The 57,671-nt window shown below is 72.4% G+C and carries 46 protein-coding genes, 5 tRNA genes and 1 riboswitch (1 of these 52 only partly in view); of the genes, 45 read left to right on the top strand and 6 right to left on the bottom strand.

Translation table 11 applies throughout. From position 1 onward, the window contains the following. Positions 1-482: the 3' portion of a ribose-5-phosphate isomerase gene (locus OU787_RS10040; RefSeq protein ID WP_030458257.1), read on the top strand. The gene continues 4 nt to the left of window position 1, outside the view; only the last 482 of its 486 coding nucleotides appear in the window; its start codon lies off the left edge, out of view; its stop codon occupies positions 480-482. A gap of 43 nt (positions 483-525) precedes the next feature. On the opposite strand, the gene OU787_RS10035 is transcribed toward OU787_RS10040, so the two are convergent. After that, the gene (locus OU787_RS10035; RefSeq protein WP_268659141.1) at positions 526-1,779 is read right to left on the bottom strand and encodes a GNAT family N-acetyltransferase; all 1,254 of its coding nucleotides are present in this window, start codon (positions 1,777-1,779) and stop codon (positions 526-528) included. A gap of 163 nt (positions 1,780-1,942) precedes the next feature. Between OU787_RS10035 and OU787_RS10030 the strand changes: the two genes are divergently transcribed. The 3 genes from OU787_RS10030 (at position 1,943) to OU787_RS10020 (ending at position 5,341) form a co-directional block, all read left to right on the top strand. Next, entirely contained in the window at positions 1,943-3,145 is a 1,203-nt protein-coding gene (locus tag OU787_RS10030) for a PP2C family protein-serine/threonine phosphatase (RefSeq protein WP_369794899.1), read from the top strand. A 457-nt stretch (positions 3,146-3,602) separates the two neighbouring features. After that, the gene (locus OU787_RS10025; RefSeq protein WP_030458254.1) at positions 3,603-3,797 is read left to right on the top strand and encodes a hypothetical protein; all 195 of its coding nucleotides are present in this window, start codon (positions 3,603-3,605) and stop codon (positions 3,795-3,797) included. A 405-nt stretch (positions 3,798-4,202) separates the two neighbouring features. Further along, positions 4,203-4,322: riboswitch (cyclic di-AMP (ydaO/yuaA leader) on the top strand. 5 nt (positions 4,323-4,327) lie between these two features. Next, a complete protein-coding gene (locus tag OU787_RS10020; RefSeq protein ID WP_268659140.1) occupies positions 4,328-5,341 on the top strand; it encodes a M23 family metallopeptidase in 1,014 nt (337 codons plus the stop codon). A gap of 164 nt (positions 5,342-5,505) precedes the next feature. Here OU787_RS10020 and OU787_RS10015 read toward each other — a convergent pair. Then, positions 5,506-5,579: transfer RNA gene (locus tag OU787_RS10015), tRNA-Gly, on the bottom strand. 149 nt (positions 5,580-5,728) lie between these two features. Here OU787_RS10015 and OU787_RS10010 point away from each other — a divergent pair. The 5 genes from OU787_RS10010 to clpX all read left to right on the top strand — a co-directional run bounded on the left by OU787_RS10010 (position 5,729) and on the right by clpX (position 10,544). Continuing rightward, positions 5,729-5,802: transfer RNA gene (locus tag OU787_RS10010), tRNA-Pro, on the top strand. A gap of 203 nt (positions 5,803-6,005) precedes the next feature. Beyond that, a complete protein-coding gene (gene tig, locus OU787_RS10005; protein WP_268659139.1) occupies positions 6,006-7,406 on the top strand; it encodes a trigger factor in 1,401 nt (466 codons plus the stop codon). 235 nt (positions 7,407-7,641) lie between these two features. Beyond that, on the top strand, positions 7,642-8,271 hold the full coding sequence (locus OU787_RS10000) for an ATP-dependent Clp protease proteolytic subunit (protein WP_051816579.1): 630 nt from the start codon (positions 7,642-7,644) through the stop codon (positions 8,269-8,271). Positions 8,272-8,315: 44 nt separating this feature from the next. Next, a complete protein-coding gene (locus OU787_RS09995; protein WP_030458250.1) occupies positions 8,316-8,978 on the top strand; it encodes an ATP-dependent Clp protease proteolytic subunit in 663 nt (220 codons plus the stop codon). A gap of 279 nt (positions 8,979-9,257) precedes the next feature. Further along, the gene (clpX, locus tag OU787_RS09990; protein WP_014135752.1) at positions 9,258-10,544 is read left to right on the top strand and encodes an ATP-dependent Clp protease ATP-binding subunit ClpX; all 1,287 of its coding nucleotides are present in this window, start codon (positions 9,258-9,260) and stop codon (positions 10,542-10,544) included. A 103-nt stretch (positions 10,545-10,647) separates the two neighbouring features. Here the strand turns inward: clpX and OU787_RS09985 are convergent, their stop codons facing one another. After that, positions 10,648-11,460, bottom strand: coding sequence for a hypothetical protein (locus OU787_RS09985; RefSeq protein WP_268659138.1), 813 nt, complete (start codon positions 11,458-11,460; stop codon positions 10,648-10,650). A 45-nt stretch (positions 11,461-11,505) separates the two neighbouring features. Beyond that, positions 11,506-12,438 (bottom strand): hypothetical protein, encoded by a 933-nt coding sequence (locus tag OU787_RS09980; RefSeq protein ID WP_268659137.1) that lies wholly within the window; start codon positions 12,436-12,438, stop codon positions 11,506-11,508. A 158-nt stretch (positions 12,439-12,596) separates the two neighbouring features. Here OU787_RS09980 and OU787_RS09975 point away from each other — a divergent pair, with 158 nt between their 5' ends. Together OU787_RS09975 and OU787_RS09970 are read left to right on the top strand one after the other, a co-directional pair. Next, positions 12,597-15,236 (top strand): valine--tRNA ligase, encoded by a 2,640-nt coding sequence (locus OU787_RS09975; protein ID WP_268659136.1) that lies wholly within the window; start codon positions 12,597-12,599, stop codon positions 15,234-15,236. A gap of 273 nt (positions 15,237-15,509) precedes the next feature. Continuing rightward, positions 15,510-16,040 (top strand): hypothetical protein, encoded by a 531-nt coding sequence (locus OU787_RS09970; protein WP_030458246.1) that lies wholly within the window; start codon positions 15,510-15,512, stop codon positions 16,038-16,040. A gap of 64 nt (positions 16,041-16,104) precedes the next feature. On the opposite strand, the gene OU787_RS09965 is transcribed toward OU787_RS09970, so the two are convergent. After that, entirely contained in the window at positions 16,105-17,655 is a 1,551-nt protein-coding gene (locus tag OU787_RS09965; protein ID WP_268659135.1) for a chitinase, read from the bottom strand. 166 nt (positions 17,656-17,821) lie between these two features. On the opposite strand from OU787_RS09965, the gene folC reads away from it, so the two are divergent. From folC to OU787_RS09865, 20 genes are all read left to right on the top strand, one after another. Then, complete coding sequence (gene folC / locus OU787_RS09960; protein ID WP_030458244.1) at positions 17,822-19,213, top strand: bifunctional tetrahydrofolate synthase/dihydrofolate synthase; 1,392 nt, start codon at positions 17,822-17,824, stop codon at positions 19,211-19,213. A gap of 6 nt (positions 19,214-19,219) precedes the next feature. Beyond that, positions 19,220-19,603 carry a DUF4233 domain-containing protein gene (locus OU787_RS09955; protein ID WP_268659134.1) on the top strand — a complete coding sequence of 128 codons (384 nt, stop codon included), beginning with the start codon at positions 19,220-19,222 and terminating at the stop codon, positions 19,601-19,603. Between the two features lie 87 nt (positions 19,604-19,690). Beyond that, entirely contained in the window at positions 19,691-20,104 is a 414-nt protein-coding gene (ndk, locus tag OU787_RS09950; protein WP_268659133.1) for a nucleoside-diphosphate kinase, read from the top strand. A 364-nt stretch (positions 20,105-20,468) separates the two neighbouring features. Further along, positions 20,469-21,494, top strand: coding sequence for a rod shape-determining protein (locus OU787_RS09945; RefSeq protein ID WP_030458241.1), 1,026 nt, complete (start codon positions 20,469-20,471; stop codon positions 21,492-21,494). Positions 21,495-21,564: 70 nt separating this feature from the next. Next, positions 21,565-22,500, top strand: coding sequence for a rod shape-determining protein MreC (mreC, locus tag OU787_RS09940; RefSeq protein WP_030458240.1), 936 nt, complete (start codon positions 21,565-21,567; stop codon positions 22,498-22,500). Further along, positions 22,500-23,144, top strand: coding sequence for a rod shape-determining protein MreD (gene mreD / locus OU787_RS09935; protein WP_030458239.1), 645 nt, complete (start codon positions 22,500-22,502; stop codon positions 23,142-23,144). The genes mreC and mreD overlap by 1 nt, the downstream gene beginning before the upstream one ends. A gap of 21 nt (positions 23,145-23,165) precedes the next feature. After that, complete coding sequence (mrdA, locus tag OU787_RS09930; RefSeq protein ID WP_268659132.1) at positions 23,166-25,400, top strand: penicillin-binding protein 2; 2,235 nt, start codon at positions 23,166-23,168, stop codon at positions 25,398-25,400. Beyond that, positions 25,397-26,596 (top strand): rod shape-determining protein RodA, encoded by a 1,200-nt coding sequence (gene rodA / locus OU787_RS09925; RefSeq protein ID WP_030458237.1) that lies wholly within the window; start codon positions 25,397-25,399, stop codon positions 26,594-26,596. The genes mrdA and rodA overlap by 4 nt, the downstream gene beginning before the upstream one ends. Before the next feature lie 87 nt (positions 26,597-26,683). Beyond that, positions 26,684-28,612 carry a TIGR03960 family B12-binding radical SAM protein gene (locus tag OU787_RS09920; RefSeq protein ID WP_030458236.1) on the top strand — a complete coding sequence of 643 codons (1,929 nt, stop codon included), beginning with the start codon at positions 26,684-26,686 and terminating at the stop codon, positions 28,610-28,612. Positions 28,613-28,705: 93 nt separating this feature from the next. After that, positions 28,706-29,356 (top strand): hypothetical protein, encoded by a 651-nt coding sequence (locus OU787_RS09915; protein WP_198544948.1) that lies wholly within the window; start codon positions 28,706-28,708, stop codon positions 29,354-29,356. Between the two features lie 133 nt (positions 29,357-29,489). Beyond that, positions 29,490-30,263: a TIGR03936 family radical SAM-associated protein gene (locus tag OU787_RS09910; RefSeq protein ID WP_268659131.1), complete on the top strand. Its 774-nt coding sequence runs from the start codon at positions 29,490-29,492 to the stop codon at positions 30,261-30,263. A gap of 363 nt (positions 30,264-30,626) precedes the next feature. Beyond that, positions 30,627-34,196, top strand: a complete 3,570-nt coding sequence (locus OU787_RS09905) for an Rne/Rng family ribonuclease (RefSeq protein WP_327059370.1) — start codon at positions 30,627-30,629, stop codon at positions 34,194-34,196. Between the two features lie 238 nt (positions 34,197-34,434). Then, on the top strand, positions 34,435-34,752 hold the full coding sequence (gene rplU / locus OU787_RS09900) for a 50S ribosomal protein L21 (protein WP_014135733.1): 318 nt from the start codon (positions 34,435-34,437) through the stop codon (positions 34,750-34,752). Positions 34,753-34,790: 38 nt separating this feature from the next. Then, on the top strand, positions 34,791-35,048 hold the full coding sequence (rpmA, locus tag OU787_RS09895; RefSeq protein WP_014135732.1) for a 50S ribosomal protein L27: 258 nt from the start codon (positions 34,791-34,793) through the stop codon (positions 35,046-35,048). Positions 35,049-35,150: 102 nt separating this feature from the next. Continuing rightward, entirely contained in the window at positions 35,151-36,611 is a 1,461-nt protein-coding gene (gene obgE, locus OU787_RS09890) for a GTPase ObgE (RefSeq protein ID WP_268659130.1), read from the top strand. Positions 36,612-36,853: 242 nt separating this feature from the next. After that, positions 36,854-37,990: a glutamate 5-kinase gene (gene proB, locus OU787_RS09885; protein ID WP_268659129.1), complete on the top strand. Its 1,137-nt coding sequence runs from the start codon at positions 36,854-36,856 to the stop codon at positions 37,988-37,990. Positions 37,991-38,070: 80 nt separating this feature from the next. Next, positions 38,071-38,541: a hypothetical protein gene (locus OU787_RS09880; protein WP_051816572.1), complete on the top strand. Its 471-nt coding sequence runs from the start codon at positions 38,071-38,073 to the stop codon at positions 38,539-38,541. 147 nt (positions 38,542-38,688) lie between these two features. Further along, complete coding sequence (locus tag OU787_RS09875; protein ID WP_268659128.1) at positions 38,689-39,996, top strand: glutamate-5-semialdehyde dehydrogenase; 1,308 nt, start codon at positions 38,689-38,691, stop codon at positions 39,994-39,996. A 227-nt stretch (positions 39,997-40,223) separates the two neighbouring features. Further along, complete coding sequence (locus OU787_RS09870; RefSeq protein ID WP_268659127.1) at positions 40,224-40,862, top strand: SCO2584 family spore wall biosynthesis protein; 639 nt, start codon at positions 40,224-40,226, stop codon at positions 40,860-40,862. Positions 40,863-41,044: 182 nt separating this feature from the next. Continuing rightward, the gene (locus OU787_RS09865; RefSeq protein ID WP_063759549.1) at positions 41,045-42,097 is read left to right on the top strand and encodes an SCO2583 family membrane protein; all 1,053 of its coding nucleotides are present in this window, start codon (positions 41,045-41,047) and stop codon (positions 42,095-42,097) included. A 112-nt stretch (positions 42,098-42,209) separates the two neighbouring features. On the opposite strand, the gene OU787_RS09860 is transcribed toward OU787_RS09865, so the two are convergent. Next, on the bottom strand, positions 42,210-43,280 hold the full coding sequence (locus OU787_RS09860; protein WP_035953995.1) for a M48 family metallopeptidase: 1,071 nt from the start codon (positions 43,278-43,280) through the stop codon (positions 42,210-42,212). Positions 43,281-43,517: 237 nt separating this feature from the next. Here OU787_RS09860 and OU787_RS09855 point away from each other — a divergent pair, with 237 nt between their 5' ends. The 14 genes from OU787_RS09855 to OU787_RS09790 all read left to right on the top strand — a co-directional run bounded on the left by OU787_RS09855 (position 43,518) and on the right by OU787_RS09790 (position 57,324). After that, positions 43,518-43,748: a hypothetical protein gene (locus OU787_RS09855; RefSeq protein ID WP_030458225.1), complete on the top strand. Its 231-nt coding sequence runs from the start codon at positions 43,518-43,520 to the stop codon at positions 43,746-43,748. A 293-nt stretch (positions 43,749-44,041) separates the two neighbouring features. After that, a complete protein-coding gene (locus OU787_RS09850) occupies positions 44,042-44,191 on the top strand; it encodes a hypothetical protein (RefSeq protein ID WP_162870004.1) in 150 nt (49 codons plus the stop codon). Between the two features lie 124 nt (positions 44,192-44,315). Continuing rightward, positions 44,316-44,993 carry a nicotinate-nucleotide adenylyltransferase gene (gene nadD, locus OU787_RS09845; RefSeq protein WP_030458224.1) on the top strand — a complete coding sequence of 226 codons (678 nt, stop codon included), beginning with the start codon at positions 44,316-44,318 and terminating at the stop codon, positions 44,991-44,993. Between the two features lie 19 nt (positions 44,994-45,012). Then, the gene (locus OU787_RS09840) at positions 45,013-47,271 is read left to right on the top strand and encodes an LCP family protein (RefSeq protein ID WP_268659126.1); all 2,259 of its coding nucleotides are present in this window, start codon (positions 45,013-45,015) and stop codon (positions 47,269-47,271) included. Between the two features lie 241 nt (positions 47,272-47,512). Next, the gene (gene rsfS / locus OU787_RS09835; RefSeq protein WP_030458222.1) at positions 47,513-47,950 is read left to right on the top strand and encodes a ribosome silencing factor; all 438 of its coding nucleotides are present in this window, start codon (positions 47,513-47,515) and stop codon (positions 47,948-47,950) included. Then, entirely contained in the window at positions 47,947-48,594 is a 648-nt protein-coding gene (locus OU787_RS09830) for a histidine phosphatase family protein (RefSeq protein WP_030458221.1), read from the top strand. Before rsfS ends, OU787_RS09830 begins: the two co-directional genes overlap by 4 nt. Before the next feature lie 108 nt (positions 48,595-48,702). Then, positions 48,703-48,775 (top strand) — tRNA-Ala (locus OU787_RS09825). A gap of 38 nt (positions 48,776-48,813) precedes the next feature. Then, a tRNA-Ala gene (locus OU787_RS09820) sits at positions 48,814-48,886 on the top strand. A 251-nt stretch (positions 48,887-49,137) separates the two neighbouring features. Next, a tRNA-Ala gene (locus OU787_RS09815) sits at positions 49,138-49,210 on the top strand. A gap of 92 nt (positions 49,211-49,302) precedes the next feature. Then, positions 49,303-50,595, top strand: coding sequence for a tetratricopeptide repeat protein (locus OU787_RS09810; protein ID WP_268659125.1), 1,293 nt, complete (start codon positions 49,303-49,305; stop codon positions 50,593-50,595). A 282-nt stretch (positions 50,596-50,877) separates the two neighbouring features. Beyond that, positions 50,878-53,751: a leucine--tRNA ligase gene (gene leuS / locus OU787_RS09805; RefSeq protein WP_268659124.1), complete on the top strand. Its 2,874-nt coding sequence runs from the start codon at positions 50,878-50,880 to the stop codon at positions 53,749-53,751. 361 nt (positions 53,752-54,112) lie between these two features. Then, the gene (locus OU787_RS09800; RefSeq protein ID WP_030458218.1) at positions 54,113-54,895 is read left to right on the top strand and encodes a hypothetical protein; all 783 of its coding nucleotides are present in this window, start codon (positions 54,113-54,115) and stop codon (positions 54,893-54,895) included. 118 nt (positions 54,896-55,013) lie between these two features. After that, the gene (locus OU787_RS09795; protein ID WP_268659123.1) at positions 55,014-55,961 is read left to right on the top strand and encodes a DegV family protein; all 948 of its coding nucleotides are present in this window, start codon (positions 55,014-55,016) and stop codon (positions 55,959-55,961) included. A gap of 112 nt (positions 55,962-56,073) precedes the next feature. Further along, positions 56,074-57,324: a helix-hairpin-helix domain-containing protein gene (locus OU787_RS09790; protein ID WP_268659122.1), complete on the top strand. Its 1,251-nt coding sequence runs from the start codon at positions 56,074-56,076 to the stop codon at positions 57,322-57,324. Positions 57,325-57,671: the final 347 nt, after the last annotated feature.

The raw sequence follows: 57,671 nt of genomic DNA, 5'->3' as shown, positions 1-57,671 counted from the left end.
GCGTCTACCTGGGCTCCGACCACGCCGGATACGAACTGAAGAACCACCTCGTCGAGTGGCTGAAGGGGGCCGGGCACGAGCCGGTCGACTGCGGCCCGCACATCTACGACGCCGAGGACGACTACCCGCCGTTCTGCCTCCGGGCGGCCGAGCGCACCGCCGCCGACCCCGAGGCGCTGGGCGTGGTGATCGGTGGCTCCGGCAACGGCGAGGCGATCGCCGCCAACAAGGTCAAGGGCGTCCGGGCCGCCCTCGCCTGGAGCGAGCAGACCGCCGCCCTCGGCCGCGAGCACAACAACGCCAACGTGATCTCGGTCGGCGGCCGGATGCACACCGTCGACGAGGCCACCAAGTTCGTCGAGATCTTCCTCAACACCCCGTACAGCGGCGAGCCGCGGCACACCCGCCGGATCGAGATGCTGTCCGAGTACGAGACCACCGGCGAGCTCCCGCCGATCCCGGCGCACCACCCGCAGGGCTGAGCGGACGGGGGGACGCCCGCGCGTCCCCCCGCCCGAGGCGCCGTCAGAACCCGTGCGGCAGCCAGGGCTCCAGGCCCGAGCGGAACGCCGCCGCGGCCGGCTCCAGCGCCCCCGGCCGCAGCTCCCGCACCAGGCCCGCCGCGGCCAGCGCCGCCAGCGAACCGCCGCCCAGGTACACCGAGCCCAACTCGCGGACGTCCAGCTCCAGTTCGGCCGCCGCGTCGGTCCGCACGCAGGTGACCGGACCGCCCGGCGCGGCCGTCAGCCGCCACCGCCCCGCGTTCCACGGGCAGAACGCGTCGGTCACCTCCAGCACCACGTCCACCGCCGCCGGGTACCCCCGCGCCTCCAGCGCCGCCGGCAGGTCCACCAGCCGCACGAACAGGCCGTCCACGATCCGCGGCGCCAGGTGCCGGACGTCCGACACCAGGTGCAGCAGCGCGTCGTCCACCGGCAGGTTGTACGCCTCCACCCGCTCGGTCAGGTCCAGGTCCAGCAGGAACTCCCACAGCCGGGCGTACACCCAGGGCTGCTCCGCCTGCACCGCCCGCACCCGCACCACCCCGGCCGCGCCGCGCTCGTTCCACTCCGGCTTCACCGCGTACCGGGCGTAGCCCAGCAGTTCGCCGCCGTCCGGGTCCTCGGCCAGCACGCACTGCAGCGGCGAGTAGCCGTTCCGGTCGGCCGGCGGGTCCAGCACCGGCAGCTTCTCCCAGCCCGGCCGCCGCACCAGGGTGCCCGGCCGCCCGGTGGCCAGCCGGTCGTACAGCTCCTCGCAGCGCGCCAGCTCCGCCACCGGGTCGGCCAGCCGCAGCACCAGGCCGCCGCGCCGCTCCGGGGTGTGCACCCGGACCTTGCCGCGCAGCGCCGACACCACCGTCTTCCGGCTGCCCGGCCCGTACCCGAACCGGCCGTAGATCACCGGCTCGGACGCCGTCAGCACCGCCACCGGCTCCCCGGCCGCCCGCACGTCGTCCAACTGCCGGCGCATCAGCGCGGTCAGCGCGCCGCGCCGCCGGTGGGTCGGCAGCACGCCCACCATCGTCACCCCCGCGGCCGGCACCACCGCCCCGCCCGGCACCGCCAGCCGGAAGCTGAACGCCCCCGCCCCGCCCACCGTCCGCCCGCCCTCGCAGACCGCCAGCGAGCGCTCCACCTCGGTCAACTCCCGCCACAGCGCCCGGGCCTCCGGCGCCTCCTCGACACCGCCGAAGGCCACGTCGATCGTCCGGTACCAGCTCTCCCACTCCTCGGCGCGCAACGGACGTACGGTCAAGTCGGGGTGTCGAATCGTCATGCCGCCCTCCCTATCACCGCCCCCCACCCCCGGCGAGCGAATAACCGCCCCGCCGCCGACGTGTCCCCGGCGGCCGAAACCCGCCGGGCCCGGCACCGTCCGCTGCACCCGGTGCCACCCGCCCCGTCGACGCGGGCACCCGCGGTGGATAAGGTCGGTCCCCATGGTCGGCAGCGCGCGTCCCAGTGCGACGGGCCGGGACGGCGGACCGTCCCGCGAACCCGTGACGGCCCGGCTGCGCGCGGCGCTGTATCGGGCCCGGCGCAGGCTGCGCCGCACCGGGGTCGACTACTTCCGCGGCGACGGCGCCGACTGGTGGGCGTTCGCCGCGCTCGCCCTGCTCGTCCCGCTGCTGGTGCTGCTCAACATCCTCGTCCCGGACTGGGCCCCGCCCACCGCCCTGGTGCTGCCGGTGCTGGCCGGCGCGCTGCTGCTGCGCCCCGGCACCCTGGTGCTGCTGTACGCCGTCGCCGCCGCCGGGCTGATCACCGAGTCGCTGGTGCACACCGGCGAACAGGTGGCCAGCGAACGCCCCGAGGCGTACACCCACGGCGTCACCCCCGGCGCCGCCCTGGTGGTCGGCGCGGTCGGCGTCGCCGGACTGCTGGTCGCCCAGTTCCGCCGCCGGATCGGCGTGCCCTGGCGCGGCGGCTCCACCATGCTCTTCGACCTGCGCGAACGGATCCGGGTGCAGGGCCGCGTCCCGCACCTGCCCGACGGCTGGCACACCGACACCGCGCTCCGCCCGGCCGGCGGCCAGTCCTTCTCCGGCGACTTCATGGTCGCCGCCCGCACCGGCCCGGTGCTCGAAGTGGTGCTCGCCGACGTCTCCGGCAAGGGCATGGACGCCGGCAGCCGCGCCCTGCTGCTCTCCGGCGCCTTCGGCGGCCTGCTCGGCTCGCTGCCCGCCCACGACTTCCTGCCCGCCGCCAACGGCTACCTGCTGCGCCAGGACTGGGCCGAGGGCTTCGCCACCGCCGTCCACCTGGTGGTCGACCTGGACACCGGCGAGTACGAACTCCTCTCGGCCGGCCACCTGCCCGGCATGCACCGCCTGGCCGGAGCGGGCCACTGGGAGGTCAAGGAGGCCGAGGGCCCGCTGCTCGGCGTCTACGACGGCGCCAAGTTCGAGGGCGTGCGCGGTACTTTGGGACCCGGCGACGTGCTGATGCTGTGCACCGACGGCATGGTGGAGGTCCCCGGCCGGGACCTGGGCGAGGGCATGGACCGGCTGATGGGCGAGGCCGACCGGCTGGTCGCCACCATCCCGGCGGCCGGCCGCCCCGGGGCCGCGGTCCGGCTGATCGACAGCGTGGCCAAGCACGTCAACGACGACCGGGCGGTGCTGCTGGTCTGGCGCCGCTGAGCCCCGCCGGGGGCGCGGTCGAGCGGCGCCGGTGCGGTGGCGGGGCGGCGGCGGGGCGGTGGCCCGGAGGCGCTGCCGGGTGCGGGGGAGCGGTGTGCACGGAGTGCCCACGGAGTGTCAAACCCGGGCGTTGATCTTCGGCCAATTCCGGTGCCCGGCCCGGCCGGTGGGCCGCCGACCGGCCTGCCTGCCGGTTTGCCGCCCGGGCCGCCGCGGACCGCCTCCCGCCGACGCTCCGTCAGAACCCGTCCGCTATCGTCACGGTCGGCGGAAATCAGTCCCACCACCCGGGTTGGAGCCCCCGGCGACGGGGCAAGTCCTTTACGCAGTCCGCACGAGCGACCACACTGAGTCCGGATGGAGTGGTGGGGACACGGGGGGCAGGGGCCGGTTTCCGCCTGGAGCCGTCGGCGGTTCCGACCTGAATCCCCGCCACGAATCGAGGAAGTGAGTCCCGGTGGCCTTCTCCGTCTCCGCCCTTGTCCTGTTCGGCGTCATCGTCGCCATCTTCATCCGCAACAAGCAGATGAAGGGCGGGCACGCCATCGTCGCCGCGCTGTTCGGCTTCATGCTCAGCCAGTCGACCATGGCCGGTCCGATCCAGCAGTTCCTCAACTCGGTCTCCAAGGCCATCGCCGGCATCGCGGGCTGACGCCCCGCCGGCACCGGGGGGAGCGCGTTCCGGCGGGCGGGGGCACCCCCGTTCCGGACCAAAGTCCTGCCCGCGGGTGACCAGGGTCACCCGATCCGTCACGCCAGGTCAGCGCCCGGGCGCATACGGTGGCCGAAGTCGCCCACCGTATGTGGTTCGTGGGCGCATCGTCATGATCCCGTACGCGCACCGCAGCCCGCCGTCGGCGGAGCGTGACCTGGCGGACCGTCAGCCCCCTCCCGATCCCGGGACCGGGGCCTACCGGCGCTTGCCAGCTCCGCGAACCGTGGGTTTTGCTTCCTCCGCAGCCCGGACATCGGCCGGGCTGGCCGCCGAGCGGAACGCCTAGTCCTGCCGCCGCCCGGTGCCGACCAGAGACCACGCCACGGCAGGAGCGGGGGAACCACAGGTAGTACGCCGGACCCGGAACGCACGGGGACGGCTCGGGGTGAAGCCGCGGAGACCGCGGCCGGGCAACTCTCGCCCGAACCCGACAGCTCACCTCGCAGGCGTCGGAGAGGAACAGCTTCATGTCCGCTCAGGGCAAGCACCGCAAGCCGCGCCTGGCCACCGTCGTCCGCATCGCCATCGCCGCCGGCGTCGCCGGCGCCGCGGTCGGCCTCCCGGTCACCGCCGCCTCCGCGCACACCGCCGACCAGCACGACGGCGGCCGCCAGTGGGCCAACGTCTCGGTCGACGCCACTCCCGTCGCCGACACCACCGGCTCCGCCGCCCAGCAGGCCGCCGAGACCTACAAGGTCGCCTCCGGCGACACCCTCTCCAAGATTGCCGCCGCGAAGAACGTGGACGGCGGCTGGGAGAAGCTCTACCAGGACAACCGCTCGGTCATCGGCGGCAACCCGAACCTGATCTACCCGGGCCAGCAGCTGACCGTCAACGGCCAGGCCGCCGCGGCGACTTCGTCCGCCCCGGCCGCCTCCTCCTCGGACGCCGCGGCCCCCGCCGCCGCCCCGAAGACCTCGACCAAGTCGAGCAGCACCGGCACCGCGAAGGCCAAGGCGCAGACCCAGACGCAGACCCAGGCCCCGACCCAGAAGTCGGCGTCCTCGTCCTCCTCCTCGTCCGCCGCGAAGTCGTCGACCGCCACCACCTCCGGCAGCTCCGCCGCGAGCTCCTCCTCCGGCTACGTCGCCCCCGCGCCGGGCAGCGTCACCACCGGTTACAAGGTGGCGGGCTCCAACTGGTCCAGCGGCTACCACACCGGCATCGACTTCCCGGTCTCCACCGGCACCAGCCTCAAGGCCGTCGCCAACGGCACCGTGGTCTCGGCCGGCAACGGCGGCGCCTACGGCAACCAGGTCGTCATCAAGCTCGCCGACGGCAAGTACGCCCAGTACGCGCACCTCTCCTCGATCTCCGTCTCGGCCGGCCAGTCCGTGACGGCGGGACAGCAGATCGGCCTGTCCGGCGCCACCGGCAACGTCACCGGCCCGCACCTGCACTTCGAGATCCGCACCACCCCGGACTACGGCTCCGACATCGACCCGGTCGCCTACCTGGCCGCCCACGGCGTCAACGTCTGACCCCCGGCACCACACCCCCGAAGGCCCCGCGCTCGGCTGCGCGGGGCCTTCGGGCCGTCCGGGGGCCGGGACGGAGGGGATCCGGGGCCGGGACGGAGGGGAGGGGCCGCCCGCGGGCGGGGAACGGCGAAGGCCCCGACCGCGTCGCGGTCGGGGCCTTGTCGTGGAGCGGGTGACGAGAATCGAACTCGCGTGACCAGTTTGGAAGACTGGGGCTCTACCATTGAGCTACACCCGCAGGGAAGCGCCCCGCCACCGCAGCGGTGGTGAGGACGGCCCCAGCGTACCTGGTCGGGTCGGTGGATTGCACACTCCTTCCCCGTTGTCGGCTCGCCGATATCGCCCCGGTCGGGGGCGGGTCGACGTGTACTCTTCTGCTCGGCACCACGGGGTGTGGCGCAGTTTGGTAGCGCGTCCGCTTTGGGAGCGGAAGGCCGTCGGTTCGAATCCGGTCACCCCGACCGTGTGCGGCAGGGTCTCGTCGGCGGCGGGGCCCTGTTGTCGTTGCGGCCCGGCGCCGCCGTCCCCGCTCCCGTCCGCACCCAGGTGCCGGGCACAGTCGCTTTCGTGGTACCGGTAGGATGGACCGCTGGCGGTAGTACGGACAGCATTGCAGCCCCAACCGCCTATCGCCCTGACCGCAAGCCCCCTAGGAGACCCAACCGTGAAGAGCGCCGTCGAGACTCTGAACCCCACTCGGGTTCGACTCACCGTCGAGGTGCCCTTCGAGGAGCTCAAGCCCAGCCTCGACGCGGCGTACAAGAAGATCAACCAGCAGGTCACCGTTCCGGGCTTCCGCAAGGGCAAGATCCCGAACAAGGTGATCGACCAGCGCTTCGGTCGTGGCGCGGTGCTGGAGGAGGCCGTCAACGACGCGCTTCCGCGCTTCTACACGCAGGCCGTCGACGAGGGCCAGATCGACGTGCTGGGCCAGCCCGACATCACCGACATCGAGGGTGTCGAGAACCTGGCCGACGGCGGGGACCTCAAGTTCACCGCCGAGGTCGACGTGCGCCCCGAGGTCACCCTCCCCGAGTTCGCCGAGATCGAGGTCGTCGTCGACCCGGTCGTGGTCGGCGACGAGGACGTCGAGAAGTCCCTCGAGCAGCTGCGCGAGCGCTTCGCCTCCGTCAAGGACGTCGAGCGCGCCGCCACCGAGAACGACATCGTGGTGGTCGACCTGGAGGCCAAGGTCGACGGCGAGGTGCCGGAGGACGGCACCGCCACCGGCGTGAGCTACGAGATCGGCTCCGGCCGCCTGCTGGACGGCATCGACGAGGCCGTGGTCGGCCTGTCCGCCGGCGAGTCCAAGACCTTCACCACCACCCTCAAGGGCGGCACCCAGGTCGGCAAGGACTCCGAGGTCACCGTCACCGTGACCACCGTCCAGGAGAAGGAACTCCCGGAGCTGGACGACGAGTTCGCGCAGCTGGCGAGCGAGTTCGACACCCTGGAGGAGCTCCGTGCCGACTCCGTCAAGCGCCTGGAGCGCATGAAGGAGTTCGACCAGGCCACCCAGGCCCAGGAGAAGGTCCTCGACGAGCTGCTCGCGCGGGTCGAGATGGAGTACCCGGAGAAGCTGCTCGCGGACGAGATCGGCACCCGCAAGCACAACCTGGAGCACCACCAGCTGGAGCCGATGGGCCTGACCCTCGACACCTACCTCGCCTCCCAGGACAAGTCCCGCGAGGACTACGAGAAGGAGACCGAGGAGCAGGCGAAGAAGGGCATCAAGACCCAGTTCGTGCTGGACCAGATCGTCAAGAACGAGGAGCTGGGCGTCAACCAGGAGGAGCTCACCGAGCACCTCATCCGCCGCGCCGCCGGCTCCGGCCTGACCCCGGACCAGTTCGCCCAGCAGGTCGTCCAGGGCGGCCAGGTGCAGCTGCTGGTCGGCGAGGTCGCCCGCGGCAAGGCGCTGGCCCTGGTGGTCGAGGCCGCCAAGGTGACCGACACCAACGGCGAGACCGTCTCCTTCGAGGACGACGAGGAGGAGACCACCGAGGCTGCCGAGGCCACCGAGGCCGCCGCGGAGGAGACCACCGAGAAGTCCGCCGAGGCCTGAGCCTCGTGACCGTCGGCCACCGACGGGACGTCTGACCGGGAACGGGCCCGGACACCGCACGGTGTCCGGGCCCGTTCGCGCGCTCCGGACGGCCCCGGCCCGCTCACCCTGCGCTCACAGCGAACAGTTCTGCGTGGGGGATTCAGCGGCGGGGCCTGCGCGTTAGGGTCGGTGGACAGCGACACACACGCAGATCGACTGAGCAGGTGGCTAAGTGACGTTCCCGCAGATGCAGATGCCTGGCCCGATGGCACCGCACGCCGCCGGCGGCGACGTGGGTGGCGGCCTGGGCGACCAGGTCTACAACCGGCTGCTCAACGAGCGCATCATCTTCCTCGGCCAGCAGGTCGACGACGACATCGCCAACAAGATCACCGCCCAGCTGCTGCTGCTCGCGGCGGACCCCGAGAAGGACATCTACCTCTACATCAACTCCCCGGGTGGATCCATCTCGGCCGGCATGGCGATCTACGACACCATGCAGTACATCAAGAACGACGTGGTCACCATCGCGATGGGCATGGCGGCGTCGATGGGCCAGTTCCTGTTGACCGCGGGCGCCAAGGGCAAGCGCTTCTCGCTGCCGAACGCCAACATCCTGATGCACCAGCCCTCCGCGGGCCTCGGCGGCTCCGCCACCGACATCCGGATCCAGGCCGAGCAGCTGCTGCGCACCAAGAAGCGGATGTCCGAGCTCATCGCGCACCACAGCGGCCAGTCCTTCGAGCAGATCACCGCGGACTCCGACCGCGACCGCTGGTTCACCCCGGAGGAGGCCAAGGCGTACGGCCTGATCGACGAGATCATGCACAGCGCCGCGGACGTCCCCGGTGGCGGCGGCACCGGCGCGGGCCTGGCCGGCTGACCGGCATCGCAACCCTGACCGCACGCTTCGGAGGACCAGAAACCATGAACATCCCCAGCCTGTCCGGTGCCCAGGCCCGCCTGGAGGACATGCGCGCCGAGGGCCGCTACATCGTCCCGCGCTTCGTCGAGCGCACCTCGCAGGGCATCCGCGAGTACGACCCGTACGCCAAGCTGTTCGAGGAGCGCATCATCTTCCTCGGCTCGCAGGTGGACGACGTCTCGGCGAACGACATCATGGCGCAGCTGATCTGCCTGGAGTCGATGGACCCGGACCGGGACATCTCGCTCTACATCAACTCGCCCGGCGGCTCGTTCACCGCGCTGACCGCGATCTACGACACCATGCAGTTCGTGAAGCCGGACATCCAGACGGTCTGCATGGGCCAGGCCGCCTCGGCCGCCGCGGTGATCCTGGCCGCGGGCACCCCCGGCAAGCGCCTCGCGCTGCCGAACGCCCGGGTGCTGATCCACCAGCCGTACACCGAGACCGGCCGCGGCCAGGTGTCGGACCTGGAGATCCAGGCCAAGGAGATCTTCCGGATGCGCGAGCAGCTGGAGACCATGCTGGCCAAGCACTCGACCAAGTCGGTCGACCAGGTCCGCGAGGACATCGAGCGCGACAAGATCCTCACCGCCGAGGAGTCGCTGGAGTACGGGCTGATCGACCAGATCGTCTCGACCCGGAAGAACTCCTACACCGACTGAACCCCCGCCCCGGGGCGGTGCGTACGTGACGTACGCCCCGCCCCGGGGCGTTCCGGTCCGGGCTTGCGTCCCGCACAATGGGCAGTCGGGTCCATGCGCCCGCGACGGCATCTGTTCGGTATCAATTCGCCCAGGGCGTAGGGCAGAGCGGTCGAAGTCGGCGGAAACAGCGGCTCGGCAGAGTACCGTCGGATACCAGACCGACCGCCGACGGCGAAGCCGGTCTCACAGCACCAGGCCCCGACCCCCGCGGGGCCCCTGGCGAAGGGGAAGCACCTCGTGGCACGCATCGGAGACGGTGGCGACCTGCTCAAGTGCTCGTTCTGCGGCAAGTCGCAGAAGCAGGTGAAGAAGCTGATCGCCGGGCCAGGCGTGTACATCTGCGACGAGTGCATCGACCTGTGCAACGAGATCATCGAGGAGGAGCTCGCCGAGAGCTCCGAGGTGCGCTTCGAGGAACTCCCGAAGCCCCGCGAGATCTACGAGTTCCTGGACCAGTACGTGGTCGGCCAGGACCTCGCCAAGAAGGCGCTGTCGGTCGCGGTCTACAACCACTACAAGCGCGTCCAGGCCGGCGAGGCCGGCCGTTCCGGCAGCGGCCGGGACGACGCGATCGAGCTGGCCAAGTCCAACATCCTGCTGCTGGGCCCGACCGGCTCCGGCAAGACGCTGCTCGCGCAGACCCTGGCCCGGATGCTGAACGTGCCGTTCGCCATCGCGGACGCCACCGCGCTGACCGAGGCCGGCTACGTCGGCGAGGACGTCGAGAACATCCTGCTGAAGCTGATCCAGGCGGCCGACTACGACGTCAAGAAGGCCGAGACCGGGATCATCTACATCGACGAGATCGACAAGGTCGCCCGCAAGAGCGAGAACCCGTCGATCACCCGGGACGTCTCCGGCGAGGGCGTGCAGCAGGCGCTGCTGAAGATCCTGGAGGGCACCACCGCCTCGGTGCCGCCGCAGGGCGGCCGCAAGCACCCGCACCAGGAGTTCATCCAGATCGACACCACCAACGTGCTGTTCATCGTGGGCGGTGCGTTCGCGGGCCTGGAGCGGATCATCGAGGGCCGGGCCGGCGCCAAGGGCATCGGCTTCGGCGCGACCATCCGCTCCAAGCGCGAGGTGGACTCGGCGGACCACTTCCGCCAGGTGATGCCGGAGGACCTGGTGAAGTTCGGGATGATCCCGGAGTTCATCGGCCGCCTCCCCGTCATCACCAGCGTGCACAACCTGGACCGCGAGGCGCTGCTGCAGATCCTCACCGAGCCGAAGAACGCGCTGGTGAAGCAGTACCGCAAGCTGTTCGAACTCGACGGCGTGGAGCTGGAGTTCACCCGGGACGCGCTGGAGGCGATCGCCGACCAGGCGATCCTGCGCGGCACCGGCGCGCGCGGTCTGCGGGCCATCATGGAGGAGGTGCTGATGTCCGTGATGTACGAGGTGCCGTCCCGGCAGGACGTCGCCCGCGTGGTGGTCACCGGGGACGTCGTCTCCAAGCACGCCATCCCGACCCTGGTCCCGCGCGACATGATCAAGCGCGAGCGCCGGGAGAAGAGCGCCTGAGGCGCCGCCCGGCCCGAACGGAAAGGGGCCCCGCACCGGTCGACCGGTGCGGGGCCCCTTCCGCGTGCGGCCTCCGGGCCGCCCAACCGCCTTGCGGCGAAGGCTACTTGAGCACCTCGGCGGCCTGGCGCAGCTCGCGGGTGTCGGCGGCGGCCTTGTCGAGGTCGACGCTGTCGGACTTCTCCATCACCAGCACCACGGAGGAGTAGTCGGCCCAGACGCAGACCGCGAGGTCCGGGGTGTCGCTGCTCTTGACCATGGCGCAGGACATCGAGCCGCCGAGCGGACCGGCGTCCACCGACTTCTTCTGGGTGACGGTGTCACCCTCCTTCTCCATGTCCTTGAACTGCTGGTCGACCTGGGCGGACGGCCGGGAGACCTTGCCGTAGGCGCCGGCCGCGATCACCACCCGGCTGCCGTCCTCCGTGGCGTAGAGCGCGGCGACGGTCTGCTCCGGCTGGAGCGAGTCCGGGTCGGCGGCGGTGTCCTGCTTCATCTGCTCGGCCATCTGCTGCGCGGTGTCCGCGCCGGCCTCGCTGCTCATGCCCTGGAAGGTCGGGGGCATGACGACCTTGTACTTGCCGGTCTTCGAGACGGTGTCGTAGGCGAAGTAGCCGACCACGCCGGCGCCGGCCAGGATCACCGCGGAGACCACGGACAGCGTGATCCACAGGCCCTTGCGGGACTTCTTCTGCGGAGCCGGGTACCCGGGCGGGAAGCCGCCGGGCGCACCGGCCGGGTAGCCCTGCTGCGGCAGCGCGGCGCCGCCCCAGGACTGCTGCGGCGGCTGCTGCTGCGGGCCGGGGTAGCCGTATCCGGCCTGCGGGGCGGGCGCGCCCTGCGGGGGTATCGGGGCGCCGGGGGTCTGCGGCGGCCCGAAACCGGGCTGCGGCGGGCCGAACTGGTTGTCGGACACGGCTGGTGCTCCGTTCACACGTGAAGGTGGTGCTGGTGGGGGGTCCTACTTGGCGACGGTGGAGGCGTCCCGGAGCTGGCGGGCCAGCGCGGCCACCTGGTCGACGGAGAGCTGCTTGCCCTTGGGGTCGAGGCTGCTGGTCGTCACGGTGCCGATGGTGGAGTGCGTGGCGAACACGCACACCGGCACGCTCTGCGCGGCGGCGGAGGAACTGCCGCCCTCGGCGCCGAGGGAGCCGCAGCGCAGCTGGCTGCCGGAGTCCTTGGGGTCGTTGGCGTCGACGTCGGTCAGCTTCTGCTTCCAGACCGCCTTGCCGCCGCTGCCGGAGCCGCCGGACTCGTCCGAGCTGTTCATCGCGTCGTTCATCTTGGCGACCAGGGCGTCCATCGCCTTGCCGGGGTCCTTCACGGTGCCCCAACTGCCGCCGAAGCTGGCCAGGTCGGTGGTGTTCTTCTGGTAGGTGACGCTCAGCGAGCCCTCGAAGGTGCCGATGGCCTCCAGGCCCTTCAGCTCGCCCTTCTCGTTGGACGACTTCTTGGTGTAGCCGGCCACGCTGTCCTGCACCGCGAGCTTGTACTTGCCGGCGGTGTCCGAACCGCCGCCGCTGCCGCCCTTCAGCCCCCACCACAGACCGCCGCCGACCGCGACCACGCCCAGCACGACCACCAGCGCGATGATGCCGCCCTTCCCCTTGGACGGCGCGGGCGGCGGCGGGTAGCCGCCGTAGCCGGGCTGCTGGGGCGCGCCCCACTGCTGGGGGGCCTGCGGCGGCTGGCCGTAGCCGGGCTGCGGGGCCGGGGGCTGCTGCTGCGGGTAGCCGTAGCCGGGGGGCTGCTGCTGCGGGGCACCGTACGCGGGCGGCTGGGGGGCGCCGTAGGCCGGCGGCTGGCCGTAGCCGGGCTGCGGCGGGGGAGCGCCGTAAGGCTGTTGCGGCTGCCCCTGCGGATACTGCTGCGGTCCCTGCCCCTGGCCGTACATCGTCGTCGTCTCCCCCGCCGCTTACGAGTTGCGCGGCCCTGTGGTCGGTTGAGTGGTCGAGTATGCGGCACGCTATCGTACGGCCCCCCCACCGCGCCCGAGTGGTCCGGACACAATCGGTTCGTAACCGCGGTCCCGCCTTCCGTAAACTGTTCGTCGTGACCGACACGACGAACCAGCGCCCCGTGAACTCCCACGCCGGGGACGACGCAGCCACCCTCCCGACGACCTACGCCCCGGCCGAGGTAGAGGGCGAGCTGTACGAGCGCTGGGTGGAGCGCGGTTACTTCACGGCCGACGCGAAGAGCGAGAAGCCGGCGTACACCATCGTCATCCCGCCCCCGAACGTCACCGGCGCGCTGCACCTGGGCCACGCCTTCCAGCACACGCTGATGGACGCGCTGACCCGCCGCAAGCGGATGCTCGGCTTCGAGGCGCTCTGGCTCCCGGGCATGGACCACGCGGGCATCGCCACCCAGAACAAGGTGGAGCAGCAGCTCGCCGAGGCCGGCCTGTCCCGGCACGACCTGGGCCGGGAGGCCTTCGTCGACAAGGTCTGGGAGTGGAAGGAGAACTACGGCGGCCGGATCCTCGGCCAGATGCGCCGCCTCGGCGACGGCGTCGACTGGTCCCGCGAGCGCTTCACCATGGACGAGGGCCTCTCCCAGGCCGTCCAGACCATCTTCAAGAAGCTCTTCGACGACGGCCTGATCTACCGCGCCGAGCGCATCATCAACTGGTGCCCGCGCTGCCTGACCGCGCTCTCCGACATCGAGGTCAACCACGAGGACGTCCCGGGCGAGCTGGTCTCGATCCGCTACGGCGACGGCGAGGACTCGATCGTGGTCGCCACCACCCGGGCCGAGACCCTGCTGGGCGACACCGCGATCGCCGTCCACCCGTCCGACGAGCGCTACGCGCACCTGGTCGGCCGGACGGTCAAGCTGCCGCTGACGGACCGTGAGATCCCGGTCGTCGCCGACGAGCACGTCGACCCGGAGTTCGGCACCGGCGCCGTCAAGGTGACCCCGGCGCACGACCCGAACGACTTCGCGATCGGCCAGCGCCACGACCTGCCGAACCTGACGGTGATGGACGAGCGCGGCACCATCACGGTGCACGGCCCGTTCCTCGGCCTGGACCGGCACGACGCCCGCGCCGCCGTGGTCGGCGCGCTGCGCGAGCAGGGGCGGATCGTCGCCGAGAAGCGCCCCTACGACCACGCGGTCGGCCACTGCTCGCGCTGCCACACCGTGGTCGAGCCGCGGCTGTCGCTGCAGTGGTGGGTCAAGGTCGCCCCGCTGGCGCAGGCCGCGGGCGACGCGGTCCGCGACGGCCGGGTCGAGATCCACCCGAAGGAGCTGGAGCGCCGCTACTTCGACTGGGTCGACAACATGTACGACTGGTGCATCTCGCGCCAGCTCTGGTGGGGCCACCGGATCCCGGTCTGGTACGGCCCGGACGGCGAGGTCGTCTGCGTCGGCCCGGACGAGCAGCCCCCCACCGGCGAGGGCTGGACCCAGGACCCGGACGTCCTGGACACCTGGTTCTCCTCCGGCCTGTGGCCGTTCTCCACCCTCGGCTGGCCGGAGAAGACCCCGGACCTGGAGAAGTTCTACCCGACCGACGTGCTGCTGACCGGCCACGACATCATCTTCTTCTGGGTCGCCCGGATGATGATGTTCGGCCTGTACGCGATGGACGGCGAGATCCCGTTCAAGACCATCGCGCTGACCGGCCTGGTCCGCGACCAGTTCGGCAAGAAGATGTCGAAGTCCTCCGGCACCGCCGTCGACCCGCTGGACTGGATGGACGCCTACGGCGCCGACGCCGTCCGCTTCACCCTGGCCCGCGGCGCCAACCCCGGCGCCGACGTGCCGATCGGCGAGGACTGGGTCAAGGGCGCGCGGAACTTCTGCAACAAGATCTGGAACGCCACCCGCTTCGCCCTGATGAACGGCGCCACCGTCCAGGGCCCGCTGCCCGCGCCGGAGGAGCTCACCGCCGCGGACCGCTGGATCCTGTCCCGGCTGAACGCCACGGTCGCCGAAGTCGACGCGCTGTACGAGGACTTCGAGTTCGCCAAGGTCTCCGACGCGCTGTTCCACTTCGCCTGGGACGAGGTCTTCGACTGGTACGTCGAGCTCTCCAAGACCACGCTGAACAAGGGCGGCGAGCAGGCCGACCGCGCCCGCCGGGTCCTCGGCGAGGTGCTGGACGTGACGCTGCGCCTGCTGCACCCGATCGTCCCGTTCGTCACCGACGCGCTGTGGACGGCGCTGACCGGCGCCGAGTCGGTGGTCGTCGCCGAGTGGCCGAAGGACTCCGGCTACCGGGACGCCGACGCCGAGTCGGAGATCACCCAGCTGCAGCAGGTGGTCACCGAGATCCGCCGCTTCCGCAACGACCAGAACCTGCGCGACACCCAGAAGGTCCCGGCCCGGCTGGAGTTGGCCGGCCACCGGCTGGAGGCGCACGAGGCCGCGATCCGCTCGCTGCTGCGCCTGACGCAGCCGGAGGAGGGCTTCCACGCCACCGCCGCGCTCCCGGTGGCCGGTACGACGGTCGAGCTCGACCTGTCCGGCACCATCGACGTCCCGGCCGAACGCAAGCGCCTGCAGAAGGACTTGGCGGCGGCCGAGAAGGAGAAGGCGCAGGCCAACGGCAAGCTCGGCAACGAGGCCTTCCTGGCCAAGGCGCCGGACGAGGTGGTCGCCAAGATCCGCACCCGGCTGGCGGCCGCCGAGGCCGACATCGAGCGGATCACCGCCCAGCTCGCGGCGCTGCCGCAGGGCTGACCGCACGTCAGGAAGGGCCGTCGCTCCCCCCGGGGGCGGCGGCCCTCCGCCTTTTCCCGAGTTGTTCCCGGCGGTCTGTCAATTCCCTTGCCCGCGCGTCGCGGTACTGATGACGCACCCCCTATTCGGCGTCATTACGCGGCAATTGGCGGCCCGCGCCATTTGGAATGCATTGCGTTGCCCACCCCCGCGCGTTCAGCGACCTTTGCACACCGGATGTGTACGGTGGGCGGAAGTTCCCATTCGGGCGGGGCACGAACGGAGGGCACGCACATGATGGCGACCGGGGAGTTGGCCGACGAACTTCCGGACGAACTTCCGGCGGAAGAGGTGGAGGCGGCAAAGGCCCGGGCGGCGACGCTGCTGCTGGCATTCCGGCACGGAAACCAGATCGCCTTCGACACCGAGCTGGACCGGCTGCTGGCCGAGCACGTCGAGCGCGAGGTGGCCACCCTGCTGGTGTGGATCGCCGCCGAGGCGGTCCGCAAGGCGTACGCCCCCGAGGTCGCCGACCGGGTGCTGCGCGGCCTGGCCCGGCGCGCCCCGCACGAGACCGCGCAGGTGCCGGTGGACGAGGAGGCGGCCGGCGCCGCCCTGCTGCTGGAGGCGGTCGCCGCGGGCGACGTCGCCCAGGTGCGCACCCTGGTGGCCGGCACGCCCGACACCACGTACCTGCTCGGCGGCCTGGTGCAGGCGGTGGCGATGATGCTGCCGCTGCTGCCGGAGGGCGAGGCCGAGGAGATCGCCGCCGAACTGCGCCGCCGGCACGCGGGGCGGCTGCCGCTGCCCCGCGCGACGTACTGACGGATCGTCACTGCGCGGCCCGGGACGGCGGGTCGCCGCCCCGGGCCGCGCCCGGCGGGTCAGGTCACGGCATCGCGTGCAGGTGCGCGCCGACCGTGTTGGCGATCTGGTTGCCCGCGGTGGCGTCCCAGTTGGTGGACCAGGTCATCGCGCCGCCGATGGTCGGCCACTTGGCCGGCGGGACGAAGCTGCCGCAGTTGGTGCCGGAGGCCAGGCAGTCCAGCGCCGCGTTGACCACCGACGGGCTGGTGAAGCCGCCGCCCGCCGCGCTGGTGGAGGCCGGCACGCCCAGGCCGACCTGGTCGGGCCGCAGGCCGCCCTGGAGCTGGATGCAGGCCAGGCCGGTGAGGAAGTTCTCGGTGCCCTGCGAGTACACGCCGCCGTCGCAGCCGAGCATCGCCCCGCTGTTGTAGTACTGCATGTTGACGATGGTCAGGATGTCCTTGGTGGCCAGCGCCAGCTTGAAGTACTCGCCGCCGGTGGACTGCATGCCGATGGTCTCCGGCGCCATGGTCAGCACGAACCCGGACCCGACCTTGGCGGCCAGGGTGTGCAGCGCCTGCGCCATGTAGGTGGAGTTGACGCCGTTCTCCAGGTCGATGTCGATTCCGTCGAAACCGTACTGCTGGATCAGGCTGTACGCCGAGTCGGCGAAGTTGGCCGCCGCGGTGGAGTTGGCCACCGAGACGGTGCCGTTCTGCCCGCCGACCGAGATGATCACCTTCTTGCCGGCCGCCCGCTTGGCCGCGATGTCGGCCTTGAACTGGGCGTCGGTGTAGCCGTTCAGCTTGGACGACAGGGTCGGGTCCAGGGTGAAGCTGATCCCGCCCTGGGTGCTGGTGGCGTCCGCGAAGGCCACCGCGATGATGTCGTACGCGGCCGGGACGTCACTGATCCGCTGCGGCGTCGCGCCGTTGTAGAAGTCCTGCCAGTAGCCGGTCAGCAGGTGCTTGCGCGGCGGCGGCGGAGGCGTGCTGGTGGAGGTGCTCGGCGACGGGGACGGCGAGGCCGGCGGGCTGCTGGACTCCGAGACCGTCGGCGACGGGCTGGTGGCGGACGGCGACGGGCTGGCGCCGGTGCCCGGGCCGACCAGCGAGACCTTGTCCACGGTGAACGGCGCCTGCCCGTACCAGCCGTGGAACCAGACCGACACCGAGGTGGTGGCCGCGCCGGTGGTGAAGGTCGAGGTCAGGGTGTTCCAGCCGGAGTTGGAGCTCCAGGTGGACGGGTCGGTGCCGCCGGTGCCGGTGACGCCCGCGAACACGTAGCCGCCCTGCACCACGGCGCTCAGGGTGTACGTCGAGTTCGGCAGCACGGTGACGGTCTGACTGCAGTTGGCGTAGTCGGTGCCGGCCGGGGCGCCCTGCAGGTCCCAGCCGGTGGCGGCGTTGTTCACCGCGGTGACGGTCGGGCCGCAGGTCCACGGGCTGATGTGGTTGCCGGCCGAGAAGTCGCCGTTGGCGATCACGTCCACGTTGGGCGCGACGCCGGCGGTGGCCGTGCCGGAACCGGCCATCAGCAGGCCGGCCAGGCCGGTGGAGGCCGCGACCAGTCCGGCGAGCAGGGCCCGTCCGGTGCGTCGGCCCGGCTGTGGTTGGGGCTGTGGTGCACGCATGCCATCTCCATGTGGGGGAGTGTCGATGGGGTTGCGGTGCGGGGAGCTTCGAGCGTGGAGCGTGGGAGCGACTCACACGGTGGAGTAGACCAATTCCGGTGTCAAGAGGGCCTGCGGTCCGGGGCGGCCGTCCGGCCCCGGCGTGCGGAGTCCTTAGACTGGCCCGGTGAGCGACAAGGCCGAGCCCAACCCCTACACCGTCCGTCCCGCCGACGCCGGCGGCACCGACTCCGAACTGCGCGCCGTCGAGGCCGAACTGGCCACCCGCTGGCCGGAGAACAAGCTGGAGCCCTCGCTCGACCGGATCGAGGCGCTGATGGACATCCTCGGCCAGCCGCAGCGCTCCTACCCCTCGATCCACATCACCGGCACCAACGGCAAGACCTCCACCGCCCGGATGGTCGAGCAGCTGCTGGGCGCCTTCGAACTGCGCACCGGCCGCTACACCTCCCCGCACGTGGAGTCCGTCACCGAGCGGATCAGCCTGGACGGCGCGCCGATCACCCCCGAGAAGTTCGTCGAGACCTACCGGGACATCGAGCCCTACGTGCGGATGGTCGACGCCGCCCAGCCGGTGGCGATGTCCTTCTTCGAGGTGCTCACCGGCATGGCGTACGCCGCCTTCGCCGACGCCCCGGTGGACGTCGCGGTGGTCGAGGTCGGCATGGGCGGCTCCTGGGACGCCACCAACGTGATCGACGCCCAGGTCGCCGTGATCACCCCGATCGGCCTGGACCACACCGACAAGCTGGGGGAGACCACCGGCGAGATCGCGGTCGAGAAGTCCGGCATCGTCAAGCCCGGCGCGCTCGCCGTGGTCGCCCAGCAGCAGCTGGACGCGGCCGAGACGATCCTGCGCCGCGCCGTCGAGGTGGACGCCACGGTGGCCCGCGAGGGCATGGAGTTCGGCGTGCTGCGCCGCGAGGTCGCGGTCGGCGGCCAGCTGGTCACCCTGCGCGGCCTCGGCGGCCACGAGTACCAGGACCTGTTCCTCCCGCTGCACGGCGACCACCAGGCGCAGAACGCCGCGCTGGCGCTGGCCGCCGTCGAGGCGTTCTTCGGCATCGGCCAGGGCGGCGCCGAGCACCTGGACGAGGAGAAGGTCCGGCAGGCGCTGTTCGGCGTCTCCTCCCCGGGCCGGCTGGAGGTGGTCCGGCGCAGCCCCACCGTCATCCTGGACGCCGCGCACAACCCGCACGGCGCGCAGGCTGCCGCCGCCGCGATCGGCGAGGCGTTCGGCTTCACCAAGCTGGTCGGCGTGATCGCCACCAGCGGCGACAAGGACGTCACCGGCCTGCTGGAGGTCTTCGAGCCGATCCTCGCCGAGGTCGTGATCACCCAGAACTCCACCCACCGCGCGATGCCGGTCGACCGGCTGGCCGCGATCGCCGTCGAGGTCTTCGGCGAGGACCGGGTGCAGGTCGAGCCGCGGCTGGACGACGCGATCGACGCCGCCGTCACCCTGGCCGAGGAGGAGGACCTCGGCGGCGCCGGCGTCCTGGTCACCGGCTCCGTCATCACGGTGGGCGAGGCGCGCCTGCTGTTCGGAAGGAAGTAACCGCCGATGCGCACCCTGTGCTCCTCCACCCTGATCGGCGAGGCCCTGCTGATCATGTTCGCCGGCCTGGTCGCGATGAAGCTCACCGACGTCGGCACCGGCACCATCTGGGCGGTCAGCGCGGTGGCGATCGCGCTGTGCGTGCTGCTCTGCGGCGTGATCACCCGCCCCGGCGCGGTGTACGTCGGCTGGGCGCTGCAACTGGCCGTGCTGGCCGGCGGACTGGTGCTGCCGACCATGTACGCCTTCGGCGTGGTCTTCGGCGGCCTGTGGTGGTGCTCGGTGCACTACGGACGCAAGATCGACGTGCTCAAGGCCCAGCGGGCCGCCGCCGAGCCGGCCGCCGAGGCGGCCGCCGGAGCGGCGCCCGCCGCGGCCCGACCGGCCTGACGTGGGACTGGGCGTCGGGGCGCCCCCACGGCCGGGGTAGTGTCGGGGGCACAGTCAGGCACGACCGAACACCTCAGGAGCCGTACCGTGTCCCAGCGCACTCTCGTCCTGCTCAAGCCCGACGCCGTGCAGCGCGGCCTGGCCGGCGAGATCATCAGCCGGATCGAGCGCAAGGCCGGCTGGCGGTTCGCTGCGATGGAACTGCGCACCTTCGACCGCGCGACCCTGGAGCAGCACTACGCCGAGCACGTCGGCCGCGACTTCTACGAGCCGCTGCTGGGCTTCATGACCTCCGGCCCGTCGATCGCGCTGGTCGTCGAGGGCGAGAACGTCATCGCCGGCATCCGCGCGCTGGCCGGCGCGACCGACCCGCTGGCGGCCGGCGCGGGCACCATCCGCGGCGACTACGCGACCATCACCCGGGAGAACCTGATCCACGCCTCGGACTCCGCGGAGTCGGCCGAGCGCGAGATCAAGATCTTCTTCCCCGCGCACGCGTGAGGATCCGGTAGCGATCCGGTGTCCCGTGCCCGCACCGGGCATGGGGCGCCGTTTCGGGGGAAGTCGCAGTTCAGGGGCCGGACGGCGGCCCGGGTTGCTCCCTCCGAGCGTTAATCCTCAAATCACGGAACCCTACCCTCCGACACGGCGTCCCAATGCCAGGAGAAGCCGATTCGCCCCCGGAGAATGGGCGGCACGCCGTACCCGCCGTCCGCGCTGACCGGCGTGACTACGATGGACCCAACTCACGGGCACGGAACGGCTGCTCAGCCGACGTCAGCCCGCTCGCGGGCCCACGCGGTCGGTCCGCTCCCCGCCCTTGATCCGAACTCGGGAAGGCACTCGACATCCCATGGCGAACAACCTGTCGTTTCTCGGCCGGGACCTGGCGATCGACCTAGGCACCGCGAACACGCTGGTGTACGTCCGGGGCAAGGGCATCGTGCTGAACGAGCCCTCGGTGGTGGCGGTGAACACCAACACCGGCGGGATCCTGGCGGTCGGCGCCGAGGCGAAGAAGATGATCGGCCGGACCCCTGGCAACATCGTCGCCATCCGTCCGCTCAAGGACGGCGTGATCGCCGACTTCGAGATCACCGAGCGGATGCTGCGGTACTTCATCATGAAGATCCACCGCCGCCGCTACCTGGTCCGCCCGCGGGTCGTGGTCTGCGTCCCCTCCGGCATCACCGGCGTCGAGCGCCGCGCCGTGGTCGAGGCCAGCATGCAGGCCGGCGCCCGCCAGGTGCACATCATCGAGGAGCCGATGGCGGCGGCGATCGGCTCGGGCCTGCCCGTGCACGAGCCCACCGGCAACATGGTGGTCGACATCGGCGGCGGCACCACCGAGGTCGCGGTGATCTCGCTCGGCGGGATCGTCACCGCGCAGTCGCTGCGGGTCGCGGGCGACGAGCTGGACAGCGCGATCGTCCAGCACATCAAGAAGGAGTACAGCCTGCTGCTGGGCGAGCGCTCCGCCGAGCAGATCAAGATGTCGATCGGCTCCGCGTTCGGCCTGGAGGGCGAGAAGGACGAGCACGCCGAGATCCGCGGCCGCGACCTGGTCTCCGGCCTGCCGAAGACGGTGGTGATCTCGGCCGCCGAGGTCCGCGAGGCCATCGACGAGCCGGTGAACTCGATCATCGACTCGGTGAAGACCACGCTGGACCAGTGCCCGCCGGAGCTCGCGGGCGACGTGATGGACCGCGGCATCGTGCTCACCGGCGGCGGCGCCCTGCTGCGCGGCCTGGACGAGCGGCTGCGCCGGGAGACCGGCATGCCGGTGCACATCGCGGAGAACCCGCTGGACTCGGTGGCGCTGGGGGCGGGCAAGTGCGTCGAGGAGTTCGAGGCGCTGCAGCAGGTCCTGGACGCCCAGCCGCGTCGTTGAGCAAGGCCATTCGAACTACACAACGAGCCGAGCCGATGGGCAGGCAGCACGAAGGGGCGGCGGCGGCACCGTGAGGGACACCCGAGAGAGTCGACTACTGCTGGTCCTACTGGTGGTGGTGGCCTTCGCCCTGATCACCGTGGACATCAAGGGCGGCCAGGACTCACCGCTCGGCGGCGCCCGCCGGGCCGCGGCCTCCGCGCTCGGCCCGGTGGAGAACGCCGCGGCCGGCGCGGTCGACCCGGTCGCCGGCTACATCCGGGCGATCCGCGACGCCGGCACCCACCAGCAGCGGCTCGACCAGATCACCAGGGAGAACACCGAGCTGCGCCAGAAGCTGGCCTCCTCGGACGCCGCGGCGGGCCGCACCAAGCAGCTCGACGACATGCTGCGCACGGCCGGCTCCGGCGGCTACACCGTCAAGGCCGCCCAGGTCATCGCGATCGGCGCGGCCCAGGGCTTCTCCTGGACGATCACCATCGACGCCGGCAGCGACGACGGCCTGACCCGCGACATGACCGTCATCGACGGCCAGGGCCTGGTCGGCCGGATCACCACCGTCGCCCCGACCACCGCCACCGTGCTGCTCGCCTCCGACCCCGGCTTCACCGCCGGCGTCCGGCTGGAGGGCAGCGGCGAGATCGGCTTCGCGGCCGGGCAGGGCGCCTCGCCGATGCGGATCGAACTGCTCAACGGCCGGGCCCAGGTGAAGGCCGGCGACCGGCTGGTCACCTTCGGCTCGCAGAGCGGCCGCCCGTTCGTGCCCGGCGTGCCGGTCGGCACCGTCAAGGAGGTGCAGGCCACCCCCGGGCAGCTCACCAAGACCATCCTGGTCGAGCCGTACGTGCAGTTCACCCGGCTCGACCTGGTCGGCGTGGTGGTCGTCCCGCCGCGCACCGACCCGCGGGACGCGGTGCTGCCGCCGGTGCCCGCCGCGTCCGCCGGCGCCGCGGGCAACCCGCAGGCGCCGATCGCCGCCGTACCGCCGACCACCGGGGGGAACTGATGCCGCGCGTCAACCGGATCCTGCTGTCCGCCGTGCTGCTGGTGCTGGCCCTGGTGATCCAGGTCAGCATCCTCGGCCGGCTCCAACTGCCCGGCGCCACCCCGGACCTGCTGATGCTGGTGGTGGTCGGCCTGGCCCTGGTCTACGGCCCGACGGGCGGCTGCCTGGTCGGCTTCTGCGCCGGCCTGCTGGCCGACCTCGCCCCGCCGTCCGACCACGCGGTCGGCCGGTACGCGCTGGTGCTCTGCCTGGTCGGCTACGGCGCCGGACTGCTCAGGCCGGAGGGCGGCCGGCAGCGCTCGGCGCTGTCCGCGCTGGGCGTGGTGGCGGTCGCCGCGGTGCTCTCCACCCTGCTGTACGCGACGGTGGGCGCGCTGGTCGGCGACACCGCGGCCCGGCACGTCGGCCTGACCGGCCTGGTGTTCAGCGCCCTGCTGTACGACGTGCTGCTGGCCCCGTTCACGGTGCCGCTGGTGATGCTGCTGGCCCGCCGCTTCGACGGCGACCGGGTGGTCAACGAGACCGAGCGCGGCGCGGACGGCGGCTCCGGCCTCGGCGCGCTGGCCCGCTACCGGACCACCCGCGAGCCCTCCGCCACCCCCTACAAGAAGAAGCGCGCGCTCGGCCTCGCCAAGCGCCCCTGAGCCGGGACGGAGTCCGCGCACGTGAGCAACATCCCCGAGACCGGACGGACCCGCCGGGTGACGATCCGGCTGGTCGTCCTGCAGGTGCTGGTCCTGTCGCTGCTGGCCACCCTCGGCGGGCGGCTGTGGTACCTGCAGATCCGCAACGGCAAGGAGTTCACCGAGAAGGCCCAGGGCAACCACATCCGCGAGGTGGTGGAGCCCGCCGTCCGCGGCGAGATCCTGGACGCCTCCGGCCGGATCCTGGCCGGCAACGAGACCAAGCTGGTGGTGTCGGTCTCCCGCACCGCGCTGCTCCAGCAGAAGGACCACGGCAAGGCGGTGCTGACCCGGCTCGCCGACGTGCTGGGCGTCCCGGCCGACGACGTGAAGAACAAGGTCCGGCTGTGCGACGCCAAGACGCCGCAGCCGTGCTGGAACGGCTCCCCGTACCAGCCGATCCCGGTCACCCAGCAGGCCACCACCCAGCAGGCGATGCAGATAATGGAGCGCCGCGAGGACTTCCCCGGCGTCACCGCCCAGCCCACCGCACTGCGCCGCTACACCAACGCGGAGGGCGCCAGCGCCGCCCAGATCCTCGGCTACCTCTCGCCGGTCACCGACGACGAGGTCACCAAGAGCGCCGACAAGACCGGCCGGGAGCGCCGGCTGCCCTCCGACCAGATCGGCCGGGCCGGCCTGGAGTCGGTGTACGACGACGACCTGCGCGGCACCACCGGCGTCGACCGGCTGGAGGTCGACAACCTCGGCCGGGTGATCGGCAGCGCCGGCACCACCCCCGCGCAGTCCGGCAACAACCTGGTCACCTCGATCGACGCCCGGGTGCAGAAGGTGGTCGAGGACCAGCTGAACCAGGCCATGGTCGAGGCCCGCACCCAGTACGACAAGGAGACCAGCCGGAACTACATCGCCGACTCCGGCGCGGCCGTCGTGATGGACGTGCACACCGGCCGGATCGTGGCGATGGCCAGCGCCCCCACCTACGACCCCAACCTGTGGGTCGGCGGCATCTCCGCCAAGGACTACGAGGCGCTGAACAGCAAGGACTCCAACTACCCGCTGATCAACCGGGCCATACAGGGTCAGTCCGCCCCCGGCTCGACCTTCAAGGTGATCTCCACCACGGCCGCCGTGCAGGCCGGCTACGACCTCAACGGGCACTACCCGTGCCCGAAGTCGCTGACCATCGGCGGCCGCGAGTTCAAGAACTTCGAGTCCGAGAGCTTCGGCGACATCTCGCTGGAGAAGGCGCTCGAGGTCTCCTGCGACACCGTGTTCTACGGCCTGGCCTACGACCAGTGGATGAAGGACGGCGGCCTCAAGCCCAAGAAGGACGCCCAGGACTGGTTCTTCAAGACCGCCCACGAGTTCGGCCTCGGCGCCAAGACCGGCATCGACCTGCCCGGCGAGGTGGCCGGGCGCGTCCCCGACCGGCAGTGGAAGCAGTCGTACTACGACGCGATGAAGACCTCCTGGTGCGACCAGGCGGCCAAGGGCGGCCACGAGTACGCCGACGAGATCGCCCGCGAGAACTGCGCCGACGGCAACCAGATGCGCGCCGGTGACATGGTCAACTTCGCCATCGGCCAGGGCGACACCCTGGTCACCCCGCTGCAGATGGCCCGGATCTACTCGGCGCTGGCCAACGGTGGCACGCTGTACCGGCCCACCATCGGCAAGGCCGTGGTCAGCCCCGACGGCAGCCTGGTGCGCGACATCGCCCCGCACGAGGACGGCAAGATCCCGGCCCAGGGCAAGCTCCTGCAGTACATCGACCAGGCCACCGCCGGCGTCATCACCTCCGGCACCGCGGCCTGGAAGTTCACCGGCTCCGGCTGGCCGCAGGGCAAGATCGAGCTGCACGCCAAGACCGGCACCGCCGAGGTCGCCGGCAAGCAGACCACCTCCTGGCTGACCACCTACAGCGGCGACTACGCGGTGGTCATGACGATCAGTCAGGGCGGCACCGGCTCCGGCGGCTCCGGCGACTCGGTGCGCCGGATCTACCAGGCGCTGTACGGCGTCGACGACAAGGGCAACATCGACAACTCCAAGGCCCTGCTGCCCAAGCCGCAGGCCGAACTGCCCAAGTTCAACCCGGACGGCACCGCGATCGTCCCCACCGCCTTCAGCTACGAGCCGGGCGCGACCTTCCTGGACCCGGCCCCGCCGACCCGGGCCGTCCAGCCCGCCGGCGTGCTGCTGGCCGCCGTCGAACCCACCCGCGGCGGCGGGTACGGAAGGGGCCGGGCATGACCCCGTACGACTCCTACGGCTCCTTCCGCTTCGGACCCCGGAAGTCCTCGCTGGCCCGGGCACTGGCCAAGGACTCCCCGCTGCGGCGGCTCGACTGGATCATGATCCTGGCGGCGCTGGCGCTCTCCCTGATCGGCTCGCTGCTGGTCTGGTCCGCCACCCGCGGCCGGGACTCGCTGACCCACGGCGACCCGCAGTACTTCCTGTACCGGCACCTGACCAACCTGCTGATCGGCATCGGCCTGTGCGCGGCGGTGATCGTGCTCGGCACCCGCCGGCTGCGCACCGCGGTGCCGTTCATCTACCTCGCCGTGATCCTGATGCTGTTCGCGGTGCTCAGCCCGCTCGGCTCGACCATCAACGGCGCGCACTCCTGGATCCAGTTCGGCGGCGGCTTCTCCATCCAGCCCGCCGAGTTCGCCAAGCTGGCGATCGTGCTCGGGATGGCCGTGGTGCTGTCCTCCCGGGTGGACACCGGTGAGCGGGAGAACCCGCCCACCCGCAGCGTGCTGCAGGCGCTCGCGGTGGCGGGCTTCCCGATGGCCGTGGTCCTGCTGATGCCGGACCTCGGCTCGGTGATGGTCATGGTGGTCACCATGCTCGGCGTGCTGCTGGCCTCCGGCGCCGCCAACCGCTGGGTGATCGGCCTGCTGGCCGGCGGCACCGCCGGGGCGCTGGCGGTCTGGAAGCTCGGCATCCTCAGCCAGTACCAGATCGACCGCTTCGCGGCCTTCGCCAACCCGGCGCTCGACCCGTCCGGCGTCGGCTACAACACCGCGCAGGCCCGGATCGCGATCGGCTCCGGCGGCCTGACCGGCATGGGCCTGTTCCACGGCACCCAGACCACCGGCCAGTTCGTCCCCGAGCAGCAGACCGACTTCGTGTTCAGCGTGGCCGGCGAGGAACTCGGTTTCGTCGGCGGCCTGGTGATGATCGGCCTGCTCGGCGTCATCCTGTGGCGCGCCTGCCGGATAGCGCGCCAGGCCAGCGACCTGTACGGGACGATCCTGGCGGCCGGCGCGGTCACCTGGTTCGCCTTCCAGGCGTTCGAGAACATCGGCATGAACCTCGGCATCATGCCGGTCGCGGGCATCCCGCTGCCGTTCGTCTCCTACGGCGGCTCCTCGATGTTCGCGGTCTGGATCGCGGTGGGCCTGCTGCAGTCGGTGCGCTCGCAGCGGCCGATAGGGATCTAGCGCCGACCGCAGGCGTGGAAACAGTGACCCTCGGGGCTCGGCTACCCTGAAGGGTCACTGCTTTTTCTGCCGTAAAGGTCCTCGCACATGACTGTCGAATCGGTCTTCCCACGCCTGGAGGCCCTCCTCCCGCACGTCCAGAAGCCGATCCAGTACGTCGGTGGCGAGCTCAACTCGACCGTCAAGGACTGGGACGCCTGCGACGTCCGCTGGGCGCTGATGTACCCCGACGCCTACGAGGTCGGGCTGCCCAACCAGGGCACCATGATCCTCTACGAGGTGCTGAACGAGCGCGAGGGCGTCCTCGCCGAGCGCAGCTACAGCGTCTGGCCGGACCTGGAAGCGCTGATGCGCGAGCACGGCGTCCCGCAGTTCACGGTCGACGCGCACCGCCCGATCAAGGCGTTCGACGTGTTCGGCCTGTCGTTCTCCACCGAGCTCGGCTACACCAACATGCTGACCGCGCTCGACCTGGCCGGCATCCCGCTGAACGCCGCCGACCGCACCATGGACGACCCGGTCGTCCTCGCGGGCGGCCACGCCGCGTTCAACCCCGAGCCGATCGCCGACTTCATCGACGCCGCCGTGATCGGCGACGGCGAGCAGGCCGTGCTCGACATCACCGACATCGTCCGGGCCTGGAAGGCCGAGGGCCGCCCCGGCGGCCGCGACGAACTGCTGCTGCGCCTGGCGAAGACCGGCGGGGTGTACATCCCGCGGTTCTACGACGTCGAGTACCTGGCCGACGGCCGGATCGCGCGCGTGGTCCCGAACCGGCCCGGCGTGCCGTGGCGGGTCTCCAAGCACACCGTGATGGACCTCGACGAGTGGCCCTACCCCAAGCAGCCGCTCGTCCCGCTCGCCGAGACCGTGCACGAGCGGATGTCGGTGGAGATCTTCCGCGGCTGCACCCGCGGCTGCCGCTTCTGCCAGGCCGGCATGATCACGCGCCCCGTGCGGGAGCGAAGCATCACCGGCATCGGCGAGATGGTGGAGAAGGGCCTGAAGGCCACCGGCTTCGAGGAGGTCGGCCTGCTCTCGCTCTCCTCCGCCGACCACTCCGAGATCGCCGACATCACCAAGGGCCTGGCCGACCGCTACGCCGAGGACAAGGTCGGCCTCTCGCTGCCCTCCACCCGGGTCGACGCCTTCAACATCGACCTGGCCAACGAGCTCTCCCGCAACGGCCGCCGCTCCGGCCTCACCTTCGCCCCCGAGGGCGGCTCCGAGCGGATCCGCAAGGTCATCAACAAGATGGTGTCCGAGGAGGACCTCATCAACACGGTGGCCACCGCGTACGGCAACGGCTGGCGCCAGGTGAAGCTGTACTTCATGTGCGGCCTGCCCACCGAGACCGACGAGGACGTCCTCCAGATCGGCGAGATGGCGAAGAACGTCATCGCCAAGGGCCGCGAGGTCACCGGCACCAACGACATCCGCTGCACGGTCTCGATCGGCGGCTTCGTGCCCAAGCCGCACACCCCCTTCCAGTGGGCCCCGCAGCTGTCCGCCGAGGACACCGACGCGCGCCTGACCAAGCTGCGCGACTCGATCCGCGGCGACCGCAAGTTCGGCAAGAACATCGGCTTCCGCTACCACGACGGCAAGCCCGGCATCATCGAGGGCCTGCTCTCCCGCGGCGACCGCCGGATCGGCGCCGTCATCCGGGCCGTCTACGAGGACGGCGGCCGCTTCGACGGCTGGCGCGAGCACTTCTCCTACGACCGCTGGATCGCCTCCGCCGAGAAGGGCCTGTCCGGCACCGGCGTCGACGTCGACTGGTACACCACCCGCGAGCGCTCCTACGAGGAGGTGCTGCCCTGGGACCACCTGGACAGCGGCCTCGACAAGGACTGGCTCTGGGAGGACTGGCAGGACGCCCTGGAGGAGGTCGAGGTCGAGGACTGCCGCTGGACCCCGTGCTTCGACTGCGGTGTCTGTCCGCAGATGGACACCCACATCCAGGTCGGTCCGACCGGCAAGAAGCTGCTCCCCTTGACGGTCGTCAACAGCTGACGCACCCTCACCCCCGGGCCCCCGCCACGACCCCGTGGTGGGGGCTCTTTGCTCGGGTATTACCATCGGCTGATCGGTTTACGGGGAGTGACGATGGCTCAGCAGCAGGGACAGCCGCAACAGGGCGGGGGATGTCTGGTCGCGGTGGTGCGGCCGGTGGTGGTGGCGGTCGTGGTGCCGCTGCGGCTGCTGTGGGAACTCGTGGTGCTGATCGCCCGCGGGATCGGCTGGCTGGTCGACAAGGTGCTGCTGTGGCCGCTGCGGATGCTCTGGCGGTGGGTGCTGCGGCCGCTGGTGGTCGTCCCGGTCGGCTGGCTGTGGCACTGGCTGGTGGTGGTGCCGCTGACCTGGCTGTGGGAGTGGGTGCTGCTGCCCTCGCTGGAGGCGCTGTGGCGCTACGTGCTGGCCCCGATCGGCCGCGGCGCGGCGTACCTCGCGGTCGGGTTCGGCAAGGTGGTCGCCCGGCTGGCGTACTACCTGGTCGCGGTGCCGCTCCGGGCCTGCTGGCGGTGGGTGCTGGTGCCGCTCGGCAAGGCGTTCTACCACGGGCTGTGGCGGCCGGTGCTCTTCCCGGTGCTGCGCGCGCTCGGGCTGGCGTTCCTCTGGGCCTGGCGGCTCGGCGGCCGGATCTGGCGCTTCACCGTGGTCGCCCCGTGCCGCTGGGTGCGCCGCGACGTCTGGTGGCCCGTCAAGGCGGAGATCCGCCGGGTGGCCCGGGAGGTACGGCGGACACTGCTGGGCTGACGCACCGCGTACCCTAGGTGAGGACAAGGTCCGGCCGGAGCCGCACGCGGTGCGAGGCCGGACGGGGACAACTGACGAAGGACTGAGCCCCCTGGCACGCCGCACGCCCGACGGTCCGCCGCCCGCGCCGACGGTGCAGCGCATCCGTCTCCGCTACACCAAGCGCGGCCGTCTGCGCTTCACCAGCCACCGGGACTTCCAGCGGGCGTTCGAGCGCGCGCTCCGCCGCTCGGCCGTCCCGATGGCCTACTCCGCGGGCTTCACCCCGCACCCCAAGGTCTCCTACGCGAACGCCGCCCCGACCGGCACCGCCAGCGAGGCCGAGTACCTGGAGATCGGCCTCGCCGAGCACCGCGACCCCGAGGCGCTGCGCCGCCAGCTGGACGCGTCGCTGCCGCCCGGCCTGGACGTCACCGACGCCGTCGAGGTCACCACGAGCAACTTCGTGGAGCGGCTGGAAGCCTCCGAGTGGCTGCTGCGCCTGCCCGGCGTGGAGCCCGCCGAGGCCGGCAAGGCCGCCGCCGCATTCCTGGCCGCCGAGGCGGTCGAGGTCCAGCGGATGACCAAGAACGGCCTGCGCACCTTCGACGCGCGCTCCGCCGTCGCCGCGATGGAAATCGTCCCCGAGGGCTCCGCCCTGGTCGGGATCGGTGACAACACGGCCACGGACGGTGCGGACGATGTTCGTCCGGGTGCTCCCTGTGCGATACTGCGCCTGGTAGTACGACACGCCACACCCGCCGTACGACCCGACGACGTATTGTCCGGTCTCCGTTCGACGGCCGACCTCGCGCCGCCGGTCCCCGCAGAGGTGACCAGGCTGGCGCAGGGGCCGCTCGACGAGCAGACCGGCACGGTGACCGACCCGCTGGCGCTCGACCGCGCCGCGGCCGAGGTCGGCCGGTAGGCCGCCCCGCCGCGCGCAACCGCCGTCCGCCGAGTGGGCGGGAGCGCAGGCACGGAGAGAACTCCGGGCCTGCGGCTCCCCGGCCCCCGCGGCTCCCCAGGGGAGCGAGCGTCGTCGCGCGCAGGCCCGGCCACCCCCTCGGCCCGGCCCTTGAAAACTGAGAAGACTGGTCAGACCAGAAGACTTTTCGACCCCCCGCGCCCCGCGGGAGGTCGAGCGAGACTACGAGCCCCTGTGCGGCCTCGCGTCCGCACGACGGCACCGTGGGAGCCGGACCGCCCGAAGCGGCGTCCGGCTGGTGAATTGCGGTGGAGCGTCGTGCCCGGATGCGGAGCCCGGGGGCCTGACGGGAGACACACCCGCATGCTCGAAAACACCGAACCGCAGCCCGCTGCGGCCGACCACAACGACAACAACGGCGCCGACGGCGCCTCCGCGGCCCCGCCGCGGCGCCGCCGCCGGGCGGTCTCCCGCCCGGCGGGCTCCCCGCAGGGGGCCGCGAGCGAGGGCGCCGAGACCGTGGTCGCGGCCGAGACCGCCGCCCCGGCCGCCGAGCCGGTGGTGGAGTCGGCCGCCGAGCCGGTCGCGGAGAAGCCCGTCCGGGCCCGGCGCACCCGCAAGCGGGTCGAGGCCCCGGCCGGTGCGCCGGAGGCCGCTGCGGCCGAGGCCGCGCCCGAGGCGCCCGCCGCCGAGCCGGTGGTGGAGCCGGCCGCCGAGCCGGTCGCGGAGAAGCCCGTCCGGGCCCGCCGCACCCGCAAGCGGGTCGAGGCGCCCGCCGGTGCGCCGGAGGCCGTCGAGGCCCCGGCCGAGGCCGTCGCCGAGCCCGCGCCCGCGCCCGCCGCCGAGGCCCCCGCTGCCGCCGAGCCGGCCGCTGAGGAGAAGCCCGCCCGGGCCCGCCGCACCCGCAAGCGCGCCTCCGCGCCGGTGCAGTCGCCGGTGGCGGCCGAGGAGCCCGCCGCCGAGCCCGAGCCCGAGCCGGTCGCCGAGGCCGTCGAGGAGGAGCCGGAGGCCGAGGCCCCGGTCGAGGCCGTCGCCGAGCCCGAGCCGGTCGTCGAGGCCGAGCCGCCGCGGGCCCGCCGCCGGGCGGTCCGCCCGTCCACCGCGATCTTCCAGGCGCCGGTCTTCCAGGAGCCCGCGCCCTACACCGCGCCCGCCGCCCCCGCGCAGGCCGCCGCCAAGGCCGCCGAGCCGGCCCCGGCCGCCGCGGCCGAGCCCGAGCAGCCGGCCGCCGGCGAGGACGAGTTCGAGTACAGCGGCGTCGGCCGCCGCCGCCGGGTCCGCACCGCGGTGCGCGTCCAGCAGCCGGCCAAGCCCGCGAAGGCCGCCCCGCAGCCCGCGAAGGCCGCCGCCCCGGCCGCGCCCGCCGTCGAGGCCCCCGCCGAGGTCGAGGCGCCCGCCGCCGGCCCCGAGCAGGACGCCGAGTGGGAGGACGACCGCCCGTCCCGCCGCCGCCGTCGCGGTGGCCGTCGCCGCCGCCGCGGTGAGGCCGAGGACGCGCCCGAGACGGTCGAGGCCGAGACCGCCGAGACCGAGGACGCCTCCCACGAGGAGGCCGACGAGCACGACGAGGCCGAGGACGACCAGGACGACGACCTGGCCGCCGGCCTGTCCTCCTCGCGCCGCCGCCGTCGCCGCCGCCGTCGCAGCGGCGAGGGCGGTGCCGACCAGGCCGAGACCACCGAGGACGGCGTGCGCACCGTGGTGAAGGTGCGCGAGCCGCGCCGCCGCTCGGCCGAGCCCGCGTTCGACCCGGACGAGGTGCAGTCGATCAAGGGCTCCACCCGTCTGGAGGCCAAGAAGCAGCGCCGCCGCGAGGGCCGCGAGCTGGGCCGCCGCCGCGTCCCGATCATCACCGAGGCCGAGTTCCTGGCCCGCCGCGAGTCCGTCGAGCGGGTCATGGTGGTCCGTCAGAACGGCGCCCGCACCCAGATCGGCGTGCTCGAGGACGGCGTGCTGGTCGAGCACTACGTCAACAAGGAGCAGGCCACCTCGTACGTCGGCAACGTGTACCTGGGCAAGGTGCAGAACGTGCTGCCGTCGATGGAGGCCGCGTTCGTCGACATCGGCAAGGGCCGCAACGCGGTGCTGTACGCGGGCGAGGTCAACTTCGGCGCGCTCGGCGGCCACGGCGGCTCGCGCCGGATCGAGTCGGTGCTGAAGTCCGGCCAGTCCGTGCTGGTGCAGGTCTCCAAGGACCCGATCGGCCACAAGGGCGCCCGGCTGACCAGCCAGATCTCGCTGCCCGGCCGCTACCTGGTGTACGTGCCCGAGGGCTCGATGACCGGCATCTCCCGCAAGCTGCCGGAGAACGAGCGGGCCCGCCTCAAGCAGATCCTCAAGAAGATCGTCCCGGACGACGCGGGCGTGATCGTCCGCACCGCCGCCGAGGGCGCCTCCGAGGAGGAGCTCACCCGCGACGTCCAGCGCCTCCAGCAGCAGTGGGAGGAGATCCAGAAGAAGGCCGCCACCGGCAACGCCCCGGCGCTGCTCTACGGCGAGCCCGACATGACGGTCCGGGTGGTCCGCGACATCTTCAACGAGGACTTCACCAAGGTCATCGTCAGCGGTGCCGACGCCTGGAGCACGATCCACGACTACGTCTCCAACGTCGCCCCCGACCTCACCGAGCGCCTGCAGAAGTGGACCTCGGACGTCGACGTGTTCGCCACCTACCGGATCGACGAGCAGCTGATGAAGGCGCTGGACCGCAAGGTCTGGCTGCCCTCCGGCGGCTCGCTGGTGATCGACCGGACCGAGGCGATGGTCGTCGTCGACGTCAACACCGGCAAGTTCGTCGGCCAGGGCGGCAACCTGGAAGAGACCGTCACCCGCAACAACATCGAGGCGGCCGAGGAGATCGTCCGCCAGCTGCGGCTGCGCGACCTCGGCGGCATCATCGTGATCGACTTCATCGACATGGTGCTGGAGTCCAACCGGGACCTGGTGCTGCGCCGCCTGCTGGAGTGCCTGGGCCGTGACCGGACCAAGCACCAGGTGGCCGAGGTCACCTCGCTCGGCCTGGTCCAGATGACCCGCAAGCGGGTCGGCCAGGGCCTGCTGGAGTCCTTCTCCGAGCCCTGCGTGCACTGCAACGGCCGCGGCGTGATCGTCCACATGGACCAGCCCGGTCACAACCACGGCTCGCACACCGCGCCCGCGGCCGCCGCGGGCGAGGGCGGCGGCAAGCGCCGCCGCCGGGGCCGCGGCGGGGCCGGGAACGCCGAGGCGGACGCGGTCGAGAGCGGCACCGAGGCCGTCGAGGCCGCCGCCGAGGCCGTCCTCGACGTGGTGGACGAGCTGGAGCCGATCGAGGAGCTCGCCGACGTCGAGGTCGTCGAGGAGGTCGCCCCGGTGGAGGCCGCCGAGGCCGAGGCCGTCGTCGAGCCGGCCGCCGCGCCGGTCGCCGAGGAGAAGCCCAGCCTGGTGGAGATCCCGCCGGCCGCCCCCGCGGCCGGTGGCCGCACCCGGCGCCGCGCGGTGCGCAAGGCCACCGCCCCGGCCGGGGCGTCCGGCGAGGCCGAGATCGTGGTGCTGCAGGCCCGCGCCGAGGCCGCGATGGAGGCCGCGCTGAGCGCCGCCGAGAAGTCGGCCGCCGAGCAGCAGTCGGCCGTCGAGGTCGCCGGGACCGCCGCGGAGGTGGCGGCCGAGGCCGTCGCCGCGGTGGAGCCCGGGGCCGAGGTCGCCGTCGAGGTCGACACCGAGCAGGCCGCCGAGGCCCCGGCCGAGGAGGCTGCGCCGAAGAAGCGGGCCGCCCGGAAGACCGCGACCAAGACCGCCGCCAAGAAGACCACGGCGGCCAAGAAGACCGCGGCGAAGAAGACCACCACCGCCGCGGCCGCCAAGAAGACCGCGACGAAGAAGACCGCCACCAAGCGGACCGGCGCGGCGGCCAAGAAGGCCGCGGCCGCCGAGGGCGACGGCGCCGCGGAGTGAGCCCGAGGGGGCCGGGAGCACCGCTTCGGCGGCGCTCCCGGCCCCCTCGCACGTCCCGGTTTGTCTTCGGATGGACTGGTCCGTATTCTTGACCATCGGCGTGTTGACGCCACGCTCCAGAGCACCTCACCTCCCGGGTGGACGCCGCTTCCGGCGCTCTCCGGGGGAGGCCCGCTTGTGTCCATACCCAGGCGGCTGGCATCCGGAGTTCCGACCGAGTTAGGAAAGCAGGTACCGCATGTACGCGATCGTTCGCGCCGGCGGCCGCCAGCACAAGGTCGCCGTCGGCGACGTGCTGGAGATCGACCGTATCGACGCCAAGCCGGGTGACTCGGTGGAGCTCTCGACCATCCTCGTCGTCGACGGTGAGTCCATCACCTCCGACCCGTGGGTGCTCGGCGGCGTGAAGGCCCACGCCGAGGTTGTCGACCAGACCAAGGGCGACAAGATCGTCATCCTGCGCTACAAGAACAAGACCGGCTACCGCCGTCGTCAGGGCCACCGCCAGAAGCACACCGCGGTGCGCATCACCAGCATCGACTCGGTCAGCAAGTAACCACTTCCTGCGGTCTTTCCTAGAAAGGGGATAGCCAGATGGCACACAAGAAGGGTGCGAGTTCCACTCGCAACGGTCGTGACTCGAACGCCCAGCGCCTCGGCGTGAAGCGCTTCGGCGGTCAGGTCGTCTCCGCCGGCGAGATCATCGTCCGCCAGCGCGGCACCCACTTCCACCCGGGTGCGAACGTCGGCCGTGGCGGCGACGACACCCTGTTCGCGCTGACCGCCGGTGCCGTGCAGTTCGGCAACCGTCGCGGCCGCAAGGTCGTCAACATCGTGGCCGTCGAGGCCTGAGTCCGTACAGACTCGCTGTGAAGGGTGGGCCGGGATGATCCGGGCCCACCCTTCCGCTTTACCGCAGGACAACCTCGTTTCTTCGCACTGGAGGCACCCCTCATGACCACCTTCGTGGACCGCGTCGAACTGCACGTCGCCGCGGGTAACGGAGGCCACGGCTGCGCCTCCGTGCACCGGGAGAAGTTCAAGCCGCTGGGAGGCCCCGACGGGGGCAACGGCGGCGAGGGCGGCTCGGTGATCCTGGTCGTCGACTCGCAGGTCACCACCCTGCTCGAGTACCACCACTCGCCCAAGCGCAAGGCCACCAACGGCAAGCCCGGCGCCGGCGGCCACCGCACCGGCGCGCTCGGCCCGGACATCGTGCTGCCCGTCCCGGACGGCACCGTGGTGCTCGACCGCCAGGGCAACGTGCTGGCCGACCTGGTCGGTCACGGCACCAGCTTCGTCGCCGCCCAGGGCGGCCGCGGCGGACTGGGCAACGCGGCGCTGGCCTCCGCCCGCCGCAAGGCCCCCGGCTTCGCGCTGCTCGGCGAGCCCGGCGAGGCCCGCGACATCGTGATGGAGCTGAAGTCCGTCGCCGACGTCGCGCTGGTCGGCTACCCGAGCGCCGGCAAGTCCTCGCTGATCTCGGTGCTCTCCGCCGCGAAGCCGAAGATCGCCGACTACCCGTTCACCACCCTCGTCCCCAACCTCGGCGTGGTCACCGCCGGCGAGACCGTCTACACGATCGCCGACGTGCCCGGCCTGATCCCCGGCGCCAGCCAGGGCCGCGGCCTCGGCCTGGAGTTCCTGCGGCACGTCGAGCGCTGCGAGGTACTGGTGCACGTGCTGGACTGCGCCACCCTGGAGCCGGGCCGCGACCCGCTCACCGACCTGGAGACCATCGAGGACGAACTCGCCCAGTACGGCGGCCTGGAGGACCGGCCGCGACTGGTCGCGCTCAACAAGATCGACGTCCCGGACGGCCAGGACATCGCCGACCTGACCCGCGCCTCGCTGGAGGAGCGCGGCTACCGGGTCTTCGAGGTCTCCGCGCTCGCCCACAAGGGCCTGCGCGAACTCTCCTACGCGCTGGCCGAGATCGTCGCCACCGCGCGCGCCGCCAAGCCCGTCCAGGAGAACACCCGGATCGTCCTGCGGCCCACCGCCGTCGACGACGTCGGCTTCACCATCGAGGAGGAGGACGGCGCCTACCGGATCCGCGGCGGCAAGCCCGAACGCTGGGTCCGGCAGACCGACTTCGCCAACGACGAGGCGGTCGGCTACCTCGCCGACCGGCTGGCCCGGCTCGGCGTCGAGCAGGAGCTGTGGAAGATCGGCGCCAAGGAGGGCGACACCGTCATCATCGGCCCCGACGAGAACGCGGTCGTCTTCGACTGGGAGCCCACCATGGCGGCCGGCGCCGAGATGCTCGGCCGGCGCGGCGAGGACCACCGGATGGAGACCCAGCGCCCCGCCGTCGACCGCCGCCGCGAGCGGCAGCGCGGCCGGGACGCGGCGGAGCAGGAGTACCTGGACTTCGAGGCGCTCTCCTCCGGCCGCGAGGAGCTCGACCAGTAGGTCCGGTTCCGGCTGCGGCTCCGGTGGGACGGTGACCGGCGCGTACCGGGGCGCGGGCGATTGCGGAAGTGCCGGGCGATCCGCCCGAGGTGGGGAGACCCCGCCTCGGGCGGATCTTGCTGTGGTCCCCCGCTCACCGGGTCCCGCTTGCGCGGGCGCGAGTGTCCAGCTCGGATTTCGTGCCTGCAATTCCGCTCGCTAGATTGCGGACGTACACAGGCTGCGTCGGAAAGGTCGGACTGATGGTGGATCAGTTGCTCCGCGAGGAGGTCGTTTCGGCGCGGCGGGTCGTGGTGAAGGTCGGCTCCTCCTCGCTGACCACCGCTGCCGGCGGGCTGGACGCGGACCGGGTGGACGCCCTGGTGGACGCGCTGGCCAAGCTGCGCCGGCGGTCGGACGCGCCCGAGGTGGTGCTGGTCTCCTCCGGTGCGATCGCGGCCGGACTGGCCCCGCTCGGGCTGGAGAAGCGCCCCAAGGACCTGGCCCGGCAGCAGGCCGCGGCCAGCGTCGGCCAGGGGCTGCTGGTGGCCCGGTACACCGCCTCGTTCGCCCGCTACGGGGTGCGGGTCGGCCAGGTGCTGCTGACCGCCGAGGACGCCAGCCGCCGGGCGCACTACCGCAACGCGTACCGGACGCTGGAGCAGCTGCTGACGATGGGTGCGATGCCGGTCGTCAACGAGAACGACACGGTGGCCACCGCCGAGATCAAGTTCGGCGACAACGACCGGCTGGCCGCGCTGGTCGCCCACCTGGTGCGGGCCGACCTGCTGGTGCTGCTCTCCGACGTGGACGGCCTGTACGACGGCGACCCGGCCAAGCCCGGCACCAGCCGGATCGCCGTGGTGAACGGCCCGGAGGACCTGGCGGGCGTCGAGATCGGCAGCGCCGGCAAGGCGGGCGTCGGCACCGGCGGCATGGTCACCAAGGTCGAGGCGGCCCGGATCGCCACCGGCGCGGGCATCCCGGTGGTGCTGACCGCGGCCAGCCAGGCCGCCGACGCGCTGGCCGGCCGGCCCACCGGCACGCTGTTCCGGCGCACCGGCAGCCGCTCCGCCGACCGGCTGCTCTGGCTGGAGCACGCCTCCTCGCCGCGCGGCTCGCTGACCCTGGACGACGGGGCGGTGGCGGCCGTCGTGCACGGCGGGAAGTCGCTGCTGCCGGCCGGGGTGACCCGGGTGGAGGGCGAGTTCGCCGCGGGCGATCCGGTCGACCTTCTTGGCGAAAACGGTCACATCGTCGCCCGCGGACTGGTCAACTTTGATGCGAGGGAGTTGCCCCGTCTGCTCGGCCGGTCCACCCGAGAGCTGGCCCAGGAGCTCGGCGCCGCGTACGAACGCGAGGTCGTCCACCGCGACGACCTGGTCGTGCTGCGCGGCTGAGCGCGAGCGGCGGGGCCGGTACGGGGGGTGGGAGCAGCGGGCCGGGGGGCCCGCGCGACACGCTGAACAGGAGGCCGCCGGTGGTTCGCAGGCGGGAGGAAGCGCTGCCGGGACAGAGGCCCGAGCGGCGGCTCACCAGCATCGAGGGCGGCCGGGGCGTCGGGCAGGAGGCCGCGCAGGAGGACCCGGGACAGGGTGCCCCGCGCGAGCAGGCCCGGATGTGGCACGTGGTGCTGAGCGTGGCCGGGGCGGCGACACCGCTGCCGGAGCTGCGGACGGCACTGGAGAAACTGGCGCACGACCACTCGTTCTTCCTGACGGCCCGTTACGCCGCGGACCACGCCGAGGTCCGCTACTGGGAGGAGGCGCGGGACCTGCACGACGCGGCGGCGATCGCGCTGCGGCTGTGGGGCGAGCACAAGGCCAGCGCGAAGCTCCCGGCCTGGGAGATCGTCGGCCTGGAGGTGGTGGACCGCCCGACGTACCACAAGCGGGTCGCCGAGGGCTTCGGCGATCCGCCGCCGCAGCTCGGCGGGGTGCACCCGTACTGAGGGGCGCCCGCCGGTTCCGCGGGCGCGCCGGTTCTGCGAGTGCGCCGGTTCCGCGGGCGCGCCGGTTCCGTGAGTGCATCGGCGGGGACGTCTCAGCGGGCGAAATGCGCGGCGGGGCGGCGGTGTCGGCTCGCTAGGCTTGGCGGCATGAGCGATCTCACCGCCACCGCCGACAGCCCCGTCCTCGCCGCCGCGCGCCGTGCCCGGGAGGCGGCCGCCGCCCTGGCGCCAGTGCCGCGTTCGGTGAAGGACGCCGCGCTGCTGGCGATCGCGGACGCGCTGGTCGAGCGGACCGCCGAGATCACCGCCGCCAACGCGCAGGACGTCGAGCGGGCCCGCGCGGCCGGCACCGCCGAGTCGGTGATCGACCGGCTGACGCTGGACGCGGAGCGGATCGCCGCGATCGCCGCCGACGTCCGCAGCGTGGTCGGCCTGCCCGACCCGGTGGGCGAGGTGGTGCGCGGCTACACCCTGCCCAACGGCCTGGACGTGCGCCAGGTCCGCGTCCCGCTGGGCGTGGTCGGCATCATCTACGAGGCCCGGCCGAACGTCACGGTGGACGCCGCCGCGCTCTGCCTGAAGTCCGGCAACGCGGTGCTGCTGCGCGGTTCCGGCTCCGCGTACCGCTCCAACACCGCGCTGGTCGAGGTGCTGCGCGCGGCGGTGGTCGGCGCGGGCCTGCCGGCCGACGTGATCCAGCTGGTGCCGGGCGAGAGCCGCGAGTCGGTGCAGGAACTGATGCGCGCCCGCGGCCTGGTCGACGTGCTGATCCCGCGCGGCGGCGCCTCGCTGATCCGCACCGTGGTCGAGGGCTCGACCGTCCCGGTGATCGAGACCGGCACCGGCAACTGCCACGTGTACGTGGACGCGCAGGCCGACCTGGCGATGGCCGTCGGCGTGCTGCTGAACTCCAAGGCCCAGCGGGTCAGCGTCTGCAACTCCGCCGAGACGCTGCTGGTCCACCAGGACGTCGCGGACGCCTTCCTGCCGCTCGCGCTGGCCGCGCTGGCCGAGGCCGGCGTCACCGTGCACGGCGACGAGGCGGTGCTCAAGGCCGCCGAGGGCACCGGGGTCACGGCCGTCCCGGCGACCGAGGAGGACTGGGAGACCGAGTACCTCTCGCTCGACCTGGCGGCCGCCGTGGTGCCCTCGCTGGAGGCCGCGGTGGAGCACATCCGCCGCTACTCCTCGGGCCACACCGAGGCGATCGTCACCGGCTCGCAGCCCGCCGCCCGCCGCTTCACCCAGCTCGTCGACTCCACCACGGTGGCGGTCAACGCCTCCACCCGGTTCACCGACGGCGCCGAGTTCGGCTTCGGCGCGGAGATCGGCATCTCCACCCAGAAGCTGCACGCCCGCGGCCCGATGGGCCTGCCGGAGCTGACCAGCACCAAGTACATCGTCACCGGCGACGGGCACGTGCGCGGCGAGGCCCGGCAGACCGTCGGCGGCTGACCCGGCCGTCCCCCTGCCCGGGGCGCGCGGGCCGCGGCCGCGTGCGCCCCGGTCGCGCGGGTTCTGGAGGAGCGCGCTCCGATCGCGTGCGCTCTGATCGCGTACGCTCTGATCGCGTGCGCTCCGATCGCGTGCGCCCCGGCTCGCGCGGCCGAATGCGGTAGCCCGTCCGGACCCGATCGGCGAGACCCACAGACAAACGCCCCGGCCGGTAATACATTGAATCCGTGGCTGAGGATGTGGGGGGCTCGCCGTACTCCGACGGCGCCGACCACGGTGATGCGAACGACGAGTTCGCCACCGTGGTCTTCGACGAGAACTTCGTCCGCTCCGCCGCCGTGCACGAGCCGAGCGCCCTGGAGCGGCAACTCGCCGCCGCCGAGGCCCGGCTCGAACCGGAACAGGCCGGGGCGGCCCGGAGTCACGAGTTCACCGAGTCCACCGAGTTCACCGGCGGGAACGAGGTGCTGCCGCTGGAGCTGCGCCCGCTGCCCGGCGGACTCGACGAGGACCGCTTCTACCCCGACCCGTGGTCCGGCTGCGACCGGCAGGAACGGCGCACCCGCCGCCCCCGGGTCCGCGCCTTCGACCCGCTGCGCGGCGGGGCGGTCGCCCAGCAGCGCTGGCACCGGCCGGTGGCCTGGGTGCTGGCCCTGGTGATGGGCGTCGGCCTGGTCGCGCTGTCGGTCGCCGCGGTGTACCGGGGCGTCGGCGGGGCCGCGCAGGAGTCGCCGGCCCGGCCGAGCAGCGGCAACAGCAGCCGGAGCGACGGCGGCGGGAGCCAGGGGAGCGGGGCCCCCGCCGGGGGCGCCGCGTCCGCGGTGCCCGGCCCGCCGTCCGCGGTGGCCGCCGTTCCGGTGGGCTGAGGCCCGGCGGTTCCGGCGGCTCTGGCGGCTCCGGCGGTTCGTCTCCGGGGGCGCGTCTCTGGGGCCCGTCTCCGGTGGCGGCGCGGCCGGGTGCCGGGGCTGCGGGCGGGTGTGACGCACCGTGGCACGCTCGTTACCCGCGCACCCTCGTCGCGGGCGGCCCGCGAGTCTACCCTGGTGGTATGGGTGACCCGCGCGAGCCTCCTGGGGGCACGCCCGAGGGTGGTTCCAACGATGACGAGTTCCGGTCCGTCGTCTTCGACGAATCGTTCGTCCGGGCTGCCCGGATCCAGGAACTCTCCGCGCAGGAGCGGCTGTCGGGCGCCTTCGGCCGGGCCACCCGGACCCGCGGCTGGCTCTCGCTGCCCCGGCAGGCCGTCGTCCTGCTGCTGGTGGTCGCGCTGGCGTTCGCCGCCGCCGTCTACTTCGGGATCAGCTCCCCGCGCGGGTCGGTCGCCCCGCCCAGCGGCACCCAGCTGACCGTCAGCCTCACCCCGCTCGCCCCGGCCGGGACGGTCACCGCGGCCGCCGACCGCACCAACCCGTTCGCCGGGCTGCCCGCCGGGTACGCCGACGGCTCGGCCGGACTCGGGCTGCCCGCCGCCACCGCCACCGCCCACTTCACCGGCTCCCAGGTGCAGCGGGCCCTGGACACCGCCCAGCAGTACCTGGTGGCCTCCGCGCTGACCCCGAGCACCCTGACCGCCAACGGCACCGCGCAGGTCCGCGCCCTGATCACGGCCGGCGAACTCGTCCAGTACGACGACAGCACCAACTCGCCCCGGGACGACCAGCACCACGACGCCACCGGTTGGATGGTCCGCTTCGACCCCGGGCAGATCGCGCTGGCCACCGACACCGTCAAGGTCACCGGCAGCGTCCACATCGGCGAGCTCGACGGCAACACCCTGGAGGTCACCACCGACCACACCCTGGTGTACGCGCTGCGGCCGGCCGGCACCACCAGCGATCCGGCGGTCACCCTCTACGCGGTGCGCCGGGCGGTGCGCCTCGACATCGACCGGGCCGACCTGGACGCCGGCCGGCTGCGGGTGGTCGACACCGCCGTGCAGGCCGGACCCAGCTCCTGCTCGGCCGGGCAGAGCGACTACCTGCAGCCGATGCTGGCCACCACGGCGGGCGTCCGCCCGAGCACCCCGCCCGCCGTGAACCCGGCCGACCACGACCGGCCGGCCTGGCAGTCCTGCGGGGTGCTCGGGCCGATCACCGGCTGAGCCCGCGGGACCGGGGCGGGGCGGAGTGGGGCGGCCGGGTTCACGGCCGGGGCGTGGCCGGTCGTGGCCCGGCGGGGTGTTTGGGCGGGTCGCTCAGGGGGCCCTCAGGGGGTCAGTCCTGGGAGCCGCCGTCCTTGGAAGCGCCGTTGCCGTTGCCGCGGCCGGCGCCCGTGAAGGTGTCGCGGAGCTTGCCGCCGACCGTGCCGACGCCGTTGCCCAGGTCGCGCAGCAGGCCCATCAGCGGGTCCTTGCTGTCCTTCACCGACTGCGAGTACGACTCGGCGGCGGCCTTCCACTGCGAGCTGACCGTGGCCTCCGGGTCGTCGCCGCGGCGCGGGTACGCCCCGGCCATGATCGAGCGGTACTCCTCGCTCTCCGCCCACTTCTTCAGCTTGGCCACCCGCACCACCGCGAACGGGTGCGACTGCGGCAGCACCTGGAGCAGCTTCAGCACGCTGTCGCGCAGGTCGCCCGCCTTGTCGTACTCCTCGGCCTGCTCCAGGAACGCGTCCACGTTCATCTCGGCCAGGGACGCGCCGCCGGCCAGCTTCATCAGCGAGCGCATCGACGCCTGCAGGTCCTGCCCGGCCAGCAGGCCGGCCCGGTCGCTGGACAGCTCCGCCTTGCGGAACCACTCCTTGAGCGCGGTGATCATCGCCATGACCGCCAGGTTGCCCAGCGGTATCCAGGCGATCCGGGCCGCCAGGTTGGTGAGGATCAGCAGCATCGTCCGGTAGACGGCGTGCCCGGACATCGCGTGACCGACCTCGTGGCCGATCACCGCCCGCAGCTCCTCCTCGTCCATCAGCTCGACCAGGCCGGTGGTGACCACGATCACCGGCGTCTCCATGCCGATGCAGTACGCGTTGACCTTCGGGTCCTGGGAGACGTACAGGTCCGGGACCTTCTCCAGGTCCAGGATGTACGCGGCGTCCCGCACCATGTCGTACAGCTCGGGGAACTGACGCTCCGACGCCTTCACCGCGGTGGCCAGGAACATCAGGCGCACGCTGCGCTCCGACACCAGGCCGGCCAGCTTCTTCAGGACGTCGTCGAAACCCGTGAGCTTGCGCAGCGCCACCAGTCCGGAGCGGTCCGCCGGGTGCTCCCAGGCCCGGGTGGAGATCTCCGGGAAGCGCTGGCGGCGACGGCTCGGCGCAGAACCCTTGGTCATGTCGGTCATTGAGTACCTCTCCTGGATCGACGCCGGCACCGGCACCTGTGGCCGGCCCCCGCTGCTTTCCACTTCAACGTCGGTGTGTCCGTACTCGTCCCCGCGGTCACGCTACGCCGTCCGCCCGCGGCCGGGGAGAGCGGGGACGCCCCTTCCGGCGGGCCCGCGGACACTCCGGGGGGGCCGGGCCGGGGCGGCGGTAAACGGGACTACCCTGGCTCTGCCGTACCGAACAAGGAGCCCGTGATGTCCCCTGCCGACCTGGTCCAGCTCGCCGGACCGATCTCCACCGAGAACGGCCCCGGTCTGTTCCTGCGGTTCATCCTGATCGCCTCCTTCGTCGGAGTCGGCCTGATGGTGTGGGCGCTGGCCCGGGCCAGCCGCGACGGCGCGAAGCGCGACGCGGCGCGCGAGGCCGCCCGCGAGGCCGAGCGGACCGGCGCGGCGGCCGGGCGCCCGGCCGACGACCTGGGCTGACGGGCCCGGTCTCCGTTCCGGCTCGCCGGGCTGGCGGTGTCGGGTCCGGCTGCTGGGTCCGGTCCGGGTTGCTGACGGACTGTCAGCCGGCCGGTCGGGTCCCGGTCGGTGGGGCTCCCGGGTGCGGGTTCCCGGCGCGGTGGACGTGCCTCCGGCCGGGCGGCGGTTCACGGGTGGTCAGACGCGGTGGGCCGCCGCGCGGTTGCGTGTCAGGCCCCCGTACGATGAGCGCGCGGGCCGTACGGTCCGTGACCGCCTGGTCCTCACACCGAGCCGAGAAGGTCCCGCCGATCATGAGCCCTGCTGCCCTGCCCGCCATCGTCCACCTCGCCGAGGAGGGCGGTAACCACGACAGCCTCAACCCCCTGCTGACGGGCGGCGCGGCGCTGTTCATCCTGCTGCTCCTGCTCTTCATCACCACGCGCTTCAACCGCGACCGCTGACCGGCCGCGCCGCCGCCCCGCCCGCCGCGCGTCCGCGGCCCCCGGGGTGGCGGAGCCCGGTGCGCCCGGGGTCCGTCCACGGGCGGAACCCCCGGGACATCCGGGTCGCGTAAGGTGTGGCGCCATGAGAGAGCAGGTCGAGACCTCCGGGACGAACGTGGCGCCGGGCACCTCCGCGCCGGGCACCCCGGCACCGAGCGGTGGTCCGCGCAGGCGACGGCTGGGTGTGATGGGTGGCACCTTCGACCCCATCCACCACGGGCACCTGGTCGCCGCGAGCGAGGTGGCGAGCGCCTTCCAGCTGGACGAGGTGATCTTCGTCCCCACCGGGCAGCCCTGGCAGAAGTCCGACCGGCAGGTCTCGCCGGCCGAGGACCGCTACCTGATGACGGTGATCGCCACCGCCGAGAACCCCCAGTTCTCGGTCAGCCGGATCGACATCGACCGCAACGGCCCCACCTACACCGTTGACACCCTGCGCGAGCTGCGCGACCTGCACCCCGACGCCGAACTCTTCTTCATCACCGGCGCCGACGCCCTCGCCCAGATCATCTCCTGGCGCTCCTCCGAGGAACTCTTCGACCTCGCGCACTTCATCGGCTGCACCCGGCCGGGCCATACTCTCTCCGACACCGGCCTGCCGGTCGGCGGCGTCTCGCTGGTCGAGGTGCCCGCCCTCGCCATCTCCTCCACCGACTGCCGGATGCGCGTCGCCAAGGGCGAACCCATCTGGTACCTGGTGCCGGACGGCGTGGTCCGATACATCCACAAGCGGGCGCTGTACGCGTCGGCCCGGCCTTGATGCCCCCGGGAGGGACGACGTGACCGGAACGCCCGACGACCAGAACTGGTTCGGCCAACAGCCCCAGTCCCAGCCCCGGCAGCCCCACCCCCAGCAGCCGCAGTCGCAGCCGACCGCCCCGCCGCAGCCCGGGTACTACGCGCAGCAGGGGTACGAGGGGTACGAGGGGTACGAGGGGTACGAGCAGCAGGGCTACGAGGGGTACGGGCAGCAGCCGCCGTCGTCGTCATCGCCGCAGTCGGCGTACGGGCAGGGCGGGCAGTACGACCAACACGACCAGTACGGCGCCCAGTACCAGCAGCCCGGGGGGTACCCGCAGGATCCTTACGGCGGTGGCGGGCAGCAGGCCGCCGCGCCCGGGTACCCGGCGCAGGGCTACGGGCAGGGCGGGTACGACTCCTCCGGCTACGAGGCGTCCGGCTACCAGCCCTCCGGGCGCGAGTCCTCCGGGTACGGGCGGGGCGGGTACGAGCAGTCCGGGTACCAGCAGGGGCAGGGCTACGAGCAGGGACCGGCCTACGATCCGGGGCAGGGTTACGAGCAGCCCGGGTACGAGTCGCAGGGGTTCGAACAGCGCGGCTACGAAGGGCAGTTCGGCGGCCGGTCGCAGGGCGGCGGGCAGCCGGGCGGGGACGCGTACGGGCAGCAGCCCTACGACCCCTACTACGAGCAGCAGCAGCCCGTGCAGGGGCTCCACCCGCAGTCGGCCGCGACCCGGACGCAGGCTCCGGGGCAGATGCTCGGCCAGGTGCCCGGGCAGGGAACAGGGCAGGGGGCCGGGGCGGCGGCCGGGCTGGGGCAGACCGTCGGGCGGTCGGTGCCGCCGGCGAGCCCGGGGGCGGCGTCGGCCGCGGCCGGGGTGGTGCCGCCGCGGGCGCGTCCGGGGGCTCCGGCGTCCGCGCCGGGTGGGGCGAGCGGTGCGGGCGGGGCGGACGCGCCGGGAGCGGAGCCGTCCGAGCTGGTCGGCGGGCGGGCTGCGGCAGCGGCGGCGGCCCGGGCGAAGGGCAAGAACGGGGACTCGTACACCACGGGCGAGTTCAGCTTCGTCGACGAGCAGACGGAGGAGTCCGAGGACGCGATCGACTGGCTGAAGTTCGCCGAGTCGCGCAGCGAGGTGCGGGCCGAGCGCCGGCGGCGGCTGCGCAACCGGCTGGTCTCGCTGCTGGTGGTGGTGGCGGTGCTGGCGTCCGGCGGCGTGGGCTACCTGTGGTGGACCGGGAAGCTCGGCGGCGGTGACGACGCGGCCACGGCGGTCGGCGGCCGGTACGTCAACGTGGTGCACCTGCACGATCCGCAGGGCAAGGTCACCACCGCGCTGCTGGTGGACGACGAGGGCGGCCGGAAGGCGACCGTGCTGCTGCTGCCGGACACCCTGCAGCTGCCCAGCAACGGCGACTCCGCCACCACGACGATCGGCAAGGCCCCGTCCGAGCTCGGCGCCTCCGCGACCCGCGACGGCCTCTCCTCGGTGCTCGGTGCCAAGGTGGCCGGCACCTGGCGGCTGGACACCCCCTACCTGCTGCTGCTGGTCTCCCAGCTCGGCGGCGTCAGGGTGGACACCAACGCCGAGGTGCGCGAGGACAACAAGGCGGACGGCAAGGTGCTCGCCCCGGCGGGCAAGGGCGTCCTGCTGAACGGGCACGCCGCCGTCGCCTACGCGACCCTGCAGGCCCCCGGAGAGAAGCCGGACGCCCAACTCGCCCGGTTCGGGCAGGTGATGGCCGCGGTGATCAGCACCATGCCGACCACCATGCCGGAGGCCACCGACGACGTGCGCCGGATGAACATGGTCGCCGACCCGTCGCTCCCCGAGAACGCGCTGGCCGGCGTGCTGGTCAACCTGGCCAAGCAGGCGAAGGCCGGACACCTGTCGACCTCGGTGCTCACCACCAAGGCCGACGGCACCCTGGACGACACCACGGCGGGCAAGCAGGTCAAGGAGATCCTCGGCGGCACCATCGGCAGCGCCAAGGGCACCGGCGGCTCCACCCGGGTCACCATCGTGAACGCCTCCGGCAACGGGACCTCGGCCGCCGCCGCGCAGGTCGCGGTGATCAACTCGGGCATGGACCCGCTGCCCTCCAGCGCCAAGGCGCCGGACCAGGCGAGTTCCGAGATCCGCTACACCGACGATGCCAAGCAGCCCGCGGCCCTCACCCTGGCCACCAGCATGGGCCTGCCGGACAGCGCGGTGAAGAAGGTCACCGAGGCGCAGAACGCGGACCTGGTGCTGGTGATCGGCAAGGACTACCAGCCGCCGGCGCAGAAGACGCAGTAACCGGCGGTGGCCGGTCGGCCCCATGGCTGACCGGCCGGGCCGGGCCGGCGGTCGGGCCCGCGGTCGGGCCTGCGTGGCGGCCGGTCGGCCCCCGTTCGGCGGTGGGGCGGCTCGGTCGGAGAGGCGCCGAGAAGGCGCCGCTGAGGCGCGGTCGGAGCCCCCGGGCGGAAAACGCTCGGGGGCTCCGTCGCGTTCGTGAGATCCTGGGAGGGTATCCCCACAGCCGATCCGGAAGAGCATCGTGACCGTCACCGACCGAAGCCAGGAACTGATCACCGTCGCCGCGCAGGCGGCGGCCGACAAACTGGCGCACGACATCATCGCCTTCGACGTCAGCGAGGTGCTGTCGATCACCGACGCCTTCCTGATCGCCTCCGCCGCCAACGACCGCCAGGTGCGGGCGATTGCCGAGGAGATCGAGGACCAGCTGCGCGAGAAGCTCGACGTCAAGCCGGTGCGCCGCGAGGGCGAGCGCGAAGGCCGCTGGATCCTGCTCGACTACCTGGACATCGTGGTGCACGTCCAGCACTCCGAGGAGCGCTCCTTCTACTCGCTCGACCGCCTGTGGAAGGACTGCCCCGAGCTGCCGCTCCCCGAGGACGCGCTGGCCACCCGCAACCGGCCGGAGAACGCCGTCACCGACGCCGCGGGCAACGCCGTCTCCGGGGGCGACCTCTGAGCCGGTCCGGGGCCTGGCCGCGCATCGTCTTCTGGCGGCACGGTCAGACCTCCTGGAACCTCGAATCGAGGTTCCAGGGCAGTACGGACATCGAGCTCACCGACCAGGGGATCTTCCAGGCCCAGCGGGCGGCCCGGCTGCTCGCCGGGCTCCGGCCCGACCTGCTGATCTCCTCCGACCTGCAGCGGGCCCGGCGCACCGCCGCCGAGCTCGCCGACCTCACCGGCCTCGAGGTGCACCACCACGAGGGCCTGCGGGAGACCTACGCGGGGGAGTGGCAGGGGCTCACCAACGCGGAGATCCGGGCCCGGTACCCGGAGCAGTACGAGGCGTGGGCGAACGGCGAGCAGGTGCGCCGCGGCGGCGGCGAGCTGGCCACCGAGGTGGCCGACCGGGCCGTCCCGGTGGTGCTGGACGCGGTGGGCAAACTGCCGGAGGGCGGCACCCTGGTGGTGGTCAGCCACGGCGGCACCATCCGCACCATGATCGGCCGGATGCTGGGCCTGGAGCCGCAGATGTGGGAGCGCTTCGGCGGCCTCTCCAACTGCTGCTGGTCGGTGCTCGGCGAGGACTCGCGCGGCTGGCGGCTGCTGGAACACAACGCCGGCACGCTGCCGCAGCCGGTCATCGGCGACGAGACCTGAGGCCCGACCGGCTCGGATTTCACAGTTCCGGCTCCGACCGGCTAGAGTCTTCCTCGTTCGCAGCGAGGAACGCAGACGGGAAACCGGGGGCGGGAGTCGCGGAACTGCGGGGCTATAGCTCAGTTGGTAGAGCGATTGCATGGCATGCAATAGGTCAGGAGTTCGATTCTCCTTAGCTCCACTCCGCACCGGTGGTCCGTGAGTGGTCGTCAGTGTCGCGGGGCTATAGCTCAGTTGGTAGAGCGATTGCATGGCATGCAATAGGTCAGGAGTTCGATTCTCCTTAGCTCCACAGCAGTTCCGCGAGGCCGCTGCCCGATCAGGGTGGCGGCCTTCGGTGTTTCCGGGGCGGGTGTGGAAGTGGTGGTCAAGGACGGGCGTCGGTCCGGGGTCCGCGGGTGTGCCGGGGTCCAGGTGGGCGCCGGGTGTGGGGCAGGTCGGGGCCGCCGTGGGGCCGTCGGAACGGATTAGGGCCGGGGGCGCCGACCGTGTACAGTTGGCGATGTCGCCGAGGGAAACCGCAGGTGACAGCAGCAAGAGCATGGGGCTATAGCTCAGTTGGTAGAGCGATTGCATGGCATGCAATAGGTCAGGAGTTCGATTCTCCTTAGCTCCACAGTAGTTCGAAGGCCGTCCCGCGAGGGGCGGCCTTCGGCCGTTCACGGGACTTCCCTGCCGGGCGGAGCGCGGGGCCGCTACGGTCGTGCCATGGCCGACCTGGTGCGAAAACGGAACGACGAGCTCGCCCGGATACTCCACCAGCTCGGTTGGAGCCCGGAGCGGCTGGCCCGCGAGGTGAACGCGGTGCTCCCGGCCGGCATGGCGATCAGCTCCACCGCCCCGTACAAGTGGCGGGACCGGGGCATGGTGCCGCGCTCGCCGCACGACCAGACCGTCTGCGAGGTGCTGGGCCGCAGCGTCGGCATCGCGGTCACCTACGAGCAGCTCTGGGGGCAGATGGGCTCCCACCGGGGCGCCAAGATGCTCTCTCCCCGGCTGCTGACCGACCCGTGGACGGCCGACACCGCGCAGACCGCGCTCCGCGAGGCGGGCGCCGACGGCGCCCCGGTCCGCCTGACCGACCTGTTCCGCGGCGACGAACTGGAGCAGGCGGCCCGGCACTGGGCCTCCCCGCCGCCGCAGGTCACCGGCGGGGAGGGCGCGCTGCGGATCGCCCCGGAGCAACTGGCCGACCTGCAGCTGTCCTACGAATCCAAGCAGAGGCTGGAGCGGACCTACGGCGGCGGCCTGATCCTCGACCTCGCCAAGGCCGAACTCGCCATGGTGGGAAAGCTGTTGGAGCTCGGCAGCTACGACGAGCCGCTCGGCCGCGAGCTGTACGGGGCGGCCAGCCGGCTGGCCCGGCTGGTGGGCTGGGCCAACTACGACATGGGCAACGACGCCGCCGCGCAGCGGGCCTTCGTCGCCGCGCTGCGGGCCGCGCACGTCTCCGGCGACCCGCGGCTCGGCGTCGGCGTGGTCGGCTGCCTCGCCGTCCAGGCGACGTACAACTCCGGGGGGCGGGGGCTGGACCCGGTGGCGATGCTCTCCACCGCGCTGCGGGCCGCCGACGAGGTGCTGACCCCGTGCGAGCGGGCCCTGCAGCTGGGGCGGATCGCCCGGGCGCACGGCCGCAAGGGGGAGCAGATCAGTGCGGAGGCGGTCGCCGAGCGGGCGTTCCGGGTGCTGGAGGACGTGCCGGAGCACGCCCAGGAACGGGCCGACCTGGAGGGGATGATCGGCGAGGGGTACCTGCTGCTCGGCGAGCACGAGCAGGCGCGCAGCCTGCTGCTGGCCGCGATCGACTCGCTCTCGATGGAACGGGCCCGGGTCAAGGCGCTGCTGATGGTGCGCCTCGCCGACTCCTACCGCCGCACCGGCGAGCGTGCGGAGGCGGAGCAGACCGCCGACCGGGCCCGGCTGCTCGCGGCGGGCATGCAGTCGGCGCGGGTGGCCCGGGCCCTGCGGGACTTCGACACCGCGATGCGCGCGGAGGCGTAGCGGCAGGCCGCGCGGGGCACCGGGCCGTGGCTGAGGGGAGCGGGGCCCACGAGGGCCGCCCGGCAGGCCGGACGCGGGCGGGGGATTGACGCAGCGGGGCGAAAGGGGGTTGAGGGGGTGCGGTACCCTGAGCCCATGCGAACCGTGCGCCTGCTTCTTAGCCGGCCGCGCTGACCAGGACCGGCTTGAAGGCCGGAGTCGGCGTGGCGTCCCCTCCTGCGGAGGGGTTTTCTGCTTTCTACGGCCTGTTCGCTGACTGATGACGATGGAGCCTGAAGGACCATGAGCGAGACGACCCCCGCTTCCGGCGCGGCCGAAGCCGCCACCGAGCCTTTCCGCTACGGCGCCGCGCTGGCCGCCGAGATCGAGTCCCGCTGGCAGGACCTGTGGGAGAAGGAGGGGACGTTCAACGCCCCCAACCCGACCGGCCCGCTGGCCGACGGCTCGCCCGTCGCCACGAAGCCCCACAGCTTCATCATGGACATGTTCCCCTACCCGTCGGGTTCGGGCCTGCACGTCGGCCACCCGCTGGGGTACATCGCCACCGACGTGTACGCCCGCTTCCAGCGGATGAACGGGCACAACGTCCTGCACACCCTGGGCTACGACGCCTTCGGCCTGCCCGCCGAGCAGTACGCGGTGCAGCACGGCGTGCATCCGCGGGTGTCCACCGAGGACAACATCGCCAACATGCGCCGCCAGCTGCGCCGGCTGGGCCTGGGCCACGACCCGCGCCGCTCGATCTCCACGATCGACCCCGAGTACTACCGCTGGACCCAGTGGATCTTCCTGCAGATCTTCAACTCCTGGTACGACGAGGCCGCCGGCAAGGCCCGTCCGATCGCCGAGCTGATCGCCGAGTTCGAGTCCGGCGCGCGCGAGGTGCCGGGCGGTCGCGACTGGGCCGGGCTGTCCGGCATCGAGCGCGACGAGGTGCTGGGCGAGTACCGGCTGGCCTACTCCAAGGAGGTGCCGGTCAACTGGTGCCCCGGCCTGGGCACCGTGCTGGCCAACGAGGAGGTCACCGCGGACGGCCGCTCCGAGCGCGGCAACTTCCCGGTGTTCAAGTCGAACCTGCGCCAGTGGATGATGCGGATCACCGCCTACGCGGACCGCCTGATCGGTGACCTGGACCTGCTGGACTGGCCCGAGGCGATCAAGCTGCAGCAGCGCAACTGGATCGGCCGCTCCGAGGGCGCCCGGGTGGACTTCCCGGTCGGCGGCGACACCGTCACCGTCTTCACCACCCGCCCCGACACCCTGTTCGGCGCCACCTACATGGTGCTGGCCCCCGAGCACGCCCTGGTCGACACGATCGTCCCCGCCGAGTGGCCGGCCGGCACCCGCGACGAGTGGACCGGCGGCGCCGCCGACCCGGCCTCCGCCGTCGCCGCCTACCGGGCCGCGGCCGCCGCCAAGTCCGACGTGGAGCGCCAGGCCGACGCCAAGGTCAAGACCGGCGTGTTCACCGGCGCCTTCGCGGTCAACCCGGTCAGCGGCGAGCAGATCCCGGTGTTCATCGCCGACTACGTGCTGATGGGCTACGGCACCGGCGCGATCATGGCCGTCCCGGCGCACGACAGCCGCGACTTCGCCTTCGCGCAGGCGTTCAACCTGCCGATGCGCTGCGTGGTGCAGCCGACCGATGGGCGCGGCGAGGACCCGCACACCTGGGACGACGCCTTCGACACCTACGACTCGGTGCTGGTCAACTCCGAGCGCGACGGCCTGTCGCTGAACGGCCTGTCCGTGATCGACGCCAAGGCCCGCGTCACCGCCTGGCTGAGCGAGCGGGGCATCGGCGAAGGCACCGTCAACTACCGCCTGCGCGACTGGCTGTTCAGCCGCCAGCGGTACTGGGGCGAACCCTTCCCGATCGTCTACGACGAGAGCGGCGCGATGCACGCGCTGCCCGAGTCGATGCTGCCGGTCGAGGTCCCCGAGGTGGACGACTACTCGCCGCACACCTACGACCCCGACGACGCCGCCTCCTCGCCGAAGACCCCGCTGTCCCGCAACGAGGACTGGGTCAACGTCGAGCTGGACCTGGGCGACGGCGTCAAGACCTACCGCCGCGAGACCAACACCATGCCCAACTGGGCGGGTTCGTGCTGGTACGAGCTGCGCTACGTCGACCCGGTCAACTCCTCCGCGGTGGTCGACCCGGCCAACGAGTCCTACTGGATGGGCCCGACCGCCGAGAAGCCGGCCGGCGGCGTCGACCTGTACGTCGGCGGTGCCGAGCACGCCGTGCTGCACCTGCTGTACGCCCGCTTCTGGCACAAGGTGCTGCACGACCTGGGCTACGTCTCCTCGGTCGAGCCGTTCCACAAGCTGTTCAACCAGGGCATGATCACCGCCGACGTCTACCGCGACGACCGGGGCTTCCCGGTGCCCGCGGCGGAGGTCGAGGAGCGCGACGGCCAGTACTACTGGGACGGCGAGCCGGTCCGCCGCGAGGCGGGCAAGATGGGCAAGTCGCTGAAGAACGCGGTCGCCCCCGACGAGATCGCCGACGAGTACGGCGCGGACACGCTGCGCCTGTACGAGATGGCGATGGGCCCGCTGGACGTCTCCCGCCCCTGGGACACCCGCGCCGTGGTCGGCTCCTACCGCTTCCTGCAGCGGCTGTGGCGCAACGTCGTCTCGGAGGTCACCGGCGAGCTGGTGGTCACCGAGGACGAGCCGGACGAGGCGACGCTGCGCGCGCTGCACAAGGCGATCGACGGCATCCGCGGCGACATGGCCGGCATGCGGTTCAACACCGCGGTGGCCAAGGCCATCGAGCTGAACAACTTCCTGGTGAAGCGCGGCTCCACGCCGCGTTCGGTGGCCGAGCAGATCGTCCTGCTGGTCGCCCCGCTGGCGCCGCACATCGCCGAGGAGCTGTGGCGCCGCCTGGGCCACGAGGAGTCGCTGGCCTTCGCGGACTACCCGGTCGCGGACCCGGCGTACGTGGTCGACGAGACGGTGACCTGCGTCGTGCAGATCAAGGGCAAGGTCAAGGCCCGCCTGGAGGTCCCGCCGTCGATCTCGGACGCCGAGCTGGAGGCGCTGGCCCTGGCCGACCCGGCCGTGGTCGCGGCCGTCGGCGGTGCGGAGGTGCGCAAGGTCATCGCCCGCGCGCCGAAGCTGGTGAACATCGTCACTGCCTGACGGGAACCGGGCTGACGTGCTGTCAGCCGGTCCGGGCCGGTCGCCCCTGTGACGGGGTGGCCGGCCCGTCGCCGTCCGTGCGTACGGGCGGGCGGGCAGTCGGAGGAATGCGAACAAGGCGGCTCCGTTCTTCGTGGGTGGGCACGGTGGGCGGGCGCGGACCGTGGACCGACGGGCGCGCACCGTCCGGGGAGTCAGGGAGATCGCTTGGGGGACATCCCTGAGCTGTCCCTGATCTCGGGCCGGAGAAGCGTCCACGGCCTGCTGCCGGACGCCGCTCCGGGCTACGGTGGAAGTCCGGCGGACAAGCGGACCGCACCGGGCGGTCCAGGGTCGGTCACGGGCGGAAGGTGGGCTCCCGATGGAAGCGCTCGGTGTGGTGGTGGCGCTGGTCGCGCTGTTCGGGGTGACGCTGCTGGTGATGGCCGTGGTCGGAACGGTGAAGGCGGCGAAGGCGGTGGCGGCCAAGGTCGACCGGCACAGCACCAACGCCCAGCGGGCGGTGGAGAACGCGGCCCTGAAGGCGAAGAGCCTCACCAGGCCGGGCGAGCAGGGTCGGATCGCCGCGCTCCGGCTGTCCCTGCGCACCGGGCTGGACTCCACCCGTCAGGTTCTGGAATCCGGCCTCCCGCAGGACGGTCAGCTCGGCGACGCGCTCCAGCTCCTCGCCCGCCTCGACTCGCACGCCGCGGAGCTCGACGCCGAACTCCGCATGCTGGAGCGGGAGCCGATGAGCAGCCGGGTCACCGCCAAACTCCCCGAACTGCGTGAGCGCACCGAACGGATCACCCACTCCGCGGACTCCCTGCGTTGGGCCGCCCAGGACCGGATGCGCCGCTTCGCCGACGACGAACTCGCCCGCCTCGGCAAGGAGTGCCAGGACGAGGCCGGCGCCCTCCGCCACTGGACCCCTGCCGACCCCAGCGCTGCCGACGGCCCCGAATCCGCTTCGGCCGCCGCCCACGCAACGGGCTCCCCTGGCACGGCCTCCGCTTCTGCGGAGGAGCCCGCCGACCGCCGCAAGGGACTGGGCACCGGCCGCCCGACCAGCGCCGAGGAACTGCTCGGACTGGCCGCCGAGCCGCTCTCCCGCCTCGCCGACCGCCTCCGCAAGCCGAACCCGGCAGGACCCAACCGCCCCTGACCCCGCGTCACGAGTCGGTCGCTGTCCGTGCTCGGAGAAGTTACCCTCCGCCTCCGGGGGAAAACCACCGAATATCGAGTGCTGTCCTCACGGCCTTGCGGCGGGTAACCTCCGGCACATGCCCGGCCACCTCGCACTTGTCACGGATTCCACCGCATATCTGCCCCAGCAGGCGGTGGACCGGTACCGAATCCAGGTGGTACCGCTCAGCGTCGCGGTGGGTGACGAGGTCTTCGCCGAAGGCGTCGAGATCTCCCCGAAGGACGTTGCCGAAGCCCTGCGCTCCAAGCAGCGGGTGACGACGTCCCGCCCCAGCCCCGAGACCTTCGCGGCCGCCTACCGGGCGGCCGCCGAGGCCGGTGCGCACGGCGTCGTCTCGATCCACTTGTCGGCCGAACTCTCCGGCACGGTGGAGGCCGCCCAGCTGGCGGCTGCCGCAGCACCGATCCCGGTCCGGGTGGTCGACAGCCGGCTCGTCGGGATGGCCCTGGGCGGCTGCGTGCTGGCCGCTGCCGAGTCGGTCGCGGCCCTGGAAGCGGCCCGCGCAGGTTCGGTGTCCGGGGACGGGGACGGCGGCGGTCGCGATGGGGCTGTGGCTGCGGATGCCGATGCTGCTGCGGCGGACCTCGACCTGGTGGTCGCCTCCGCCGAGGCCCGGGCTGCCGGTACCGCCGGTTTCTTCTACGTCGACACCTTGGAGCACCTGCGGCGCGGGGGCCGGATCGGCACTGCCCAGGCGTTGGTCGGCTCCGCGCTGGCGGTCAAACCGCTGCTGCACCTCTCCGGCGGGCGGATCGAGCCGTTGGAGAAGGTCCGTACAGCCTCCCGGGCGATCGCCCGGCTGGAGGAGATCGCTGTCGAGCGGGCGGCGCAACAGCCGGTGGACATCACCGTTCACCACCTGGCCGCCGCACATCGGGCCGAGCCACTGGCAGAACGGCTGCGGGAGCGGGTGCCCGGGCTGAGGGAGCTCTACGTCAGCGAGGTCGGTGCTGTCATCGGCGCGCACGTCGGCCCCGGCCTGCTGGCCGTCGTGGTGTCCCCGGTCATCGTGTCGCCGCACTGAATCCGGCCTGAATCACTCGTTCGAGTGACAAGAGTTATCCACAGGCCGGAGTTATCCACAGGGGCGGGCGAATTCTCCGACGGGTCGTCAGCACCGTTCTACTGTCCTCGCCATGAGGACCATCACCACACCCCAAGCCCGTCGTCGCCTGACCACCGCAACCGCCCGAGCCCGCCTCGACCGGATCCTCCCGGCAGACCTGTCCACCGATCCCGGCCTCCTCGCACTCGACATCCCTTCAGACGGCGCGGACGGCGGGCTGCCGGAACCGGCGCACGATCTGGAGACCGTTCCGGCAGAGCTGCCGGAGCACGAGGACGGCGCCGACTGGGCTGTCGAACCACCCGGCGCAGCACGGGCGAACGCACCAGTGCCGTCGAACACCGACCCGTCGCCGGCCCTGTCGGCCCCGCGACTCCTCGAGATATACGGCGCGCCCGCGCACCCCGGGCGTACGGCACCAGCCGTCACCCATGAACCCGTGGACCTCGGCCTTGCCGTCGACACCGCACCAGCCAGGAGGCGCAGTCGACCTGGTTCCCCGCCGGAACGAGATCCGCCCGGCGGCATGCCGACCTCGAACGACGCTGCCCCGGACGATGCCGCCTCGCCGGAGCAGCCGGCCGTGCCCGACCTCCCCGGCGACAGCAGACCCGGCCCACGACCGGGCCTGGACCCTTCGCCATCCGAACCCCCGCCGACCCCGAACTCCGCCACCGTGTCTCACCCCGCCCCGCCGAAACTGCCCTTGCGGTTCCGCCTCCCTGGCGCGTTCGCCCTGGACCGCCGGGCCGTGCTCGGTCTGACCGTGCTGCTAGTTCTCGCCACCGGCTACGCCGTCCAGCACTTCTGGCTCGGCCGACCGCACCCCGTTGCCGTCCCGGCCATCGCCATTGCCGAATCCGTTTCCGACCGAACCACGGAGGGAGCCCCAGCACTTCAACCGACCGGACCGTCCCTGGTCATCGACATCGGCGGGAAAGTCCAGCATCCCGGCCTACGAACCCTCCCCGCGGGTTCGAGGGTCGCCGATGCCCTGGCCGCCGCCGGCGGGCCGCTCCCCGACACCGACACCAGCTTCCTCAACCTCGCCCGGCCACTGACCGACGGGGAACAGATCCTCGTCGGGACCGACCCCCCTCCCGGCGTTGCGGCGACAGCCGGCCCCGCAGGCCCCGTGAGCCTCAACCGGGCCAACGCGGACCAGCTCGACTCACTCCCCGGCGTGGGCCCCGCGCTGGCCCAGCGCATCCTCCAGTACCGCCTCGCCCACGGCCCCTTCCAATCCCTCGACCAGCTCCGCCACGTTCCCGGCATCGGCCCGCGGAAGTACGAAGACCTCAAACCGCTCCTGACCCTCTGACCAACTGCTTCCGCCAAGCCCAGGCCACCGTCCCGAGAACGCGAAGGAGGCTCCAGCGCACCTGCCGCGTCACCGCACCGAACCGCCCGCCAGGCCGGGGAACCCACCGCCTCCCGGCCGAGGAGTGAGAACCGGATCCGCCGCCCCTGCCCGGTCTGCTCCCGCTCTCAACTCGCCAGGCAACGCCAGCCTTCTGCTCCCCTGCGTGCGGGGCGGCCCGTCCCGTCCCGCCCGCGCTCTGTCCGGGCCCCGCCCCCTGCGGGCGAGGCCGCCGCACACCACTTCGCCGCCCAGCGGCCGACAACACCGCCTCCGTCCGCCGACGGGCGTCAACCACCGCTCTTGTG

Origin of the sequence: Kitasatospora sp. YST-16, assembly GCF_026802215.1 — a bacterium.
Taxonomy (GTDB): Bacteria; Actinomycetota; Actinomycetes; order Streptomycetales; family Streptomycetaceae; genus Kitasatospora; species Kitasatospora cineracea.
The sequence above is the reverse complement of the archived record's forward strand: the minus strand, read 5'-3'. Positions and strand labels throughout refer to the sequence as shown.

Bases quoted from the DNA above. Each gene is read 5' to 3' on its own strand.
- OU787_RS10035 (WP_268659141.1), bottom strand. From the start codon at position 1,779: ATGACGATTCGACACCCCGACTTGACCGTACGTCCGTTGCGCGCCGAG.
- OU787_RS10030 (WP_369794899.1), top strand. From the start codon at position 1,943: ATGGTCGGCAGCGCGCGTCCCAGTGCGACGGGCCGGGACGGCGGACCG.
- OU787_RS10020 (WP_268659140.1), top strand. From the start codon at position 4,328: ATGTCCGCTCAGGGCAAGCACCGCAAGCCGCGCCTGGCCACCGTCGTC.
- OU787_RS10000 (WP_051816579.1), top strand. From the start codon at position 7,642: ATGCCTGGCCCGATGGCACCGCACGCCGCCGGCGGCGACGTGGGTGGC.
- OU787_RS09995 (WP_030458250.1), top strand. From the start codon at position 8,316: ATGAACATCCCCAGCCTGTCCGGTGCCCAGGCCCGCCTGGAGGACATG.
- OU787_RS09980 (WP_268659137.1), bottom strand. From the start codon at position 12,438: ATGTACGGCCAGGGGCAGGGACCGCAGCAGTATCCGCAGGGGCAGCCG.
- OU787_RS09970 (WP_030458246.1), top strand. From the start codon at position 15,510: ATGATGGCGACCGGGGAGTTGGCCGACGAACTTCCGGACGAACTTCCG.
- OU787_RS09965 (WP_268659135.1), bottom strand. From the start codon at position 17,655: ATGCGTGCACCACAGCCCCAACCACAGCCGGGCCGACGCACCGGACGG.
- OU787_RS09955 (WP_268659134.1), top strand. From the start codon at position 19,220: ATGCGCACCCTGTGCTCCTCCACCCTGATCGGCGAGGCCCTGCTGATC.
- mreD (WP_030458239.1), top strand. From the start codon at position 22,500: ATGCCGCGCGTCAACCGGATCCTGCTGTCCGCCGTGCTGCTGGTGCTG.
- rodA (WP_030458237.1), top strand. From the start codon at position 25,397: ATGACCCCGTACGACTCCTACGGCTCCTTCCGCTTCGGACCCCGGAAG.
- OU787_RS09920 (WP_030458236.1), top strand. From the start codon at position 26,684: ATGACTGTCGAATCGGTCTTCCCACGCCTGGAGGCCCTCCTCCCGCAC.
- OU787_RS09915 (WP_198544948.1), top strand. From the start codon at position 28,706: ATGGCTCAGCAGCAGGGACAGCCGCAACAGGGCGGGGGATGTCTGGTC.
- OU787_RS09905 (WP_327059370.1), top strand. From the start codon at position 30,627: ATGCTCGAAAACACCGAACCGCAGCCCGCTGCGGCCGACCACAACGAC.
- rplU (WP_014135733.1), top strand. From the start codon at position 34,435: ATGTACGCGATCGTTCGCGCCGGCGGCCGCCAGCACAAGGTCGCCGTC.
- rpmA (WP_014135732.1), top strand. From the start codon at position 34,791: ATGGCACACAAGAAGGGTGCGAGTTCCACTCGCAACGGTCGTGACTCG.
- obgE (WP_268659130.1), top strand. From the start codon at position 35,151: ATGACCACCTTCGTGGACCGCGTCGAACTGCACGTCGCCGCGGGTAAC.
- proB (WP_268659129.1), top strand. From the start codon at position 36,854: ATGGTGGATCAGTTGCTCCGCGAGGAGGTCGTTTCGGCGCGGCGGGTC.
- OU787_RS09875 (WP_268659128.1), top strand. From the start codon at position 38,689: ATGAGCGATCTCACCGCCACCGCCGACAGCCCCGTCCTCGCCGCCGCG.
- OU787_RS09865 (WP_063759549.1), top strand. From the start codon at position 41,045: ATGGGTGACCCGCGCGAGCCTCCTGGGGGCACGCCCGAGGGTGGTTCC.
- OU787_RS09860 (WP_035953995.1), bottom strand. From the start codon at position 43,280: ATGACCGACATGACCAAGGGTTCTGCGCCGAGCCGTCGCCGCCAGCGC.
- OU787_RS09855 (WP_030458225.1), top strand. From the start codon at position 43,518: ATGTCCCCTGCCGACCTGGTCCAGCTCGCCGGACCGATCTCCACCGAG.
- OU787_RS09850 (WP_162870004.1), top strand. From the start codon at position 44,042: ATGAGCCCTGCTGCCCTGCCCGCCATCGTCCACCTCGCCGAGGAGGGC.
- nadD (WP_030458224.1), top strand. From the start codon at position 44,316: ATGAGAGAGCAGGTCGAGACCTCCGGGACGAACGTGGCGCCGGGCACC.
- OU787_RS09810 (WP_268659125.1), top strand. From the start codon at position 49,303: ATGGCCGACCTGGTGCGAAAACGGAACGACGAGCTCGCCCGGATACTC.
- leuS (WP_268659124.1), top strand. From the start codon at position 50,878: ATGAGCGAGACGACCCCCGCTTCCGGCGCGGCCGAAGCCGCCACCGAG.
- OU787_RS09800 (WP_030458218.1), top strand. From the start codon at position 54,113: ATGGAAGCGCTCGGTGTGGTGGTGGCGCTGGTCGCGCTGTTCGGGGTG.
- OU787_RS09795 (WP_268659123.1), top strand. From the start codon at position 55,014: ATGCCCGGCCACCTCGCACTTGTCACGGATTCCACCGCATATCTGCCC.
- OU787_RS09790 (WP_268659122.1), top strand. From the start codon at position 56,074: ATGAGGACCATCACCACACCCCAAGCCCGTCGTCGCCTGACCACCGCA.